Raw genomic sequence first — 57671 nt, 5'->3', positions numbered from 1 at the left:
CGGCAGCATTGCCCAAGCGTTTTTTAACTCTCCCGGCAACAGCAGATTGGAATTGCTGAGGGTACTTGGAACCCGTAATTTCCGGCACATTTTTAGGATCGATAATCATAAAACATTCCTTTCACCAATTGCCCACTCTTATCCAAAAAAATTAAGCTATCCCAAAGGTTTCAAAGTAGTAGGATTTTCCCGAATCGGTTTAATAAAACGGCTGTTCGCCCGCACGAAACAATTACCCTTATCCGTTGAAATCGGCAGCCAAGGTTTGCCCTGAGAGTCAGCAATCATAATTTGATTGGCATTATTTCCTGTCACCGCTTGCAATCGTTTTCCGCGCCGAAACGTAGTCACGACAGGCCACTGGGAAACATTGTGTTTATTTCTTTCAAACAACTCAGCAGGCGCATCCAAAGCGTCTACAGAGATCGATCGAAATCTCTGAGCCATCCGGCAATTCAACCCTTGAGAATCTGAGTCAACAACCACCCAATTTACCTGTCTGTTCCCCCGCTGTCTCGCAGGTGGCACCGGATAATCCCCTTGCTGGTTAGCAACAGGTATTGCTGAGGCTAAATTAGCCCCTATTCCTAAAATCCAAGCCGCTGCCAGAAAGACAATTCTAATTTCTGCTTTCATTGCTACCACAAATCATTTAATTCGAGCTAATTACAATTTTATAGTACCTGCCAGATCCCCGTCATTCCGGCATCCCACCTCCGACAGTTCCCGGAACTCATTAAGAATGTGTTATAAATATTGAGATTCATTAAGAAATATTGCTCAAATGCTCCTTTCCCCCTCTGGCACCAGCAAACTCAAAGAATCTTTAAAAGAAAAAGTATTCTTTGGGAATGAGCCAACCCCCGAGCTCATAGCTATCTTACTGATTTACTTCGTCCAAGGCATTCTCGGACTCGCCCGCTTAGCCGTCAGCTTCTTCCTCAAAGACGAACTCGGCATGAGTCCCGCCGAAGTCTCGGCAATGCTGGGTGTCGTCGCCCTGCCTTGGATTATCAAACCCGTGTTCGGCTTCATGTCCGACGGCTTGCCGATATTCGGCTACCGCAGACGCCCTTACATCGTCCTCTCCGGGCTGCTGGGAACCTCAGCATGGGTGGGCCTCGCAACAATTGTACACACACCGCTTGCCGCTACAGGCGCGATCGCCCTGAGTTCCCTCTCCCTCGCCGTCAGCGACGTAATCGCCGACTCCCTGGTAGTCGAAAGGGCCAGAAAAGAATCCGTTACCGACGCCGGTTCCCTACAATCCTTGTCTTGGGGCGCTGCAGCCCTCGGCGGACTAATTACCGCCTACCTCAGCGGTTCCCTGCTGCAACACTTCAGCACCCACACAATATTTTTAATCACCGCATCTTTCCCGCTAATTGTATCAGCAACAGCTTGGTTAATTGCCGAAGAAAAAACCAACAAAAGAACAGACTTTGAAGCTGTCAAAGACCAACTAAAACAACTGCGGCAAGCTGTTACCCAAAAAACAATTTGGCTGCCCACCGCCTTTCTCTTCATCTTGCAAGCCACCCCAAGCTCTGACTCCGCCTTCTTCTTTTTCACCACCAACGAATTAGGCTTTCCACCAGAATTTCTCGGCCGAGTGCGCCTCGTTACCAGCATTGCCGCCCTCGCCGGCGTGTGGCTGTTTCAACGCTTCCTCAAAACAGTTCCCTTTCGAGTAATTTTTGGCTGGTCAACTGTCATTGCGACTGCTTTGGGCATGACTACTTTATTATTAGTAACTCATGCCAACCGAGCTTTAGGAATTGACGATCAATGGTTCAGCATCGGAGACAGCCTGATCCTGACAGTAATCGGACAAATTGCTTATATGCCGATACTGGTACTCTCCGCCCGGTTGTGTCCCAGAGGCGTCGAAGCAACTTTATTTGCCGTGCTGATGTCAGTCACTAACTTAGCAGGACTTATTTCCCACGAAGGTGGTGCACTTTTGACCCACTTGCTAGGAATTACCGATCGCAATTTCGATAACCTCTGGCTGCTAATTGTCATCACAAACCTGTCCACACTTCTGCCACTACCGTTCTTAAATTGGTTGCCCGCCGATAGTACAGAAAGCGGCGATCCAAACAATCAAAAGTCTCTTCCCGTATTAGAACCAGAAATGGGCAGTTCCAAACCAGGCGGACAGCATTTCATGCCCGAATACTTTCCCGACTTAGTACCGACAGTAAGGTCACAAAGCCGCACCGCAGACAGCAAATAAAGGAAGGCACACACGGATACACGGATGAATTTAACTGTGTATCCCCATTCTCCGACTTTCCTTCTCTCTGCGTGCTCTGTGTTCTCTGCGGTTAAAAAATTCGCTCCCGTAACACCAATGCAAAAATTACAACTTTCCGAACCTCAAACAGCCGCCCCAAACCAATCATACGATCGCACAGACTGGCAGCGCGGCTACGAATCCCAACCCAACGAATCCGACTACTGGATTGACGACATAGAAGGCGAAATCCCCGCCGGGTTGCAAGGCACATTCTTTCGCAACGGGCCAGGATTATTGGATGTCAGCGGCCAGCGCATCCACCACCCGTTTGACGGCGACGGGATGATTTGTGCGATCGCAATATCTGAAGGCCGCGCCCATTTCCGCAACCGATTCATACACACAGAAGGCTATCTCGCCGAACAAAAAGCCGGAAAAATTCTCCACCGAGGCGTTTTTGGCACACAGAAACCGGGGGGCTGGCTAGCCAACATCTTTGATGTCAAACTCAAAAACATTGCCAACACCAACATCATTTATTGGGGCGACAAACTGCTAGCACTTTGGGAAGGAGCACAACCCTACAGACTCGACCCCCGCACCCTAGACACGCTCGGCTTAGACACCCTAGACGGCGTTTTACAACCCGGTGAAGCCTTCGCCGCCCACCCGAGAATCGAAAAAGGGAAAAATGGCAAAGGAGACAGATTAGTAAACTTTTCTGTCAAGCCGGGTTTGTCGAGTACCATCACGATTTACGAATTCGACGAAAGCGGCAAACTTTTGCAGCGTCACGCCCATGCAATACCGGGTTTTGCCTTCCTGCACGACATGGTAATTACCCCGAATTACTGCATATTCTTCCAAAATCCAGTCAGCTTCAATCCGCTGCTTTTCGTGTTAGGATTTCGGAGTGCATCCCAGTGCATTCAATTTTCGCCAAACAAGCCAACGCAAGCAATTTTAATTCCCCGCAACGGCACTGACGAGGTAAAGATATTAGAAACTGAACCTTGTTTTGTTTTCCACCACTGCAACGCATGGGAAGAAGGAGACGAAGTTTTTGTTGACTCAGTTTGTTACGAATCATTTCCCACTGTAGAGGCGGACGGCGATTTTCGCGAGGTTGATTTTGAGAGCGTTCCCGCGGGAGAATTGTGGCGCTTTAAGTTAAATTTGCAAGACAAAACCGTGCAGCATCAAGTTGTTGAAACTCGGTGCTGCGAGTTTCCAACTTTGCATCCCAATAATGTCGGACAACCTTACCGATATCTTTACATCGGTGCTGCTGATGCTCCCACGGGAAATGCTCCTTTGCAAGCTATCCTCAAAATGGATTTCGTGACTGGTGAAAGGCAAATTTGGAGTGCGGCGCCGCGCGGTTTTGCGGGGGAACCGGTATTTGTTCTCCGTCCCGATGCTGTTGCTGAGGATGACGGCTGGCTGCTGCTTTTAATGTATGATGCAGCTAATCATCGATCGACCTTAGTGATTTTAGATGCTCGCGACATCACCAAAGGGCCCCTAGCGCGCTTGCATTTAAAACAGCACATTCCCTACGGCTTGCACGGAAGTTTCACACCAAATGTATTGCTTCCTATCGGTTCGTAGTTGCCCGTTGATTCGCCTGGTTCTTGCGCCGATGATCGCCACAGCCAGCCGGGGGTTTTCAACCCCCGGCTCACAGCGAAAGTCCTCTTTTAGAGGACTAAAACCCACATTTATTCTCGATCGAGTTTCTTTAGTCGGTTTTAACCGACTTTAGCTATGAGCCAGGGGTTTAAACCCCTGGCGGACTGCGGCGAATGCTAACAACTATTCAATATGTAAAATATCCATAATAAATGCAAACTGTTAACAAATTTCATCTCAAAAAAATACTTATTTTAATTTGCAGTCTGGTCGTAATTTTGGCAATTATCTTATCTATTTACTCTCACAATGCTAACGCCCAAGAGCCTTACAAGCCCTCTCCAGAAAGCGCTGTAGCGTCCAAAGGCTTGGTTGAGGTCAAAATGACAGTAATTGCCGTTGATCCCATTAAAAATGAATTAGAAGCCCGCTTGCAGTTTGAACTCAAAGGTATCTATAAAAAAGGGCCAACTTACCCGGCTCAAGACTTGTTAATGACAGTTAACGGCGCAAATGTACAGGATTCGGAAATTACCTTTAAAGAAGGCAAACCGATGATTGTTCCTGCATTGAAGTTTAACTTAGTCAAAGGAAAAATTAACAATTACCCGTTTGACAGGCACATTGCTAAAGTTGCTATTTCGCTCGACCCGCTGCCTTCAATTGGTAAAAAGTTTGCTCCATTTGAACTCAATCCCGTGCCGCTGGAATTTAATTTTCATGCCGACGTTCCCGGTTTCGACATCAGTTATAGACCGATGGAAGAGAATTCGTCTATATTTATTTATATCGATGTTTCTGCAACTCGATCAATCCCGGTAAAATTCTTTGCCTTAGTGATTATTGTCATCATGTGGGTGCTGTCAACTATGGCGCTTTTGCTAGCATTGAAAGTGATGAAATCGGGCAAGTTGCCGGAAGTCGGAATGCTGAGTTGGACTGCTGTGATGCTGTTTGCTTTTCCCGCTATTCGCAATGCTCAACCGGGGGTGCCTCCGGTGGGAACTGCCAGCGATTTCCTTTCGTTTTTTTGGACGGAAATTATTGTTGTGGTGGCGTTGGTGATTATCGGTAGTTGTTGGTTGAAGCGGTATCATCCGCCAACGGAATGATTTTAGATTTTAGATTTGAATAATTCACCCCAGAGATAAATCAGGGGGCTTTTACTCTGGATACTTTCAATTAACAGCCAACCGTCAACAGTGAACTAAATTCAAAAATTCACTTTTTGACTTCCAAATTTTCAATATCTTTTGCGGGTACTCCCAAACCTCGCAAAATAGTAAAAGCCATAATTCGATATCCCGACGCATTGGGGTGAACTCCATCGGCGGCTAACAAATTTAGAGTCTTGCCCGCGTGTTTTTGATACGTGCCGATAACTTCCCGAAAAGGTGCATTTAAATCAATAAACAAGCACTGATTCTGCAACGCAATTTCTCGCATCGCGGCAATATACTCTTGCAACCTGCGATTTTCTGGGCCGTCGAGAATTTCGCCGATAGGAGTAGGAGAAAGCAGTACAACTCGAATTCCTGCCGCTTTTGCCGCCAGCACCATTTGAGTTATTTTCTCGCGATATTGTGCCAGTGGCACTCCCGTGGGCAACTTGCCTTGCGGATAAAACCGCAGGTTTTGGAAGTCGAAGAAAGCGTGCCAAACGTCATTGACTCCGACATTAATCATCACTAAATCTGGCTTTTGGTCGATCGCATCTTTTTGGAATCGCGCTTGCATATCAGTCGCCTTGTTACCGGAAATTCCGGCGTTGACGATTTCGATTTTGCGATCGGGATAAAGGGCATTCAGATAGCGTTGCAGCAGCCAAACGTAGCCTCCGGGGTATTTCCCGGCCTCGGTGATGCTGTCGCCCACTGTCACAATTTTGCGCTTGCCGACGAGCACGTTTTGGATTTCTGGTGGTGGCGTTGCTTCGGATACGGATTCTTTAAACACGGGAATTAAGGAGTGAGGAATGTTGAAGGCGATAACAGCAGCAATTACTGCGATGGCAAGTCTGATTAAAACTTGCCTCAGCCGGGATTTGGGACGGGGCGATTCCCTTCGGGATAGCTTCGCTTGACGCGCATTTGCAGACATTATGCAGTTTTTTACTCAAAGTCTAACTATTTATGTCTGCAATAATATTATCCATTTTTGTTTTTTTTGTCACTTATTTCAATAAGTCAGTCCTGGAGTAACAAAAACCTGGTTTGGACGCCAAATCGGAAGTTATAAGCCTTAAGCCCTAAACCTAGTTGTTGACCCCGCCTGCGTAAATTGTACAGGTGAAATTACTGAGGTTTTTGTTGCCGTGATCTGTCCGTGTAATTGCCATCACAAAAAAGTTCGCCCAATGTCACATGATTTCTGCTACTTACAGCACAACTTTAGCAGGTGATCGCGGTTTATAATATTATTGATTAGTTCAGGAAACAAGTGTTCAGGCGAGGTTAAAGCAATGGTAGCAAATTCAAATTTTTTATATCCTCAAAATCGCTATTACGGTGAAGTAAAGCCAGAGAATTTGGTATTTAATGCGAATTTACAAGAGTTTTCCCAGCGAGTGGGTTACATAAGTTCCTTGACATCTAACGGTAAAATCTCTGTGGAACAGGCATTTACTCAGATCCAAACACTGTGGGAACAGGTGGAAAAGTCGAAAAAACAGTTGGGAATCGGCGAAAATCCATTTTCGGCTTGAATAATTAGCGGTTGGCTTTGACGTTGATTTAGGCACCATTGATGGCGATCGATTATTCCACAGATGTAAGATGAAAAAGTAGCTAGTGGCGATCGACCTTTTTGCCTATGAGTTCCGACCTAGTTCCTCTCCTTCCCAAAGTATCCGTCGGCCGCCGCGCCGCGGCCCTCTGCATCGACGGAATCGTAGTTTGGCTGCCCAGTTTGCTTCTGGGCAATAATGCGATCGTCCAAACCATATTTTTTGTTTTGCTGTGGCTGATCCTGCGCGTAGCCATCGTCAGGAAAAACCAAGGTCAAAGTCTTGGGCGCTGGGCTTTGGACATGAAAGTTGCCGATACCAAATTCCTACGGACTCCGGGAGTGCAAGAACTGTGCAAGCGCGAGGCCTTGCTGGGCATTTGCGCCGGCTTAGCCTTCGCAGGTATAGCTGGGCTCACATCTACCAACGCCGCCGTGTTGCTGCTGATCCTGCCCCTGGCGATCGACTGTAGCGTTGCCCTCAACTCCGGCGAAAGGTTTCCCCAAGCTTTCCACGATCGCATCGGCAGGACGATGGTCGTCGGAACCCGCCGCGGCTACTCCCTCGACATCAAAGTTAGAAGATTGCTTGACCAAGTGCAGAGCAATGTGAGAAGATAATAAATTGTGTTTAAATTAGTCGAAATTTATTTAGAATTATGGCTAAAGGCGTCCGCATCATAATTACTCTAGAGTGTACTGAGTGCCGTACAAACGTAAGCAAACGCTCAAAAGGCGTGTCTCGGTACACCACCACCAAGAACCGTCGCAACACGACGGCGCGGCTGGAACTCAAAAAGTTCTGCCCCCACTGCAACCAGCACACTGCCCACAAAGAGATTAAGTAGTGATTAGTCATTAGTCCTTAGTCATCAGTCATCAGTTGTTGGCAATTGATATTGACCCACAAAAAGCAGATAACTAACAAATGCTTTACTGACGGCTAGCAACTAACGGCTAATACCTAAAAACTAACAGTCAACAGTCAACAGTCAACAGTCAACAAAGAACAAACCATGACTTACTTTCGCCGGCGCGTTTCGCCCATCAAACCAGGAGACCCGATCGACTACAAAGATGTCGATTTGCTCAAAAAATACGTCACAGAACGCGGTAAAATTTTGCCCCGCCGGATTACCGGTTTGACGGCAAAACAGCAGCGAGACTTGACCAGAAGTATCAAAAGAGCAAGAATTGTAGCTTTGATGCCCTTCGTAAACCAAGAAGGTTAACAGGATTTGGGATTTTGGGTTTTAGATTTTGGACTGGGAATAAGACTTGCGCGAAAAGAACGTCTTTCTGTTATTAAAAGTGCAGCAAGAATGCAGCGAAAAAATCGCGAAATAGGGTGAAGAGTCGCCGCAGCGCAAGTCTTAATCACAAGTCAAAAGTTAAAAAAAAAGCAAGAAGAAAAAAACACTTTTTAGATTTTAACTTTCACAATTGACCAGAAAAATTGCCAATATCCAAAATCTAAAATCGCAAGCTCGAAACTCGATAAGTGGCTACTGTAAAAATCCAAAATCTCAAATATAAAGCTGGCAAGTGGAGAAGGGAACGTTAGTAGAATTTAGAGTGCACGGCGACCGCCGTCTGGCAGTTGCCGATCGCCCCGATGGCAAGAAAAACTGGGTCGTGGTAGACGAAAACGGTCAACCGCACAGCATACCGCCCAAACAAATCAGCTACGAAGTAGTCGGAGAAACTTACAAACCCTCCGACATTCCCAAATTTCTCAAAGAAGTAGAAGCCTACTCAGATCCGTCGAGTTTGGAAGTAGCTTGGGAACTCCTAGTCGGCGACGGAGAAACGGCAGATCCCGAATCCCTGGCAATGCTGCTATTTTCCGATCGCAGTGCAGCCCAGTGTTACGCGGCTTACTGTTTGCTATCAACAGACAAACTGTATTTCAAACAAAAGGGCGATCGCTACGAACCGCGATCGGCAGCCCAAGTAGCCGAAATCAAACACCAGCAAGAAGTAGAACAGCAGCGACACCAAGAATCCCAAGGATTTTGGGATCGAGTTAAACAGCGGCTGGCAGGGGAAAATGTAGATTGGGAACACAGCGATCGAACTCGCCTCGACGCCCTAGAACGCTTTGCCCTCCTCGGAGAAGAAGCAACGCACCGCACCCCAGCCTTAGAAACTTTAGCCAGCTTACAACGGTCCGAAAACCCCGAAGCAGCATTTGGCCTCCTAGTCGAGCTCGGCCTCTGGAGTACCCACGAAAACCTGTTTTTGCGGCGCAGCCAAATTCCCCTACAATTCTCCGCAAAGGTATTAGAAGTGGCCCAACGCTGCCTAGAAAATCCCCCAACCGACTCCGACACAAATCGTCTCGATTTAACTCACCTCAAGGTTTACACGATCGACGACGAAAGCACCACCGAAATCGACGACGGCCTCAGCTTAGAATTCCTCGAAAACGGCCAGCAGCGGATCTGGATACACATCGCCGATCCCACCCGCTTGCTTTCCCCCGGAGACGAACTCGACCTCGAAGCCAGAAAGCGCACCACTACGGTTTACCTGCCCACGGGAATGATTCCCATGTTTCCCCCAGCTTTGGCAACCGGGCCGATGAGTTTAATTCAAGGTAAAGAGTGCAGCGCGCTCAGCTTCAGCGTCACCTTAGACGAAATCGGCGCGGCTCAAGATTACAGCATCCACATCAGCACCATAAAACCCACCTACCGCTTGACCTACGATGACGTAGACGAAATGCTGGAGTTGGGAATCGAAGCAGAACCGGAAATAGCAGCGATCGCCTCTGCGGCAAAACTGCGGCAAAAATGGCGGGAAGCCCAAGGCGCAATCAGCATTTTCATGCCCGAATCCGTCATTAAAGTCAACGGCGACGAAATCAAAATCCACGTCATCGACGACTCCACAGCCCGGATGCTAGTAGCCGAAATGATGATTTTAGCCGGCGAACTAGCTGCCCGCTACGGTCAAGCTCACAGCCTGCCCATACCCTACCGCTATCAGCCACAGCCCGAACTCCCTCCCGATGAAGAACTGCTGGCTGTGCCTGCTGGCCCCGCCCGCGCTTGCGCCGTGCGTCGGTGTATGCCCCGCAGCGAAATGGGCCTCACCCCCGGACGCCACGCCGGCTTGGGTTTGGAATTATACACTCAAGTTACTTCCCCGATCCGCCGCTATACCGATTTGCTGACTCACTTCCAAATCAAAGCCCACCTGCGGGGCGAACCCCTACCTTTTACTGCTGAAGAAATACAGGACATTGTAATGTGTCTCGGCACCGCAGTTAAAGAAGCATCCACTGTGGAACGCCAAACAAACCGCTATTGGGGATTGGAATATTTGCGGCGCAACCCCGATGAAGTTTGGGAAGCTTTAATGCTGCGCTGGCTGAGGGAAGATAGCAATCTCGGATTGATTTTATTGGAAGACTTGGGTTTAGAATTGGCAATGCGATTTGGTCGATCGGTCGCCATAGGCGATCGGCTAGAAGTCAAAGTCACCCACTGCGATCCGCGATCGGATGTCATTAACTTCCAGGAAATGATATTTGAAGCCGCACAATAGGATTTTAGATTTTAGATTTTAGATTTTAGATTTTGGATTGCAAAAATCTGTGTTGAAGACTGAAACTGAGGATAAATCTCGTTTTTAGTCGAGTTTATGACCCCCTCGCATCCCCCTTGTCAAGGGCAGGGGGGTAAAAAAGATGATGGTTTCATATCTAGTCCTGTAAAATAATCGTAATTCTTGTCAGGGCTAGTTCAGCTCTGAATCTGTAATATCAGCCAGAAATCCCGTAAACCCGCCCCGACCAAAATATTGGGGTCGATCGACTGGACATGATATTCAATCCAAGACGGGTAATACTTTTGACGTTAAATTGACACGGTTTGCTATCTCCTCTCATCCTCTGTGTCCTCTGCGGTTAATCAAAAAAACTTCAGCATTCTAAAAATTGGAAGTTTTTACCCCAACCTAGTAATCTAAAATCTAAAATTTAAAATTTAAAATCGCAAAATGCCCAATTCAATTAGCCAAGTTCAGCCGCCGCTGGAATTCATACCCCCAGCCTACAACCCGCTAGTGATGCAAGGTTGTAAACAATTATTCCCCTGGTGGCTGCGATTTCGGACGAGTATCAGCCACATTCAAGCCGAAAACGTCGAAACCCTCGCCGAACTATTCCACCAATTTCAAAATCAGAAAGTTCGCTTCTTGCTAGCCTTCCGCCACCCCAACTCAGACGATCCCTACTGTTTGGGACAACTAATTTGGAAACTGGTTCCCCAGGCGGCGCGGGCCAAAGGCATTCCCCTGCAATTCCCCGTACATTCCCACTTTATCTACGATCGCGGCATTCCCCTGTGGGCCGGTGCGGGAGTCGGCTGGTTGTATTCTCAACTCGGTGGCACTCCGATGGTTCGCGGTAAAATCGATCGCGCCGGATTGCGATCGGCCCGCAATTTATTTGCCAACAGCCAATTCCCGATCGCCGCCGCCCCAGAAGGCGCTACCAACGGTCACAATGAAATAGTTAGCCCCCTCGAACCGGGAATTGCTCAAATGGGCTTCTGGTGCGTTGAAGATTTGCTGAAAGCCGGACGCACTGAAAAAGTTTTAATTGTGCCGATCGGCATTCAATACCGCTATGTCAACCCACCCTGGCAACCCCTAGAAAAACTTTTAACTCAATTAGAAATTGATTGCGGGCTGCCACCCTTAGAACGCACCGAGATCGCTAATTTAGAGACTGCAAATCCCGATTCCGAAAACCACAATCACAAATTTCAGTATCTCCGCCTGATTCGACTGGGCAGCCATTTGCTAGCAGTGATGGAAGAGTTTTACAGCCGTTTTTATCATAAGAACTTACCCTTAAGACTATCTATTTTAACATCATCATTTACAGAAAGAACGACAAATAATTTTGACAATGAAGTAATGATAGCTCGACTCAAAGCCTTGTTAGATGTGGGCTTGCAAGTAGGAGAAGAATATTTTAACTTAAAGCCCAAAGGCAGTTTAATAGACCGCTGCCGCCGTTTGGAACAAGCAGGCTGGGAGTATATTTATCGAGAAGATATCAAAGATATTGCAGCACTTTCTCCCTTAGAAAGAGGATTAGCCGATCGCCTCGCTGAAGAAGCAAGTCTTCGGATGTGGCACATGAGACTTGTAGAAAGTTTCGTGTCCGTCACGGGCAGGTACGTCCAAGAAAAGCTGACCGCAGAACGTTTGGCAGAAACAACTTTACTGCTGTGGGACGTACTGGCTCGCATCAAAGGGGGAAATCCTTTCGGCAGACCGAAGTTGGGCAAACAGCAAGTACAAATGACCGTGGGCGAACCGATATCAGTGGGCAATCGCTGGGAGGGATATCAAACCAGTCGCAGGTTAGCCGTTGCCGAACTCACTCAAGACTTACAATCAGCTTTAGAAGCAATGATTAAATCTTAATTACTCAGATAAGGAAGAGCTTCAAGGGAAGAATGAATATACAGCAATTTCCAGGTTTATGGAGTACGGTTGCAAGGGTTTGTCAACCATTTTGGTAAGTGCTTGGGATTAAGGTGTACTTTATTTGCCTGGAATCTGCTGTATATAGCCATCCTCGCATCATTTGTGAATTTCTTACTCCCTCCCCTTGATAAGGGAGAGTTGGGGTGGGGTCAAAAAATTACGACTCCTGCAAGGATTGCTATATTTTCTTGAATAGTTTTTTGGTGGTGAATTATAAACAGATTGTTATAGACTTTTGGAATAGGTCTAATGAACCGCAAACCCTCGCTCGACAATGAACCAATAAAAATTACCGATGACTAACAAACCTATCGATTTGTCTACTAACTCAATTAAAGTAAAACTGCTGAATAATTTAGCGCAGGAATTGCTCACACCGCTCACTTCGGTCCTCGGCATGGCAAGCGTGTTGAAACAAGAAATTTATGGCCCCTTAACAAGCAAGCAAAAAGAATATATTGACGTGATCCAAGACAGCAGTCGCTCTTTGCGATCGCTAGTTGAAGAAATTTTGGAACTGGCAGAACTAGATGATTCCGCTTTCACCTTGAAGCGAACCGCAGTCGATATAGAAACTTTGTGCCAGCAGGTTGTGACAATCCTCTCGTCGGTGGCAAGTAAACGAGAGCAAGAAATTAATTTGTCGATGGGGCCCGGGTCGCGCATCTGGTTGATAGATAAAGATAAGGTTCAGCAAATGCTGCACCACTTAATTTTTAGCATTATTCAATCTGCTGGGGCAGGCAGCGTGATTCGAGTCCACGTTTCTCGGAAAGAAGACGGTATCAACATCGGAGTTTGGGTTTTTCATCCTTGGTTAGGGGAAAGTTTGCCCCATGCTAAACTCTACACCGACTACTTGTTGAAGGCCGGATCAGGTAGCAGTTCGCCATCGAACTCCGAAACCGACTCCCTCGGACTCGAAGCGCAACTCCCGACACAGGGTTCGCAGCGATTAACGCTGGCGTTTTCTGAGTTGGCGGCTTTAGTGGCCCAGAATGCCGAGGATACCGCACCGGTGTTAGCTGGTTACGGGGCCAGGGAACGCTTGGGGCTGCTGCTTTGCTGCCAGTTGGTGGAAATTCAAGGCGGTCAACTCTCAATTCAAGGAGCTCCGGAATCTGGATATCGCTACGTGCTCTGGCTGCCCTGCACAAATGCTACGGAATTGTTGGAAGGCTAAAGAAGGAAGAAGGAAGAAGGAAGAAGGAAGAAGGAAGAAGGAAGAGGGAAGAGGGAAGAAGGAAGAAGCAGTGTACAGGACGTAACTGCTGAAAGAAGGAAGAAAAATAACTCAACTTTTTTCAATTATCAATTCCCGATTACCAATTCCCGATTACCAATTCCCGATGAGCGATTACCGATTACCAATTACCAATTCCCAATTACCTGTTACCGATTACCAAGTACAAATCTAAAATAGCAATGAATTCAGTTTGGCAACAGTTAACTCTGGCAAATTTGCCCCTCTCTCAGTGGCAAAGTGGAAGTTATTTATTAAATGGGGCGATCGGCTCTTTACGCAGTTGGCGGCAGAGTAGCTGGCTGATGCAGTGGGCAGAACCCCTGGGTTTTGTTTTGTTGGCCTTGACTTTCGGTTTGGGGCCATTTGTGAACAATGCCTTGGTAGGTGTGTTGATGGCTGCTAGCGCTGCATTTTGGGTGCTGCTGACTGTTTCGGACGATCGCGCGATCGCCCTAACACCCATTCACTTGCTGGTACTGCTTTACTGGGGCATTGCCACCGTCGCAACCGCAATGTCGCCGGTGAAAGTCGCCGCTGCTACTGGTTGGAGCAAGCTAACGCTGTATTTGCTGTTTTTTGCGCTGATGGCTCGGATATTGCGATCGCCCCGTTGGCGATCGTGGTTAATTGCCGTATTTTTGAACGTCTCTTTAATTGTCAGTTTCTACGGCGTGCGGCAGTGGATTGATAAAGTGCCGCCATTAGCTACTTGGAACGATCCGACTTCTACTCAAGCCGATGTCACGCGAGTTTACAGCTTTCTGGGCAATCCAAACTTGCTTGGTTCCTATTTACTGCCGGCCATTGCATTGAGCGCCGCCGCACTTTTTGTGTGGAAAGGATGGGGAACAAAAATTTTAGCGCTGACGATGCTGGTGGTGAATTGCGCGTGTTTGCGCTACACGGATAGCCGGGGTGCTTGGATCGGTTTTGTGGCTCTACTTGTGGTATTTTTAGTGCTGCTGTGGTACTGGTACAGCCCTTTGATGCCTCGGTTCTGGCGGACTTTGGCCCTGCCGTTAGGGTTAGGAGGTTTGGCTGGGGCCTTAATTTTGGGAGTGGCTTTAGTGGAGCCTCTGCGCGATCGAGTTTCGAGTATGTTTATCGGCCGAGGTGACAGCAGCAACAATTTTCGGATTAATGTTTGGACGGCGGTGATTGACATGATTCGCGATCGACCAATTCTCGGAATTGGGCCAGGAAACACTGCTTTTAATAAAGTTTATCCGCTTTATATGAAGCCGAAATTCACTGCTTTGAGCGCTTATTCCGTGCTGCTGGAAATTGCGGTGGAAACTGGTTTTATCGGTTTAATGTGTTTCCTTTGGCTGATGACTGTCACCGTCAATCAAGGTTTGTTGCAGATCAAACATCTGCGGGATTCACAATTTAACATCTCTAATTTAGAGGAAGAATCCGGCAACCCCAAATCTAAAATCCAAAATGTAAAATCGAATCAGGGGTTTTGGTTGATTGGGGCGATCGCAACTTTAGCCGGCATGATGGCCCACGGTTTTGTCGATACAGTTTGGTACCGCCCAGAAGTTAATATGCTGTGGTGGTTGATGGTGGCGATTATTGCTAGTTTTTACAGCAACTCATACCACCAGCAAGATTCAGCTTTGACGGAGGGCGAGTAGATAGAATTGCTGGCGGGGATTTTCTCCCCGCCCAGTGCAGATTCCAGCAATAGCCAATACAGCAATGATTAAGAGTTATATCATTACAAAAAAAGAATGCAGCTTTATGCAAGCTGCAAACTATTATACCCATAAGTTATTTCCAATTCTTCAATTCTTAATCTCAAATCTCAAATGCTATAAGGTGCCGACGGCGCACCCTGCATACTACTATTACTACTACATACTACATACCTGTTGCTGTAAAGTGGTGATGGTACACTCTACAAAATTTATTGAAAATAACTCTTATTCTTCGCTCTCCGAAGGCATGATGAATCTGGGACACGCATATTTTCCACCATCTCTATCTCTGCACCGCCGCCACGTCGATTGATTGGAGTCGAACGGCGTTTCGACTGATTCATTAACTGTAATTTTAACAGTCGAAGGAGTTGGCAGTGCTGTTGAGGCTTGACTTAGCTCCAGTACCGTTATAATGGCCAGTATGGTTGATGAAAACAAAACTGTGCGTTTCATTTATTTGTTTTTTCCTCGTTTAATCGTTGACGTGCCATCCCTATCCATATATCCTCATCGAATTCTTGAGAATCCGCATACTTTACACAAATTTTCCACTGCGGTAGCGCTGCCTTAGTATTTTTCATCTTTTCTAGGACTTGCGCTTTTAAGCAGTAAGTTGCTGGTCCTTCACTATCAAGTTTAATGGCTTCATCCAGATGTTGCAATGCCTCTGAATATCGACCCTGTTCTAGGCGAGCCCATCCCAAGTTTTTGAGTAAAGAATATTTTACTCGATCGTCCTCAGCTAATTTCAAACCTTGCCACAGGAAGTGAACGGCAGCCGAATAGTTTTTTTGATCGACGATATATAATCGAGCCAGATTGCTGTAAGCAGCAGGCATACCGAGTTTTGCAGCTTGCAGATATTTTCCTCGGGCGCATTGTAAATCTTGCACCTCTTCACACAACCATCCCAAATTGTAAAGAGCTGTTCGGCTTTTGGGATCTATAGCTAGCGCTAACTCATATGCTTGTTGAGTATCAGCCAATCGATTGGCTTTGTAGTTTTCAAACGCAATATTATTAAAAAAAGATGCCAGTTCCGGCAATCCTATTTGCCAGCCGCCAAAGCCTACTGCTAGCATCAGCAAGAAGGCTCCCCACTTCGAGTTGTGATGCTTTTTTGCTGGCTCTTTTATGGCCTTGAAAATGTTAGCTAATGGTGTCATTTTTAGCATTTTTTAACTTGAGAGTTGGGCGATATTTTGTTTGCCAGATTTAATTGCCACCCTAATGGCATCATAATCTTACGAAATGACTCAGGCTTGAGCCCATTTCTCCATAAGAGTTTGTAAGTCCACAGCCGAATGCTTGAGTAATGCTGCCACTACCTAGATGTATTCGAGCATAGGTTAATGATTCATGGGACTCCACAAGCCATCCGGATATTTTCAGAAAAAAAGAACCGGGAAGGCGGGGGAGCATCTCACTTTTGCATGCAGCCAAGCTAGAAAGTGGAGTCAGGAGCCAGGAGTCAGGAGCCAGGAGGAAAGAGTTAGAAGGAAGGAGCCAGAAAAAGTGTTGTTACAAATATGAGATGCTCCCGAAGTCGGAGCCCGGAAGAAGGCAGGACTGTTGGATCTCGATAAGTAATAATACTTACTTGAAAGACGAGGATAGCCAATAGGCGGCTGTATTAAGCTGATACGCATTTAAATTGGGATTTTTGAAGCCTAGACTGCTTGCACCCTGGCTTTCAGGCAAAAAATTTAAATGCTGAACAGCTTAGGAGATAAGATGGCTCGCCTGAGTTTTAGGCGATAATAAAAATAAAACTTCTTGTGGTACGGGCCCGAAAGCCTGGGTGTGGGAGACGCTCATACTACCGTTTCCAGCACCACCCCAGGAGAGCAGATGGGATGGACTCCGGTAAAATAACTCTAATTAAGTTTGTAGTGACGAGGGAAGCGCTCAAAATCCTAAAGGGGAGATATTGAGAAATATTATGATCAGTAATTAACCGAACGCGAGCTAAAATAATCAATCACTAGGGACAATCACTAATCACTAATTAGTAATTACTCCTGACTAATAAACATCTTCCGAAATTCAATTTCAACCTTTGATTAGCAAAGGTTTCAGTTTCTTTTTCGGAGATGTCTAATAACTGATGACTAATGACCCATGACTAAAATTGCTTCATCGCTCTTTCCATATCCCGCTTATCTTCGCGTTTCTTCAAATCTTCGCGCTTGTCGTACAGTTTTTTCCCTTTACCCAAACCGATATCAAGTTTTACCCAGCCGCCTTTCAAATACATTTTTAACGGCACTAAAGTCAAGCCTTTTTCTTCCACTTTGCCGATTAATTTGCGAATTTCCTGCTTGTGCATCAGCAATTTACGGGTGCGGCGGGGTTCGTGATTAAAATAGTTGCTAGCACTTCTCCAGGGCGAAATGTGAACGTTTATCAGCCACAGTTCGCCGTTCCGAACTAAGCCATATCCGTCCCGCAAATTGGCTTTTCCTTCGCGAATTGATTTGACTTCGGTTCCCTTCAACTCGATTCCCACTTGGTATGTCTCTATAATTTCATAGAGATGGCGTGCTTGTCGGTTATCGCTAACAATTTTGTATCCTGGGCTTTTTTCGCTCATTTTTACCTCCGATAAAATTAATTATTATAACGCTAGCTTCTCTGTAGAGAAAATCGAAGCTTGACAAAACTTAAATAACCGGTCTAGACATTACTAATTTTGCTGAGCTAAGATGTCACCAATGTGAATGTCAAGCGGTATCATGCAGCGCACCAATATTCCCAATTCTGACCTTCCAGATGCTGTCAGTCCCAATTCTGGGGTGAATTTGGTTTGGCTGGCTCCTTGTTTGTTAGCTCTTGCTTGGTTTTGGGCCAATATCTCGGCAGCTAAGTGGTTGTTATCCTCGTTTGTTGAGATACCCACACTGTACAAGATAGTAATTGGTTTTTTGATTGTAGCATTAGTAGTGCGATCGACTGGGAGCTCCGTTAGCGCAGCCCTCGAAGAGGATCGCCCGCCCGGATTTTCGCCAAATTTCGTTTTGAGGCGATATCCGCTGCTGTTGATGTTGGGTGCGGGTATTTGCTCGATCGCCCTTCAGTGCATAATTGATATCAAACAATTTACTGTCCTGCTATTTATCCTAGGAACTTACGGGCTGTGCGGCTTATTGGTGGAGCCGAACTTTTGGCAAAAAAACTTACCAGTTGCGGGCTTGCTGGCTTGTATTTTACCATTTAATAGTCAGTTGAATAGCAGCTTAGGTTTGCCGGCGCGAGTGCTGACTGCTCAGGTAGTAGAAAAGTTGCTCTCTCTGCTACACATTGGGGCTATTTCTTCTTACGATATTATCGTTTTGGAAAACGGCATCGCTCACGTTGACGTGCCTTGCAGCGGCATTAAAACCCTCTTAGTCGGAACGCTATTTTTGCTAGCTGCTACCTGGCTGGAAGGGCGCAAATTTAGTTTAAGATGGCTAGGAGTCGGCGCTGCTAATCTCTTAATGTTGGTGTCTGCTAACGCTGCGCGGGTTGCCGTGTTAGTCCTGGTTTCAGAAGTTTTTAAACAGCCAAAAGTAGCAGAAATTATTCACGTTCCTCTGGGAATTGTCGGTTTAGTATGTGCTTGTTTTGTGACTTGGTTAATGCTGCAACGAGTACCGAAATTTCAGCTACAAAAAACCAGCGTTATTTCTGCAAAACCCAACTCAAAAATACTCACAAATCCCCCTTTAGCCAAAGCAGGAATAATAGCAGCAGTCACAGTTTTGGCAGTAATGGCTCAACTGTCTCATGTAGAAACGCCAAAAATGGCGATCGCACCTTTAAGATTACCTGAATACATTAAATCCGAGTCAATTCCCCTGAATCCTAGCGAACAAAAATTCTTTGGCAACTATCCAGACACGCAAACACAAAAAATCAGATTTGTCGCCGGCAACTTGCGCGGTTCCATGCTCACAGTAGCGAGCACATCCTGGCAAACTTATCACGCCCCCGAGTTGTGTTTTGTAGCGAGCGGAATTCCCGTCAATCGCATAGAAAAAAAACAACTAACTCCCTCAGTAACAGCGCGCTGGCTGTCTCTCAAAAACAACCAATTATCAGCAGTATACTGGCTGCAATCTGCACAGCTAACTACAGATAACTTCATGTCCCGTATCGGCAGCGACCTCACCCACAAAAATCACAATTGGGTGCTAGTTTCCATTTTATTTGACAGGTCGCTACAAGCAGAAAATCATGAAGTAAAAGAGTTTGCGAGTAATGTATACACTACAGTTAAACAAAGCTTACACGGAGAAATGAATGAAAATTAAACAGGGATTTGATGATTTTTTTAAAACTATTTTTTGGCTGTGGAATTTGACTTTTTTATCGATTGTTTACTTGGGTATTTTGCCTATTATAGGAGTGCCATTAATTATGGCGACACTCGATGGCATCATCCCCCTAGAGTTTTCTTTGACGATGGCAGCTACGATCGCAGTACCCACTGTATGTACTGTAGTAGGATCTAGGCGTTTTAGCGAGCAACCCCTGCAGCTAATGCGTTGGTTTTACGGCGTAGAAGCACCGCTATTTTTGCTGTGTTTGCTCCGCTTGTTCCTGCTACGAGAACTCACTCCAGCTAGTTCTCTAATTATCGCTACTATTGTTTTGTGCATTGCAGCATTTTCAGTGGAAATGCTGTACGGATATCTGGGTAAAAGAGAAAATTTTCAAAAGATTTCATATATTCAAAATATTTCATCTTCCCAGAATTTCGATAATAAACAGCCTCGTTTTTTAAGCTTAAGCGCAGACAATGGAAGTGCGTGGCTGCAATTAGGATGCCACAGTTTAATGCTAGTAGTTGGCATTTGGGCGGCCACATTGCTGATCTATTACGCTGTACCTGTGGCATTGTTTACACTTTATGGATTCTTCGCTGTAGTAATTGAATTTTTCAAGTTTACATGGGTATCACCATTTTGGGATATGTTTAGAGACGGGCAGTGGGTATATAGTTTAAGCTTGGGTTTAATTTGGATAGCGCTATCCTTGATATTCTTTGGTTTAACCTGTAGCTTATTCGTTGTTATGCCTTCGCTGTACGGCTTTCTCTACATTGATTCCGGGCGAAAAATATGGCAGACTTTTGCTGGACAATACGGGAAAAATAAAGCGCTAATCGGAAGTTTGGGAGTCATAGCAGCTTGGCTGGCTATTTTCTCCGCTTTGCAGCAGCAGCCACAAGTTGCAGCACTGAAAATGCTGGCGACTCCCCCCGCAAATGACACGGTTCGCCAAACTTTATTAGCCAAGTCTGATATGATTCGCTCCGGCTTAGTTAACGCTTATTTGTCTCCTTACCGCTACCTCAGCAGTGTGGGAGAAAACAACCACATTTATGAGATATACAAAAACACTTTGAATTTGCCTGACCAAGCGGCTCAAACGGTGCAGAACAGCTATAATTTTTTAATGTCACCGTTTTTGTATCAAGGCTCTAGTGCTGATGTGGAAAAAGCCGAAAAACTCTACGGCGAATTCTTCGATACCGAAGTGCAAAAAGGCGACACAGAAGCAGTAAAACACGCGGTGCAGTCAACATCAAACCGGGAAGAAGCTAAAGCTGGTTTGCTGAATGTCAATCAAGAAAAAGTATTGTTGCAGTCGCAAGAAGTGACCGTTAAAGAAAACGGCGACTGGGCTGAGGTTCAACTTTACGAAGTTTACGAAAACCAAACGCCCAACTTACAAGAAGTATTCTACTACTTTTCCCTGCCTGAAAGCGCCGCAGTTACAGGGATTTGGCTGGGAGATACTGGCGATTTAAACAACCGTTTTGTATTTACGGTATCGCCTAGAGGTGCGGCCCAGCAAGTCTACAACCAACAGGTGAGAGAAAGAGTCGATCCGGCTTTGCTAGAACAAATTGGTCCCAAACAGTACCGCTTGCGGGCTTTTCCAATCCCAGCTAAACGAGAATCCGCCCAAGCTGGCGAACCAAAGGAAATGCACCTGTGGCTTACTTACAAAGTCATGCGCCAGCCGCAGGGTTGGGCTATGCCTATTTTGGCTGAAAAACGCAACATTTTTTGGAACCAAAATACTCGCCGCACGATTGCTGGAACAGAGGTCGAGTACAGCGGGAAAGAAGCAAGAGAAACTTGGCTGCCACCCTTTTTGCCCGCAGTCGCACAGCAACCGTTAACAGCGCAGGAGGCGGTTCTACCGGGAGGAAATATCATTTCTGCTAAGCCGCTGACTGATGCAAATTACTCGCTACCGCAAGGCAAAAAATTTGCAGTTATTCTCGATACTTCCCGCAGCATGGCGACGGCAAATAAGGAATTAAAAGAGACTTTTGAATGGTTGAAAGCTAATGCAGCAGGCAAGAATGCTGTTAATTTGTATGTCGCCAGCGCTGCGGGAATGCCACCTAAGTTGGTGGAAGATGTACGCAATTTTGATGCTGGAAAGGTGCCATTTTACGGTACAATCCAGCTCAAAGATATGCTGCAACAGTTTGCACAGTTGCGGGGCGATAAAAGTTACGATACTGTATTTTTGGTGAGCGATCGCCACAGTTACGAATTGTCAGACGATCGCAAACCTAAACTTTCCATCTCTGCACCCCTATGGACAGTGCATTTGGGAGGTTTGCCCCCCGGCTACGACGACGCAACATTGAAGGTGATTCAAGATAGCGGCGGCGGAGTTGCTACAGATATGAAAGAAGCGATGCAGCGAGTAGCAACAACAGCAGCTTCGGGCGAATCTACAGTTAGCGTTGTTGACGGCTATTTTTGGAGTTATGCCAAAACCCCGCAGCCGAAAAAAACGGCAAAATCGGCGGCAGTTGCAGAGTCAAAAAATGCAGGAAATGAAGGCTTTAAACCGATAGCTGCGCGGCAGTTGATAACTGCACTTAGCAAGCAGAAAAGTTCAAATCAATTGACGCAACTGGATGCGATGCACGCAGTAGCTAAAAATTTCAAAGTTGTGACGCCTTATTCTTCGATGATTGTGTTAGTTAATGACGCGCAAAGGGAGCAGCTAAAAGCAGCGGAAGCTAAGAGTGATCGATTTGACAGAGAGGTAGAATCCGGTAAGGAACAGTTGAGTAAGCCGAATAATCCTCTGAATGTTTCGGGGGTTCCTGAACCGCAAGAATGGCTGCTGTTGGCGGTAGGTGCGATCGGGCTTTTGGCGGTTTTCCTCCGCCAGCGACGCGCGAAAATGGTAGGTTGAAAGTAAATCCGGGTTGGCTACTCCCTGGATGTTTCGGCGGTTGAAACCGCTACTACAAAAACCAAGTCTGCCTCCGTAGACTAACAGAGTGAGGGGGTATTTAAGCCGGACTTCATATCAAATATTAATTGACAGTCGTCTTGAGACGACTTTAGCTATGAGACAGGGGTTTAAACCCCTGTCGGACTTAACGACTAACGCATAACTAATCTATTTCTACAAAAACGCGATCGCCCTCAATCTTTACCGGATAAGATTCCAGGGAATCGCCTAGTGCATTCAAACATTTACCAGTATCTAACTTGTACTGATATTTGTGAAACGGACAGGTAATGATGCCGCTGCTTACCTTACCCATGTCGATCGGGTATTCTAAATGAGTGCAAGCATTGCGGTAACAAGTTACATTCATGCCTTGACGATTCAAAATCACTGAATTTTCGTCAACTTTTACCTTCAACACACCCCCTTCGGGAACTTGATTCAGCGGTGTTACCTCTACCCACATAAAATATTTTTCCTCAGAAAAAACCAGATCGGGACTGACGCAGAACCTAATTATGTAGGGTGCACTTTGCACACCTTACTGCTATCCGTAGCGTGTCAAGCCACTTTTGCGTAAGTCCAGATTATCTTATTCCAGCTTTTCCCTACGGATGAATCTGACTCAAAATCACCCTCAATCTGTCATAATCATCCTTCAACAAAACACTCAAACTCCTTCCCGCTTCCACCAACCAAGATCGATCGCGCATCCGCAACTGATAAATCTCCCGAATCGCCGCCGCCGTCAGCGCATCCACCGGCGCATTAGCCACCCCCAGCAGCGTCCTCAAAAAATCCAACTGCACCGTAAAATCCATCACCTCATCCGGTTCGCAGCGATAAACCGCCTGGTGAATTTGCGGCGGGCGCGGCGGCAAATACTGATAAATTTTACCCCTAGATGGGCCGTGGCCGTTCAACCTTTCCGGCGCAGCCTCATACCCGACAATCGCCACTCGAAACTCGGTTTTGAGCATCGCAAAAATCTGCGGTTGTTCTTCCCGCAACTCTTCCAGCGACAAACCCAAAGCGCGAGCTCTGTGCACCGAGTCGATCGGGCTAGTCGTAGCGTAATAAACCACGCCGTAAATTTGATTTTTCGACTCTTCATCCTCGGCCTTCACCCAACTCCCAAAAGGCGGCATCACGGGAAAGCTTAAGTCTTCCGGTTCCAAACATTGAGCCAAAAACTCCGAAGTTGCCGTCTCGATTACCTCAGCAATGCGATCGGGATGGCGCTCTTTTGTAGCAAATTGGGGTAAAGGTAAACGCATAATTTTAGTGATTAGTAATTAGTTATTAGCCATTAGTCATCAGTCATTGGTTTTGTGTTAGTTTTTAATGATCTTCAGTCACTAACCTGCTCTTAGCTAGCTTACCAATTACCAATGGCTAATGACTAATGACTGCTGACTACTGACTATTTCACGCGACCAGCCGTAGCATCGACAAGTTCCAACTGCGACAGGCGGAACGTAATCAGCTTGTCCCAATTCCCGCCTTCAAACAGTACCGCGACCTTTCCGTCGGTAACTCGCTGGACTTGTCCTTGAAAGGCGTAGTAAATCTCACCCTTATCTTTAACTCGAACTGCCGAACCTGGAAAAATCATAATTCTTTGAATGTTAAGTTTGCTGGTTATAGTTTACCTTTTCTCGTTTCTAGTTCCCAAGCAGAGCCTGAGAACTAGGCAAATCTTCGTGTACAGGAAGACGGGAGGCAAAGGCCAGAAACGAGAGTTTGTTAGGCTAAGGCTGCTACGGAAACTTTACCGGCAATGCGGCCCGCGATCGCCCGCAACTCCCTAGCTGAAGCAGAACCCGGTTGCCCCACCACAATCGGCACCCCCGAATCCCCGCCTTCCCGCAACGGAATTTCCAGCGGAATGCGGCCTAACAGCGGCACTCCCAACTCAGCAGCAGTCTTTTCCCCGCCACCAGAACCGAAAATATCGTATTGCTTGTCGGGCATATCCGGCGGCACAAAATAGCTCATGTTTTCCACAATTCCCAACACCGACACTCCCAACTGCTGGAACATCTTTAACCCCTTGCGAGAGTCCAACAAAGCCACAGTCTGCGGCGTCGTCACAATCACCACACCAGCCATCGGCACTGCTTGCGCCATTGTCAACTGCGCGTCTCCAGTACCCGGAGGCATATCGACAATCAGATAGTCTAAATCGCCCCAATTTACCTGATAGAGGAACTGTCGAATGATCCCGTTTAACATCGGGCCGCGCCAAATCACGGGCTGGTCTTTGTCAATTAAAAACGCCATCGACACTAATTTGACGCCGTAGTTGAAGGCGGGTTCGAGGCTTTCACCGCTTTTTCCGTCCCTAACCATCACTTTCGCGTCCCCCAAACCCAACATTGTTGGGTCATTGGGCCCATAGATATCCGCATCCAGCAAACCCACCTTAGCGCCGGTTTGCGCCAGCGCTACTGCCACATTTACCGCCACCGTGCTTTTGCCGACGCCGCCTTTGCCGCTGGAAATTGCGATAATATTTTTAACGCCTTCAATGCCTTGGCGATCGACCACTCCCTTCTGCTGCGGTGTTTCGGCTGTCACCTCCACCGCCACTTTTTCGACTCCTGGCAACTGTTTGACCGCTTTTTGGCAATCTTCGACAATAAATTCTCGCAGCGGGCAAGCAGGCGTTGTCAGCACTAAAGTAAAACTGACGACACCGCCGTCAATTTTTATGTTACGAATCATGTTCAATTCCACCAAACTCTTTTGTAGTTCGGGGTCTTGCACAGGTCGCAGGATTTCTAAGACTGAACTAACATCGAGTGTATTGGGCATTGTGTTCTCCACCATAGCTCTGCAATTGGGTTAGCGAATTTTCGATCGCAGGTTTAAGTATATTTTTATTGCTATTTTTTAATGTAACTTCATAGCGATCATTTGCAGACCTACGGTGGCATAATTACATGACGACTGGATTTGGGATTCATCGCCCATCTAAAACTCAAATCTGACAACAGAAAATTTTATGACAGTTTCTACAACACTTAAAACCGCCACTTCCCCGTTTTTGCCACCCGCTGACTCTAGAGCTAGAGTCAGCCAATTTATGAAAAGCCTACAAGACGAAATTTGTCAATCCCTCGAACAGCTCGATGGCCTGGGCAAATTTAAGGAGGACTCTTGGGAACGCTCCGAAGGCGGCGGCGGACGTTCTCGCGTCATGCGCGAAGGCGATGTGTTTGAACAAGGGGGAGTCAATTTTTCCCAAGTGTGGGGCGAAAGTTTGCCAGCTTTGATTCTGGCAAAGCACCCAGAAGCTGCCGGTCACGATTTCTATGCAACGGGTACTTCGATGGTGCTGCACCCTCGCAATCCCTACTTGCCTACGGTTCACCTAAATTACCGCTATTTTGAGGCTGGGCCGATTTGGTGGTTTGGTGGCGGTGTCGATTTGACTCCTTATTACCCGTTGGCTGAGGATGCAGCTCATTTTCACAAAACTCTGAAAGCAGCTTGCGATCACCACCATCCCGGATATTATCCGACATTTAAACTCTGGTGCGACGAATATTTTTACCTCCCCCACCGCCAAGAAACCCGCGGCGTGGGCGGACTGTTTTTTGACTACCAAAGCGCTCAAGGCGCGCTTTACCGCGACCATCATGTCAAAGGCAAGGCCGCTGAGTGCAGCAACAACATCGGCGTGCCGGAGCCTAGGACTTGGGAGTCGCTGTTCGCCTTCGTACAGGACTGCGGCCGGGCATTTTTGCCGGCTTACACCCCAATTGTTGAAAAGCACCGATCGAAAGAATACGGCGAGCGCGAGCGTAATTTCCAACTTTACCGCCGTGGCCGTTACGTTGAATTTAACTTGGTGTACGATCGAGGCACGACCTTTGGCTTGCAGACCAACGGACGCACCGAATCGATTCTCATGTCCCTGCCACCTTTGGTACGCTGGGAATACTGTTACGAGCCAGAACCCAACTCTCCCGAAGCCGAACTCTACTCCAAGTTCTTAAAACCGCAAGATTGGGCGAATTGGATGCCTCAGCAGTCACCGACCTGAGTTAAACTACTGGGACAGTAACCACCGCGATAGATAATAAATTTGAGGGAAGGGTCAGTGATTCATATTGATCAAAAAACCCACACGCTTCAAGACGGTACAACAGTTATCGTCTTAGCACCGACAGGACGGTTGGACATCACTACAGCTTGGCAATTCCGCCTCAAGTTGCAAGAGTGTATTTCCAAACTCAGCCGCCATGTCGTAGTGAATCTTGGTCAGGTTAACTTTATCGATAGTTCTGGCCTGACCTCACTTGTAGCAGGTATGCGGGATGCGGATAAAGTTAAGGGAAGTTTCCGCATTTGCAATGTTCATCCAGAAGCCAAACTGGTGTTTGAAGTCACCATGATGGATTCTGTGTTTGAAATCTTTGAAACGGAAGAAGAAGCTCTAGAGGGGGTGCCACGCGCAAGTTGAGCACTCCTGCTGGCATCGATTGCAGTGTCGCGGGTAATTTGAGCTTGAGGCTCACAAAATGCGCCGGAACCCTGCACAAGAACAGGAAGCAGGTAAATTCTTGCCAGCTTCCTTATGCTTTCTTCCTTTCTTGAGAGGTTGAGAGGTTCAAAACACTAAAGTAGAAGAATAGGTCAAGGTAAAGTCTTGCCTTCTATCGTAGATAGCTAAATCTTTCTTCCTTGTTTCTTGTTGCTTCTTGCTTCAAACCAATATCTCAGCAGCAAAATCCTGACGCTTGACAAATCTAAAAGGGCCCATTAAAGCTCCCCAGATAGCCTTGCCTGTCGTGGGGCTTATTCCTTTGTCGTAGCTGAGAAATTCCTCGCCTGCGGCTTCAAATCCCAAGTCTACTTGGTAATTTTGCCCCCCGTAGGCAAAGCCGCAGCGAGTGCCCTCCGGCAAAGATGCCCGAAAGCGATAGCTGTTTGAGGCTAAATTTTGCACCGCAACCGAGAGGGTGCAGCCTGGGAGGAGTTGGATTTGCTCCTTCGTTAGCTTTCCAAGCAAGTCGGGGTTGCAACCGGCTCCTTTGACGGCTGCGATATCCTTGAACATATAATACTGAGCTTCAATCAGTCCCGGCGCTATCTGTGAGTGCCTCAGTTGCACGATGCGGGGGCGGTATGGCTTGTCTAATTCCAGAATGTTAGCTTGTTCGGCAAACAGGGCAATGCTGGGTTCGGAAAATAAAGGAACGGGTAGTGGTCTTTGCCACAAACGAAGGTGGACGTACCACGCTGGCTCTGCTAGCGCTTGTTCCCGGTTGTCAAATTCGCCCGCCATGTACTGGGCTAAAGCTCTTAATTCAGGAGAAATTGTCATGTTTGTTTGATTTTTCAGAATTAGGGTTGACGAAAAAAACTTATTGTGATATGTAAGACCATATCTAGGCTGGGCAAGTCAGAAGATTAGATTTATGAGCGATCCCAGCTAAGCTATGATTGTAAAGATACTGGGTTTTTTCTATCCTATTGCGACATATTAATTGTTGCTGCCGATCGCGCGTAAAATATTTTTGATAAAATTTTGTCTCGCAATCCGGCGGCAACGCTTAAAAAACTGGCAATTTTTGTCAGCCCGATCGCAGAAGTGACTCCCCCGACTTTACTCACGCCGCGCTGGCACGCCCGCTACGGCAAAATTATTTATCTATAAGACTCAGGTGAACAATAACCGTACTGTTTCAGATACTAAGCGAAGTTTCTATACGATTCACACTCGACCGATCAACTCAATTTACCGTCGAGTGGTGGAAGAGTTGATGGTAGAAATGCACTTGCTTTCGGCAAATGCCGATTTTCAATACGACCCGATTTATGCTTTGGGTGTAGTGACAGCTTTTGATCGATTCATGCTTGGGTACGCCCCAGAAGCCGACAGAGTTTCGATTTTTAACGCTTTGTGCAAGTCCCTAGAAGACGATCCAGAGCGCTACAAGCAAGACGCTCAGCGATTGGAAAGCTTGGCAGATAGACTTTCCGGCCAAGAGTTGCTCTCGTGGCTCGATCGTTCCACCAGCTTTGAAGATACAGCGGATTTGCAAGCGTCTTTAGGGGCGATCGCCAGCAACCCTCAATTTAAGTACAGTCGCTTGTTCGCGATCGGTTTGTTCTCGCTATTAGAAAAAGCTGACCCTAACTTAGTAAAAGACCAAGAAACGCGAAACGATGCGATCGCCAAAGTCAGTGCGACCTTGCACCTGCCTGAAGACAAAGTTAGCAAAGATTTAGATTTGTACCGCAGCAATTTGGAAAAAATGGCCCAAGCGCGAATAGTGCTTCAAGATGTCATCCAAGCCGAACGGAAAAAACGCGAAAAGCGAGAAACAAAAGTTACCGCTGGCCCCTCGGCAGACTCTTCTGACAGCAACAATTAATCCTTTGAAGGATGAAGGAAGTTCGGCAACGGATTCTATAACGGATGTAACAGATGTCAGGAACAAGGAAGAAGGAAGAGGGAGTTTTTTATGTTTTACATAAAATAGAAAACTCTTAAATTTTAATTTTTTGTTCTTGAATTCAGGCTTCAGGCTTCAGATGAATCTTGCTGGCTCAGAAACTAAAAATCCCGCTTTCTGAATTGAGCGGGATAGACTTAACTAAAATAGAGCTGTTGGGGTCGTACTAAGGCTGTGGCTCAAAATTAGTGGCGTTAGCTTGCAGCCAAGTGCTTAGCTGGGAAAGAACCTCGTTGCCAGAAGACTTGCCCAAAGCTGTGGGGTTTGGGGTGTCGGGCCTGTCCAAGTTGCGAGCGATCGCTGCGTTGACTTCTTTGGAAATCAAATCGTGAAGTTGCTCTTTAGCCCTAGCCCTTTGAAAGTGAGCCCCCTCTTCCGTCGTAGCGTACAGAGGTGGCAGCCTATTTAAAGCATAAGCTGCAATATCTCCCACATCTAGACTCAGGTCGCTCGTCGCTTCAATTTCGGCCACCCTAGCGATCGCATCGCTAAGCACCAACTCTTCCATCACGTTGATGAACTGTTTGCGTGGCAGTACCACCACTTCGCCAGTCAACAAAGATCCCATCAGACGATCGAGAGCCATATACTCTTCGATCGACAATTCCGAAGCCGTATTGCAGATCCGTCCCACCTCAGCTTCCATAGACGGCGTTAAATAGCCATCCTGTAAAGCCTGTTCAACAATTTTTTCAATACTCATATATGCGTCCCCGCTCAACGGCATCATCAATAAAGTTTTGTGAAGACGCGATTGTTAGCGTCTTGAGATTCGAGTTTTGAGAGTTGAGTTGAGAATTTTTATACAAATCCTAACTCAATAGTGATAACCCATAAAGTTATCTGCACACCCCAGCCACAAACTTACCCCATAATTGACTGATAAATTCGTCAAAATCCGTAAGAAGTCCTACTCAATTCCCTGAAGTCGCCAAGGTACAGGATCGACGCACTGCCCGTGCACATAAAGTCCCCAGTGCAGGTGAGGACCTGTCGCAGCCCCCGTTGACCCCAGAGCACCAATTACTTGACCCGCTTTCACGACATCGCCTTCCTTGACATCAATCCGGCTGAGGTGCATCAAAATACTTGCTACGCCTTGACCATGGTCGATACCAACGACGTTGCCGTGGATTTTGAACCCTTGCGATTCGCGTCCCACGAGAGACACCCGACCTGCTGCTGGTGCGACTACAGGGGAACCGTAAGCACCCGCGTAATCAACGCCGCGGTGGTAGTAGTCTTGAGCAAATACCCCATTATAATAACGTCGCACCCCGTAAATAGTAGTAATTTCGCCGGAGTTGGGGCGCAACAATTTGCCGTCCCAAAATTTTTCGGGTGTCACCAGTGCTTTAAATGCGTCTACGCGATCGAACTCCGCATCTGTACCTTCCTCGTCTTTCCCAGGCGGTAGCCAGATGGATTGAGTGGGAAAATCTCGCGATCGAACTTTTACGCTCAACTTCTGCACTTGTCCATCACCTGTGACTTGGATTTGGCGGGTACCGGGTTTCTCTACCGGCGTCGTCGGCAGCAATGCCCGAAACCGCCCGTTGCCGATGGGAAATGCGGGGTAGTTTTTTTCCTGTAGAGAAACTTTGGGAGTTTGCCCGCCGTTACCGTCAACCTGAATCATTACTGACAGGGTATCTCCCAGTTCGGGATTTGTCGGCGTCACAACTACCTGCAAAGCTTGCACTGGCAGGGCAAAACTTAGAATGCCAGCAACAATTCCCCCGATCGAACTGGCGGTTAACTTGTTCGCTTTCAACTGCCCCCACTGCAAAATCAGACCCGTAACTATTTCCGCACTTAGCCCGCCGTTGCCTCGATTCACAGTCATTATCATCACTAGCCGTCCTTAACCCTTCTCTCGCTGAGATTTTTTCAACTATCTAGACTAACTATAGCAATCCTCAATGAGCCGAAAGAAACAGCCGTAGGTAAAAATCTTGGGAAACTCAAAGATTTGGAGATGAGAGACTAACTTAAATAAATACTTAACAACACTCAAAAATTTGACCAGGTGATCATACTCTCGCACAAATCCCGTTGCATTCATCAAGTCCAAGATTTACAATACTTCGTACAGTTTCATTGCCCACGCATAGGTAGCTATAAACCCGGTTTCTACGAATTTTGCGACGAGTCCGGAAAAATTTAGGAAGAAACCCGGTTTCTGAAATCTGTCGGCCTCAGCCCCCGCTTGCGTTTTTATGTCGTAGCATCAAACCCTTGATTTTCACTTTGGCTGATAGCGTGCTTCGTAAGCGTTGCTTGCAGCTATTGGGTCGCCCTGAAACCTTTATTCTCAGGTAGGCGCTAAAAAACTAGCTGTCCGAAGTGTTGCTGCTGTTAAATCACTTCTTTCTTGACCATTTACTTTCCTAGAACATTCCTAAAACTCTCTAGTTAGAGTAGCCTCTTTTGGAGAAATTAGTATTAATTACCCATTTTTAGGCCTCCATTTTAAAATGGATGGTATGAGATAAAAATTGAAAACTGCTATAGTCTTATCACCTAGATTTATAGAGATTCAAAGGCAGCAGTGAAACCATCTAATGTCAAGCATTCTTCCATAAATTCCTCTACATCATTGACATTCTCAAGCTGATATTCCATGATGCGTTGACCATCGCCTTTCATCTTTTTGGAAGAGGAAGGCGTGGCCGGATATTTGGCAGCGATCGCTTTGAAAGCTTTGGAATGGGTATCCCAGCTTTCAGCAGAACATTTTATGATTAAAAGCCACATGATTAAATTCCTCCTTGGGTTGGGTTTACTAATAGTCTGACACGAGTAAAACTTAGATCGATAGTGCCGATAAATCAAGGGATTCTGTTGTTTGGAAAAAAGCTAAAAGCCGAGCCACTATGCGAGCGACACCACCCTTAACATTAGACTCAACATTCAAAGGCATCACCGGATCGTGGAGTGATAAGCGTAACAGAAACCAGCCGGATTCGCTAGCTGACGTGCAGGAAATTCGTAGACCTTCGTAGTTATTGGGAACGATTTTCCAGTCTGCTTGCGTTGAGACAAATTCTTGCAGTTGCTCAATAACACGATATCCTTGGGCTTGGAAATCATCCCCACTAAGTTTAATCCGAAATTCTGCACTTTCTTCTGGCTCGTTTAAATTTGCAATTAAATCGGGCAAAGATTGATTTGCTAGCTTGGATTTAGCCAATTCAATCAATAATTTGCTGACTAAATAAGCGCCATCATCCAGAAAGTAATTTTCTTTCAAAGCTCCATGTCCCGATGTTTCAATCGCCAGCCATGATTCCTGTCCAGATTCATTGAGGCGAATCGACTCGTCAATCACATTTTTGTAGCCGCGCTTAAAGCGATGGTGAACCCCTTTTAAATCTTGTTCGATGAAGTGCGTTAATCCATCGGAGGTGATAGAATCGGTGACAATGGTAGAGCCTGGGTGTTCTTGTAATACGATCGCCGAAATCAAGGCAATTAAGCGATTGCGATTGAGTTCCTTGCCAACTTGATCGACGGCAGCACTGCGATCGACATCGGTATCAAAAATAATCCCAAAATCAGCTTGGTGTTCACTTACCGCTTGACAAATTGACTGCATTGCCTGTTTATCTTCTGGATTTGGCACATGATTGGGGAAAGTACCATCGGGTTCTAAAAACTGACTGCCCGTGGTGTCTGCACCTAAAGGCTTTAAGACTTTATCAACATAAAAACCGCCAGCACCATTGCCCGCATCCACAACAATTTTTATTCCTGTTAGTGGTTGCTCAAAATTATCGGGATGATTGACTGATTCCCTAATTTTTGTGACAAATTGGTTAGCATAAACTGAGATAAAATCATGCTTTGTAATCTTACCGGGCAATGAGGCGGGCTGAAAGTAATTGCTTTGGGCTACTGCTAAGATATCTGTAATATCCTGCTTTTGTAACCCACCTTTGGCAGTGAAAAACTTTAAGCCATTTCGATTAAATGGCAAATGGCTAGCAGTGAGCATAATCGCGCCGTCGCAATCAAAACCAGGGGTAATGGTACTCATAAACATGGCGGGGGTTGAAGCCATTTCAAAGTCGTATACGGTTGCACCAACTGAGGCGATTCCCTCCATGACTGCTTGCATTAAGGTTGGCCCTGATAGGCGACTGTCACGCCCGATCGCGATCGTTAATTCTGCCGCTGACTTATTGACTTTTTGCACCAGCCAACTGACAAAGGATTTACCTAAGATTGTCGCAATTTCGGGCGTTAGGTTGACTTTTTCATTGGGAACGCCTTCGAGGGCGATACCGCGAATGTCTGATCCATTTTGAAGTTTTGTCCAGTTAAAGATTGGCATAATACATTGATGGTAAGTAAAAAGATCGGAGTCGGCGGTTGAAACCGATCATACAAAGTTTTGTCGGTGGCTAGACGGTTCGACTCAGCTTAGCCGAACGTCTTTCGCGGACTAAAAAATAAACAGGGGAGAAATTTTTGATTTGGTATTATTAGTCATTAGGGTGACAGAGTTTTTCAATTCAATCAGCTAATCGGCATTTAAGTTGTATTTAAAGAAACAATCCCAGTCTTGTGGGTGGGATTTGAGCAACGCCCAAAATATCCAATTGAAATGTTGAACAGCTTACTGGGAATGTTGGCCCCATCACCGCTAAGATTAAGCTCTAATTCCTTAGTCGCGTTCAACGCTGTAAATTGCCTGCAAGCGGAACTCACCATGAGGGGGAACTTCCACAATATCTGTAGCTGCATTGGTCGTTTCTACGCAGAGTAAACGCTGATAATCTGCATCATCAAGGTCGGCCATATTTGCAGAAATTGTCACCCAGGGATTCCACACTACGACGGATTTACTACCCGATGATTTAATGCGAATACGGCGATTGAGGGCGCTATCGTCAATTACTAATTCATTGGTGGCATCGAGATAAATGCGATCGACTTCACCTGTTACTACCACTGCACCCACTTGAGTTTTTTCGACACCACCATCCGCTTTATCAAGATACTGGCTATTTTCTAAACCTAAAACCTGCACGCGGTTGATATCGCCGACTTGGAAATAGGTGTGGAAAGCTTGGGTGAGGGGAAATGCTTTGTCACCTAGATTGCGGGTGATTAATTCTACAGTGAGGCTGGTGCCGATCGTAATTGCGATCGCCAGTTCAAAGGCTTGGGGCCAAATTGCTCTAGTTTCATCGGTATCCTTGAGTCCTAGAGTGACTTTGGTTGCGCCGTCTGGAGTTGTGGCGGTTTCTAGCACATTCCAGAGGCGATTCCGCACGAATCCATGACTCGGACGCCCCAAGGCTTCGGGATCGGGGCCAAACCAGGGCCAACAGATGGGTATACCGCCTTTGATGGCTTTCCCTTCGGCGTAGTAGGCTTTTTCGCTGAGGAACATCAAGTCTGTGGTTTCGGGGGCGGGTTGAAAGGAGAGCACTTGACCGGAATACACAGAAATTAAGGCTTTGGCTTGACCGTTGTCGATGTGAATCATCGGGAAACCACCCTTTCCGGTGGCGAAGGTGAGGTTCCCGGCAATGCCGTAGTCTGTGTTTAATTGGTCAATACTCATGCTGTTGGCTTGGTGAATTGCTTTACAATTATCCGATATTATGGTTGCTAGATTGATTAGATTGTTGAGTTGGATGGGGGAAGGTGCGATCGACACAACCATGCCCTCCGACAAACAGATGGGAAGTGCCAACTGATCGCGAGGCGATGTGCGATCGAACCCACCGGCACAGCTTGCTGAGTTCTCCGTAAGCAAGCTAATGCCGCAGTTCATCAAAACACGGCGCAGCCGCAAAACTCCGCATCTATTCGAGGGTTATTTCACGCGGCAATGGCCAAGGATGCGCCCAAAACAGGGCAAAGAGCGCTGTCCGACTGACTGCATCGGCTAGCGTTCGCATCGAAACTTCACTTGTCAGCGGCGGAGTTTCGCCGAAACCCGGTAAGTCCACTGCGATCGCTTCCGCTTCGGCGTTACTCAATCAAGCTATGGATGACCCAGGAACAGTTCAGCCGTTGGGTTAAATTCAGTTGAGTCGCTCGACTCTCATGCGATCATCCCACTTTACAACTCCTGACGAGTCGGACGGATGATCATTTCGTTGACATCCACATCACCGGGTTGCTCGATGGCATAGGCGATCGCCCGGGCGATCGCATCCGCATCAATGGCGATTGAATACAACTGATTCACCCCTGATGCCGTATCACCATGAGTGATGGTACTGGTTAACTCAGTGGCAACCGCACCGGGGGAAATATTGGTAGAACGAATTTCACCGTTTGACTCCAGCCGCAGCCCTTCGGAAATCGCTCGCACGGCATACTTGGTAGCGCAGTAAACTGCCCCCGCCGGAAATACTTTGTGTCCTGCAACAGACGACAAGTTGATTACGTGTCCAGACTTCTGTTGGCGCATAGTCGGCAGCACCGCAGCGATGCCGTAAAGTACGCCTTTAATGTTGACATCAATCATTTGATCCCACTCATCGACCTTAATCTGGTCAAGGGGAGACAGTGGCATTAAACCCGCATTATTGACCAGCACATCAATGCGCCCATAGGTTTCCAGCGTTGCGTCCGCCAATGCTTGCACTTGGGCGCGATCGGCAACATCGGTGATTCGATAGGCAACGGTGCCACCTGTTTTTTCGATGGCAGCCACCAATTCCTTGAGTCTATCTTCGCGGCGGGCAGCAAGCATCAGTTTGGCTCCGCTGGCGGCTAAACGATGAGCGGTGGCTTCACCTAAACCACTACTTGCTCCAGTAATGATGACAACCTTGTTTTGAATCTCAGACATATTCACTCCTGTTAATTGATTAAATCGGCTCACGTCACGGCGATGGGAACGTGCCTTGTACTTGAGGCCGCATCAAAAAAGCCTTTATTGAGCGACTGGTTTACAGAAACACTAAAACAGTGATTCCTAGTGGATTTGTGTAAAACCGATCGCAAATCCGCTTAATTACCAAGCGCGATCATATTGAATTGGAGCAGGCACCGATTGACGTAGTTGCTTCGCAGCCCGCATCGGCCAATAAGGATCGCGCAGCAGTTCTCTGGCAAGTAATACCATATCTGCTTGACCTGTACGGATGATTTGGTCAGCCTGGGCGGGTGCAGTAATCATACCAACTGCTCCGGTGGCGATGTTGGCTTCGCGTCGAATGCGATCGGCAAAAATAGTTTGATAACCTGCACCCGTCGGAATCTTTTCACCCGGTACAATTGCGCCTGATGAACAATCGATTAAATCAACGCCCAGTGACTTTAATTTATCGCTGAGTGCAATACTTTGTTCAATGTCCCAACCATTTGGAACCCAATCGGTTGCAGAGATGCGAACCCAAAGCGGTGTTTGATCGGGCAAAACATTTCGCACCGCTTGCACAACTTCACATAAAAACCGGATGCGATGCTCAAAACTGCCACCATAGTCATCAGTCCGTTGATTGCTCAAGGGAGACATAAATTCATGCAGTAGGTAGCCGTGAGCCGCATGAATCTCGATTACGTCAAATCCGGCTTCGAGGGCGCGTTGAGCTGCGTTGACAAAGAATGCGGTCTGCTTCTGAATGTCTTCGATACTAAGAGCGATCGGGGCGGGGCTATCGGGAGCAAATGGAATGGCGCTAGGGGCGATCGAAGTCCATCCTCCTTGAGATTCCGAAAGCACATCGCCCCCATCCCACGGAGGTGCTGTACTGGCTTTTCGACCTGCATGAGCAAGTTGAATTCCAGCAACCGCACCGTTGCGGTGAATTAACTCGACGATTCGCGCCAACATTTCAATGTGAGCATCGTCCCATATTCCCAAATCTTGCGGCGTAATTCGTCCTTCAGGCTCTACTGCCGCTGCTTCAGTCATGACAAGCCCTGCCCCTCCTACGGCTCGACTGACAAGATGAACCAAATGCCAATCATTCGCGAATCCATCAACGCTTGAATATTGACACATGGGAGAAACTGCAATGCGATTGCGGAAGCTAACGCCACGTTGATCGAATGGCTCAAATAAATGCGACATGGTTGTAAAGCAGTGAGTTATATAAATGCACAGATGTCAAGTACAGACTTTCTTCACACTGGGAAGTTGACTGACCTCATTCCACCAAGTCCGCAGCTTCGGAGTTTGAGCGATCATTGCTTCGTACTCTGGGGTTTGCGATAGGTAGGTGAAGACGGGAATTAGGTAGAAATCGGCAATGCTCAGTTCGTGACCGAGCTCATACGGGTGTCCTGCAGTTAGGGAGTCGATCGCCTCCTGTGCAGTCTTTACAGGTGCGACGGCAGCTTTGTCCAACCTACATCCCGAAGGGACTGGTCATTTTGAGGTCTCAAGAGCAACGACACAATTACTTATCCAAAACCTAAATCTTTATGGTTATCAAAATCGGGAATTACTGGAAAAAAACACAAAAGTGTCAGAGTAATTATGTAGTAGATTGGGTAAATCTGCAAGCATGGCTTGACTAGAAACGATTTCAACTAATCTTTTTTACCGATCGCCGATCGGTGAACGTACACAATTATAAAATCGCTCAGTCCAAAAAAGTAATCAACACCACTCCACCCAGCCTGCAATTGATTAAAAAAAGTAACTTAATTTAATCTTTCCGCCATCATCGGCTTGAGGTGAAACATTACCCCCAATCAAGCCCCAATGCCTCGATCAACTTGCAAGAGGTTAAGCTTTTGGTGAGGTGTGAAACTCTTTGGTATCAGAAAATACCTCGTTCTCTAGTTGCAGTTGCCTTGGCTCCCCAACTACAGTCAACGACGCAAACATAGTCAACACATTAGAGACTATAATATAACTTTATACTTTTTTCATAAAGTTGTGCAAGAAGACTTCCGACTGATCGTTGACTTAGTTCTAGTTCTCGCTGCTGCCGCAGCAGGAGGACTCTTTGCATCGTTATTGCGACAGCCGGTAATTCTCGGCTATCTCCTGGGAGGGATCGTAGTGGGGCCGGCCGGTTTGGGGCTGATAAAAGAATTAATTCAGGTAGACACCCTGGCTGAATTCGGGGTTGCCTTTCTGTTGTTTGCCTTGGGAGTGGAATTTTCCTTCGCCGAACTCCAGAAAGTTAAAGCCATTAGTTTGGGCGGGGGGGGTTTGCAAATTGTCCTGACGATCGCCTTTACTACTGCAATTTCCTTGGCTGTAGGCTGGGTAGAATCGCCCGCTCAAGGCGTGTTTTTAGGAGCGATTCTGTCGCTTTCTTCGACAGCAGTTGTACTCAAGTGCTTGATGGAACGCAATGAAGGCGGTACTTCCCACGGTCAAGTCATGCTGGGAATATTAGTAGTTCAAGATTTGGCTTTGGGGCTAATGTTAGCAGTTTTGCCGGCACTCAATCAGCCAGCAGAAGCGATCGGCATGACGGTAGCGTGGGCCCTGCTGCGGATCGGGTTATTTGCTGCCGGTGCTGTAGTCGCGGGCATTTGGATCGTACCGCAGTTGCTGCGCTACCTGGCTAAAACAGAAAGCCGGGAACTGTTTTTACTGGGAGTTGTGGTTTTGGCTTTAGGGATTGCGCTGCTGACAGAATATTTGGGTTTTTCGATCGAGATGGGCGCATTTGTGGCGGGTTTGATGATTTCAGAGGTTGAATATGCCGACCAAACTCTCACTTATGTCGAGCCTTTGCGAGATATTTTTGCATCCTTATTTTTTGTCACCATCGGAATGTTAATTGACCCGATGTTTTTGTGGAACCATCTAGAATTAATTCTGGGACTGGTATTTCTAGTATTTGTCGGCAAATTTTTGATTATAGCGCCGATCGTCCGACTATTTGGCTATCCGCTAAAAACAGCATTGATCGCAGGTTTGGGCTTAGCTCAAATAGGAGAATTCTCCTTTGTACTCGCTAGTTCCGGCCAAGTTATGGGGCTGGTTTCGCGGAACGTTTACCTATTAATTTTAGGCACCACAGCAGTCACCCTCGTCCTGACTCCATTTGTATTGAGAAGCGTGCCACAGTTATTGAAATGGGCGGAAAATTTCGGGCCTTTGCAGCGCTATTTTGACGAAACATCTCAACCTGTGGCAATAGCTGAAACTTTGCCGGAACAAAATTATGTTGTGGTTTGCGGCTATGGGCGAGTCGGTAGAATTTTAGTCAAAATGCTGCAAAGCCGCAACTGTTCAGTTGTGGTGATCGACGAGTCAGAAAGTAGAATTCAAGAGTGTAGAGTGCAAGGAATTCCTTACATTTACGGGAATGCTGCCAGCTTGCACGTATTGGAAGCCGCCCGGGTGGAACGGGCAAAAGCCATGGCGATCGCCCTTCCCGATCCCATGAGCACTCGCTTGTGTCTGAAGCGGGCTTTAGAATTAGTCCCGGATTTGGATATTGTGGTGTGCGCGAACCAAGATAAAGACATCGAACTGCTTTACCAACTGGGGGCATGGGAAGTCGTGCAGCCCGAGTTTGAAGCCAGTTTAGAACTGTCTTCCCACTTGCTGGCTGGCATGGGACTCTCGGCAATGGCGATCGGGCGGGATGTACAGCAAATTCGCAGCAGCCGCTATCTGGAATTGCGGCCACCGCGCGAACCTTTGGCGATTTCGCGGGATTTGAAAGTGGCGGTACGAGATATGAACAGCGAGTGGTACAACTTGCCGTTAGGTTCTCCCATCGCCAGTATGACTCTGGAAGAAACTAACTTGCGGCAGTTGACAGGGGTCAGTGTGATGGCGATCGTCCGCAAAGATGGCGAGGAAATTGATTATCCCAACGGCAAGACAGCTTTGCAGTCGGGCGATCGACTTTTTGTAGTGGGAGAACCGGAAGAACTCATCAGTTTTGAGTTGCTGGCGAAGGGGGAAGTTGCAGTGCCGCAGGGCGACAGTTCTTGCCAGTGGCTGAGGTTGCCAGCAAACAGCCCTTGGGCGGGCAAAAAACTGTCAGAGGTAGATTTGCTGACCCAGTACGGGGTGCAGGTGCGGGCGATCCGCCGGGAAGGGAAATTTACTCGCTGGCCCGACGGAACTAGCAATTTGCAAGAAGGCGATCGTTTGCTGCTGTGCGGCGGCTTCTACGAGCTCGGCTTGATGCAGCGGACGGCCTCACCACCGATGCCGCAACCTGCTTTAAAGCTGCCTTTGGTCAAGGTTCAAGTCAGCGAAAAGCTGTTTAGCGATTAGGGAAGGAAGAGGGAAGAAGGAAGAAGGAAGAAGGAAGAGGGAAGAGGGAAGAAGGAAGAGGGAAGATTTTTCCCATCGCCCCGTCTCCCCCTCCCCACTCTCAGCCGTTGGGTTTGAGATAAGCAATTGCTGGCCGCGAGATCAGAATTTGTGTTTCTGAGGGATCTAGGAGGCAAATGCAGCTATTATCCTGCCAAAAAATTCTGCCAGCTACTAAGTCGCCGGTCAGGAGTTTGATCTCCACGTGTTGTTTGTCTTTGATGTAGCTTTGTATTAAGCGAACGCTGGGCAATCCGGTTTCAAATTCAGACATAGTTCAGAAAAATATAGTCAAATATTACCTTAAACCATATTCTTCTGTTTATACCGTTTAAACCTTACTGCCACAATTACAAGTGCCTGTACCCGATGACAGAGAAACCCATTGACGGTTACTTTTCTACCGATATTCATTGAGCCATTGACATCAGCATTAATTAGATATCCCTGTAGAGTTGTAAAAATTATATTTGTTGATATTTGACTAGAAAGGACTATAAATTGCATAAAGTTTTATAATACTAGGAAATGGGTAATTGTGTCATCAAATTATCTAATCCGTTTTAACCAAAAGAGGTTTGTTTTTATGCCGATCGAGTTTGCGAAGTATCAGGGACTGGGAAATGATTTTATTCTGATTGACAACCGCCACTCGTCAGAACCAGCGATCACGCCAGAACAAGCTGTGGATTTGTGCGATCGACATTTCGGGATTGGCGCAGACGGCGTGATATTTGCTCTTCCGGGTCAAAATGACACTGACTATACGATGCGGATTTTTAACTCCGACGGTTCGGAACCGGAAATGTGCGGCAACGGGATTCGCTGTTTGGCTAAGTTTATCGCCGATTTGGAAGGGTCAGAGGCGAAAACTCAGTACCGCATCCACACTCTGGCGGGTGTGATTAGCCCGGAATTGCGATCGGACGGTCAGGTGAAGGTGGATATGGGAGTTCCCCGGCTGCTGGCTGCGGAAATTCCGACAACTTTAGCCGCATCGGATGCCAAAGTTATTGATGTGCCGATCGAAGTTGCTGATAAATCTTGGTCTGTTACCTGCGTCAGCATGGGCAATCCTCACTGCATTACGTTTGTAGAGGATGTTTCGGCTGTTGCTTTAGAAACTATCGGGCCTCAATTCGAGCACAACCAAGCCTTCCCGCAGCGTACCAATACCGAATTTATTCAAGTGATACGTTCAGACTATGTAAAAATGCGGGTGTGGGAAAGAGGCGCGGGTGTTACTCTAGCTTGTGGGACTGGTGCTTGTGCTGCTGTGGTAGCTGGGGTGTTGGTAGGGAAGTGCGATCGGGCAACTGCGGTTGAACTCCCCGGCGGCGTTTTGGAAATCGAATGGGCAGAAATTTCTGGGCGGATTTACATGACCGGCCCGGCACAGCGAGTATTTACTGGTTGTATTAGTGATTAGTGATTAGTCATCAGTCATCAGTCATCAGTCAGAAGGTTTTTTTGGTGGAATTCACAAACAATAAAAATTATTGACTTCAAAATTTTTATTGAATTTTGACCAATGCCTTCCCCCTTCACAAGTTATTGGCTGCGGACTGAAGACTGAAGACTAATAACTCAGCCTAAAATCTAAAATCTAAAATCTAAAATCTAAAATTAAGTAGGTGGACTTGCATGGCTGGAGGTATTTATCTGATTCAGGATGACGACAGGCTGGTAGAAATGATGGAACAGCCCTACGACTCGGAAGACCAATTACAAGACTTGTTAGTAACTTATCCTAATTTGATCGCGGGAGACCAAATCGATCGGGCGACACCGCGCAGGTGGCTGTTAATTTCGCGGGAAGCAGCAGTGGCCAGCGATGAAGAAACAGCGGTACAGTGGTCGCTGGATCATTTGTTTCTCGACCAAAATGCCGTTCCTACTTTGGTGGATGTCCGGCGAACTCCGAATGCTGATATCCGGCAAAAAGTTTTGGGTCAGTCGATCGACTATGCTGCTAATGCGTTGTTTTACTGGCCCATCGATTCAATTATTGCTCTGTTTGAAGCTAATTGTCGCGATCGGGGTCGCGATCCTGAACAGATTTTTGAAGAGTTTCTCGGTGCAGATGCCAATGAAGAGAGATTTTGGCAGAAGGTTAAAACTAATTTGCAAGCGGGTAAAGTTCGCTTAGTGTTTGTAGCTGACGAAATTTCCGCTGAAATGCGCCGAGTTGTGGAATTTCTCAACGAACAAATGGACCCGGTTGAAGTTTTGGCTCTGGAAATTAAGCAGTATGTAAGTGAAGATGGTTTGAAAACGCTGGTTCCTAGAGTGATCGGTCAGACAGCGGAAGCACAGCAGAAAAAATCCAGCGCAACGCGCGAAAGAAGGCGTTGGGATGAATCTTCATTTTTTGCGGAAATCAAAGCTAGACGAGGCGCGGACGAGGCGCAAATGGCAAGAGCAATTTACTTGTGGGCAAAAAGTCAAGAACCCGAAGTTCAGATCCAATGGGGAACGGGGGATGCCTACGGCGGTTTCGCCGCCCAATTGCCTCACAGGGGAAGAAAACCCTATCAGTTATTCACTGTAGATATTGCTGGCAGAATGGAGATTTCTGCTGATAATTACGGTTCCCAGCCGCCGTTTAATGCGGAACCGAATTGGCTGGAATTGAGAAGTAAGCTGAGTTCGATCGGTCTGTCGCTGCCTATAGAACCGGGTGAGAGAAGGTCGCCGAGTCTGGCTTTGTTTACTTTACAAGATGAATCGGCCCTCAACCAAGTTATGCAAACTTTTGACTGGGTGATTCAGCAAATTAAAACGTTATAGTCAGTTGTCAGTTGTCAGTTGATAATTGGTTATTATCACCAACAAATAACCAATAACAACTAACAACCCAAAAATAACCAATAACTACTGACTAATGACTAATGACTAATATCGAATATTTGCTTGTTTCATTCGCCGCAATGCTTCTCCCAGTCGATCGCAATCTGCAATTAAACTAATTCTCACATATCCTTCGCCGCCCGGCCCAAAAGCATTGCCAGGAGTCACCACAACACCAGTTTGCTGCAAAACATTGAGGGCAAAATCCGTAGAACTCATGCCGCGAGTGCAGGGAACCCAAAGATACATGGCAGCCAGAGGTTTGGGAATATTCCACCCTAATTCTGCCAATCCTTCCACCATGAAATCACGCCGAGTCCTGTAACGATTCTGCACTTCGTGCAAGTAACTGTCCGGCAATTGCAGTGCTGTTTCTGCTGCTGTCTGCAAAGCGGAAAATATACCGTAATCTAGGTTAGTTTTTAATGTCCGCAAACCTTGAATAATTTTGCTATTTCCTACTACAAAACCGACGCGCCAGCCGGCCATATTGTAGGTTTTGGACATGGTGTGAAATTCGACACCGATTTCTTTACCGCCGGGAATTTCTAATAAACTTGTCGGTTGATAGCCGTCAAAGGCTAATTCGGCATAACACAAGTCGTGAACCAGCAAGATTTGATGTTTGTGTGCGAAAGCAACAATATCTTTGTAAAATTCGCGGGGTGCTGTTGCTCCAGTCGGATTGCTGGGATAATTGAAATAGAGTATTTTGGCTTGTTCGGCTACGCTGTCGGGAATGTCGGCTAAGTCAATTACCCAGTCGTTTTCTGGTTTGAGGATGATGTTGTGAACTTTTGCGCCGGCAATGATTGGCCCGCGAAATAATACGGGATAAGCGGGACTTGGTACTAATATTACGTCCCCTGGATTGATATAGGCGATCGCAAAATGTGCTAAACCTTCTTTAGAACCCAACAAAGGCAATGCTTCGCTTTCTGGATCGAGTTCAACGTTGTAGCGGCGGCTGTACCATTTAGTAATAGTACGGCGGAAACTGGCAGTTCCTTCAAAGGGTGGATAGCCGTGATTGGCAGAATTTTGGATGGCTGCGACAGCCGCATCTACTACTGGTTGAGGAGTGGCCCCGTCGGGGTTTCCCATTCCTAAGTCTATTAAATCGAGTCCTTGTTCGCGGGCGCGGGCTTTGAGTTCGTCGAGACGGGCAAATACGTAGGGCGGTAGTTTTTGCAACCTGTCAGCAGGGCTAATCCAATCCAAGGTCATTTATTTTGTGTCAGTTGTCAGTTTTCCTGGTTTGTAGTAAGGACTTCCGTCCTTGCTAGCACAGCCTTTTCAGGACTAAAGTCCTTACTACAAACTGTTTTAATTCTTAATCTTTAATTCTCCCACAGGTGCGGTGGTAGAAACCATCGCTGCCATTAATTGTTGGGGAACAACTTTAAAAGGCAGTCGATGGATGTCGGAATTGGGATTGCAGGCTATGTCGGCGGCGCGCTGCAATTCTGTGATGGTAATGTCTCCGAGTCCGAGGTTGTCTAAAGTTTGGGGCAATCCAATCTCGGCATAGAATTTTAGCAGTTGCTGTCTGGCGCTAGCGGCGAGTTGATTGTTTTGCAGCATTTCTTCTAGTCGCAGTTGTACTAAAATGCCGTAGGCAACTTTTTCGCCGTGCAATGTGCCGTGACTTGCTAATAGATGAGTTAAGCCGTTGTGGACGGCGTGGGCGGCGACGGTGCGGCATTGGGCACCGCCAATTCCGCCGATTACTCCTGCTAGCAATACGGCTGCATCTGTGACTTCTTGCCAGGTTTCGCTACCGGGTTCTTTGAGGGCGGCGGCTGATTTTTGGAATAAAATATCGCGCAGTATTCTAGCTTGTTGAACGGCCGAAATAATCAGGGTTTGTTCGGAGTGTCCGCTGCTGACTGATGCTTCGTACCATTTGGCGATCGCATCTCCAATTCCTGCTACTAATGTCCGCTGCGGTGCGGTTTGAATTAAGCCGTAGTCTAGTATTAATAAGTCGGGACATCTGGCTAATGTGACATCGTATTGGAATGCACCTTGTTCTGAATAAATGTTAGAAAGGGCTGTCCAAGCGGCACAGGTGGCTGCTGATGTCGGTATTGTGACGATCGGGATTTTGCACTGATGGGCGACGAGTTTGGCTGCGTCTAAGGCTTTGCCGCCGCCGACACCGATGATGAAGTCGGCTTGATGGGTTTGGGCTGCTTCACGGAGGGTTTCGAGGCTGATTTCGCTGCAATCCTTGCCGTATGCTGTTTCGGCGGATTTTAACTGCTGCTGTTCGAGGATTGGTTGCAGGTAGGGTTGGACGGCGGCGAGGGAGTTGCTGCCGCCGACGATTAGCGGCCGCTTTCCGAAACGGGCGATCGCATCTCCGGCTTGTGCGATCGCCGATCGACCCCGCAATACACAGGCGGGAGCAATTGTCAAGGAATAAATTGCTGGTGCGGTGGCGGTTTTAGTGCTTTGGGTTTGAGTCATCGAACCACTGGATAAGTGACGAGAAGGTTGACGCTTTGCAGGATTGCTGGATTTTATAAGATAACTCTAACCCATGTTGGGCGATCGGGTAAGTTTTGTAAAGTTTTTATTAAGTATTGTTGGGCTGTTGGGGCATGGGAGGGGGGAGTTGAGGGCGATCGCTAATTTGATGAAGAAAATACGGGCGATCGAACTATCATTAGAATTGAGGCCTAACGTACAACTCCCAGACTTGTTTCACTGCTGCGGCATCTGCTTGAGAAATTTGCCCGATTTTCGCTAGCAACAAAGACTTTTCCAAACAATCTAATCTAGACAAACGCACTGTTGAAGCACCGCGCAAACCGCTGACAGACCAATCATTAAGAAATACATCAGTTTGGCTGCGGGGTTTGGCAGAGGTGACGGCGGCTGCTACTACATCCTCGCCATCCAACCATAGCAAAAGTATGGGGCGTTTTTTAGAGGCTGCGCCGTTTGTAAAAGGAATAGTTGCCACCCAAAAATCACCAGGTTCAATAGTCGTCATAAAGTCCTTCGTCTTCGGGTGCGTAACCTTTCAAAAAAGCATCATGACTGCGAGTAATAGCTGGGTCCATTAAATAGTCTTCGCCGTCTAGTAGCGAGCGCTTGAGAGGCGGTGTTTCTGTTGGCGAAGTGCTAGATTCGGAACTTATGGTAAACTGCTTTGTCTGTTGGGATTTGTACAAGAGGAATTGAACGAAATCGAGCACTTCCTCTTGTTGTTCTACCGACAGAAGTCGCAAGTTTTCGGACACTGTTTGTTCGATATTAATAGTGGGTTTCATTGAATTTTTACCCTTCAGATTTGTTAGATTTTTGCGTTACCTACATATATTATCACGACTCTCAAAGGTGAGAGAGTTCCTGATTATAGCCATTCCAACAATATAACCGACCAAAGTTCCTCATCTCTTTGGTTTTAATCATTGGAGGTGGGCTGCTTTTTCCGGCCAAACAAACCAGACATACTTAAACCAGTCACCAATAAGCCTATCATTCCCAATCCGTTCAAAATCGGGTAAATTGCTTGCAGGTGGAAGATTTCACCTGTATGAATTTTTAATAAAAATCTCGATGAAATTTCTATACCGAGCGGCCACTCTCGGACAATAGTTATGACCATTCCCGTCAAGACAGTCAGTGCGATCGGCAAAGCAACAATAATGCCTAGAATGCGGTGGTATTTGCGAAATGCTCTCTTCATAGTGGTTGAAAGTTTGGGAATACTGAGGTTATATAAAGAGGGAGTGTTGAGTGCTTGTTGCTGAGTAAGTGCGATCGCATAACTCTAACAGGACTTAGGCACTCCGAGGGACAGAAACCGGATATTTTAACTTTTCTTCAAGGTGTGAACCAATTACAAGAGTTAAAAAAATCGGTTTCTGCGTCTCAGACTGTAGAATCAAGCACTCACCACTGAAATTTAAGACTTAGGAATGCTACTGATAGTCTTTTCCAGCGACTGCAATTGAGTCAGCACTTGGTCTTTACTGGGCTTAGACTTTTTGAGGTCTGCCATTACTTTGTCTGTAGTCTCTTCAACTGCATCGTAGCTTTTAGGAGCTTTAGCTTTGATACCGTCTTCTACTTTCTTCCAGGCATTCTCAAATTTGTTAAATTCGGTTTTGGCTTTGGCAAAGTTTCCAGCCTGAACTGCTGCTTTGGTACTGGACACCACACCACTCAATTCTGCATAGTTTCCCTGCGATGCTGGTTTCTCAGTTTTTACAGCAGTAGCAGTAGGAACCGGGGCGGATGAAGTTTGCGGAGTGGAAGCTTCCTTAGCGCTGTCGCAACCAGCCAAAGCTATAAGGCTGATGGCGCTAAGGACAAGGATTTGATTAAAACGGGCCATGAACAATCCTCACATAGATTTATACTAAAATCTATTGTGTCACAAAGAAATCAGATCGGTGGGAATAAATCAACATCCTGCAGGATAGTAAATTTTGAAGCTGGAAGGCGGCTGATAGTTTGGTAAGTTTGGTAGGTTTGGGTTGAGGGAGGAAACGCCACTAGATGATGGTTTGCCACTGTTGACCTGAATCCAGTGCAAGCCAACCTACTGACTAGCCTCTTGTGTGTTTTATGTTCAGAAAGCTAATTCGGGCGATCGACATTCCTGATTTTATGGACGATAATCAACACAGATAATTAAGCCTATTACTAATTCTTGCACAACAGTTTCAAAAACTTTGCCGATACATCGGACAAATCGCTAAGTAGTTACACTCCGAACTTGCAAAACATTGCCTCCTGAGTCTGCGTCTAAACAGTTTTCTTCAGTTCGCTGAATGAGAATAATGAAAGGGCGATTTTGAAATTTAGGTTGCCATGTAGCCACAGGAATTATAATCCGCATGGGGATAGAACTAAACATTTCCGAACTAATCACAACCGCAGGACGTGTTTTTTGAATTTCTTGCCCTCGGGTTGGATCGAGTTGTACCAGCCAAACCTCTCCTCGTTTTGGGTTAGCAGTCATACTTAGTCTCCCAGTCTTCGCCATCGAGTACCGAAAACTCGGTTAATTCAGGATACATCAAAAAATCTTCTGCTGTAGCACCCATATATGGTGCTAGTATTTTATGGCGTTCCGCTATTGGCAGGCTAGCAATTTCTCTAAGTGATAGCTTGAGAGTAGGTGCAGTTGTTGACGAACTGTTAGACTAAGAACTTTCGCTAGGTAACTGTTTTTTCTGTTCCGCTTTTTGCACGAGGACTTGTGCAAAGTCGAACACTTCTTGTTGTATCTTTGTTGGCAAGGGAGCGAGAGCGAGGATTGCTTTTGCGAGCATAAATGTGGGTAAGGATGCGGTTGTTAATAGTGTAGCAGCTTGTAAGTTGGGGGAGGAATATAAGCAACTCAATCTTTTTTTTCATCACTCTTTCTCGTGGCTAAAGCAGGGATGAACTTTCTACGTGGGGAATTAGCACGTACAATATGAACAGTGCTGCTTGCTTGATATAAATAGAGGTACTCGTTGAATTGAACTCCATCGACACTTCTAATTTTTTCTTGGGTTTCACTGCTTTTCGCCCTAGTGACAGGAACCGTTATCTGAGCGATAATTTGGTTTTCGGGAATTCCTTTATCTGCCAAATTGAGCCTTCTTTTTTGGATAACTTGTGGCAATTCGTAAGTTAGCACAGCCTGCAAATAATTACTGAAGCCCGATTTATACACGGAAGTTAGAACCCGCTGCTGCAATTGACTCTTATAAAAAACCTGGTAATCATCTCCAAGTTCTTTTTGAACTTTCTGCCATAAACTAATTCCTTCTCTTTCAAAAGCTATCTCTTCCTGTTTACTCGCAAAACCGGCAGAAGCGGGGTCATCCCAATCCATGATTCCATCATAAATATTTTGCCAATTGAGTAACCGTTCAATTGTTGCCTCCCTCAGCGGTAAATCTGTCGGATCGATATCGCCACCATCATCCATATCCCACAGCGGATAACAATCAAAATCAGCCATCAGCTTAATTCTTTGCATCATTACTGTCTCTCCCGAAGTAAACGGTAAATTAGATCTTTATTTGTAGGGTTAGCACCGACAATATAGCCATTTTCACCGACACTTATTGAAATGTATTGAACTACACCGTTGAACTCAATTTCATAGACATCTCGCTTACGCTTAGTCCCTTGAGTTCCTATAATTATGCCGCTAGTGACCGCACTTATTATAGCATCAATAATCATGTCTTCTGGAATTCCCCTGTTGGCAAAGTCATTAGCGTGATTCTTGCGAATGTGTTGCCACCCTGAAATATCATTACCAATCTCCAAAAAAATAATTTTACCCTCAGACAATCTGGTAATCCGCAGAATGTTCTCTGGGTTATGCTTGATTCGATCGGCCAGCAGTTGGGCAATTAACTCCTCTCTCTCAACCTCATCCGTCAATGAAATTACCTCTAAACGTGCGATAATTTGATATTATCACCAACTTCCTAACATGACCGAACATTCAACCGCAACCTACCGCACCGAAAGCGACTCGATGGGAGACAAACAAATCCCATCTAATGTCTACTACGGCATCCCAACTCTAAGGCGATCGAAAATTCCCCGATTAGCGGCATTAAGCCTTTATTAACATACGTTGATGCTTGTGCTTTAATTAAAAAAGCAACGGCGATCGCGAGTATTCACCCAATTGTAGACTTCCAATTCGCTCATTTTAAGGATGTATATTACATGATCCTGAAAGGACAGATGCTTTGTTTAAGCATAACAATTGTAGATTGAGCGGCTTTACACTGTTTGATAGGTTCTTTGTCGATCGCTGTTGTCAAAGAAGGAGCTAGTCACGATATGCTCTGATTTTATACCCGCAACAGGAGATTCCGAGCGGAGTAAGAAGAAATTGACATACATGAGCAATTTGCGGTATTTTATAGCTATATAGCGAAAAGAGCTAAGCCTGCACAGCATTAGCGACTGCGGTTGAGCTAGACTGTTATGCAACTCAAAGGAGTTTGTGATGTCACTGAGAGTGTTTTTTTACACTAAAAGCCCGCAGGAACGGAGTTGGTCTAACCACGAAAAACGAGAGTTTGCCCGCATTCCCATTGTGGGGGAGTACGTCGCAACTGCGATTAACCGTCCTTGGTTTTGTGTTCAGCTAGTGGTTCACACGCCTTTTGATTGTGAATTTGACCCGGAGGTGTACGCAGTTGCTGCGGATCAAAACGAAGTTCTAGAGATTGCTCAGGCAAATTAAGCGATGACTAAGAAAATCTCAATTGATTACAATGATATAGCTGCAACTGCCTTTAAATCTGTCCTTCCTCATGGTTGGAAAAGCCTTATCCTTGGTTATGACATATGGAAACTATTGATTGAACCACTAGCTCAGAAGGTTATTGATGCTGCTACTTTAAGTCAGGGGAATGATCTTGAAAATATCAAGGAAATAATTAGAGCTGGCAAAGAAAACGGGGTTGATGAGTTAGAGATAAAAATTGCCAAAGAAGCAGGTATAAATATTGGTACTAACCTAAATGAAATAGGTATTCCTTGTAATGTGAATTTAAGAGTGGGGTCACAAGGGGAGACTGTTATTAATATCAAGTACAAGTAGAGAGATACAAGTACGAGCATTGCTGAAACTGTAAGACTGATAACTAATCGATTATAGAGATTATTTTTATATATGACACCACAATCACTTGAACAAATTGTGCAGAAAATTCACGAACTTCAGACACTTATGGTGACAGTTGCAACAGGTGAAGCACGTATTCAGGAAAAAGATGATGAGTATAAGCAGCTATATATGGAAGTGAGATTGAAGCTGGAATCTCTACAAAATGAAGGCTTCAACGTTGACAATCCAAATTCTTTTAGATCCCTGTGGGATTGGTATAATTACTGGTCAGATCATTTGGGTAGTTATGCTTTACGTCGTCAGTATGTTGGGGAACTTTACGAAAAGGTTCTCACACCATTTGAAAATACTCTCTACAAGCATCGCGCAAATGCGATGTCGAGTGAAGAACTAATTGACGACTTGCAGCGCAGGTTAGGTCAGATGATACCTGAACCCCAGACTAGCTTCAAATTCACAATTAATTCTCTGCATCCAAAAATTATTCAGCGATGCCAGCAACAATTTGAATTGGGACAGTATGATGATGCAATATTCAATGCCATGAAAACTGTCGAAGAAGAAATTCGAGCTCGTGCATCAGCAGCACCAAATGATGTAGGAGTTGCTCTGGTTTCAAAGGTTATGAATCCTAATCAACAACCAAAGCTCATTTTTAGTTCAGTAAATGCAGAACAGGAGGCAGCACACTCTATGTACCGAGGCGCAATCGGTAGTTTTAAGAATCCACTCAGCCATCGTTTTTTGGATACCTCCGATCCAATAAAAAGTTTTGAGATTCTAGGTTTTGCAAGTTTATTAATGCGTATGCTAGATGATGCAACTGTAACACCATCTAGCTCAAATGGTGTCTAACAACGCCCATGCACACCGACCGCAGAGAGTTGATCGGTTATGATGCAGAGGTTACTAGCGTCCAGTGAGTGCGAACGTTACATTTTTTACCGACAGGTGAAACCCGATCCCTCGCCCCTTTCCCATACCCCAGAAAAATACACCTATTCAAATCAGAAAAAACACGAATATGCAAGGCCGACTAAACATCTTTTTGAACTTCTATGCGATAGTTGTAGCCCTGTTCAGTCAGAAACAGTTGGCGGTGTCGGGCAAAATCCTCCTCGCAAGTTTGTAGCGATACTAATGTATAAAAGCTGGCATTGTGTCCGTCGGGTTTGGGGCGAAGAATTCGTCCGAGGCGCTGCGCTTCTTCTTGGCGAGAACCATACTTTCCCGATACTTGAATTAAAACATCGGCATCGGGTAAATCGACGGCAAAATTGCCCACGCGAGATAGAATTAATCCGGGAATCTCTTTGTGACGGAATGCTTCGTATAACCGATCGCGGTCTGCCTGTTTTGTTTTCCCCGTAATCAGTGGCAAATCGGTAATTTTGGCGATCGCATCCAACTGTTCGAGATACTCACCAATAATTAAAATACGGTGTCCCGCCTCCTTTTGCAATAAACTTTGTACCACATCCAACTTACCCGGATTTTCCGCAGCAATCCGAAACTGGCTGCGGCGGGGCGCTAGGGCATATTCCATTTTTTCCGCCTCATTTTGGGCGACGCGGATTTCCGTACAATTCGCAGTGGCAATAAATCCCTGTCCTTCCAATTCGCGCCAAGGTACGTCATAGCGCTTGGGTCCAATCAATGTGAATACATCGCCTTCTTTCCCGTCTTCGCGAATCAATGTTGCAGTTAAACCTAACCTGCGTCGTGCTTGTAATTCAGCGGTGATCCGAAATATCGGTGCAGGTAATAGATGGACTTCATCATAAATAATCAGTCCCCACGATTGGGCGTTAAACAACTCGAAATGCGGGAATTCATCATCTTTATTCGATCGATAACTTAGCATTTGGTAAGTCGATAGGGTGACAGCAGCCGTCTGTTTGGTGACACTGCTGTACTCAGCGATCGCATCCTCAGTTAAACTCGTTTTGTCTAATATTTCCCTGCGCCACTGGTGCACTGAAGTCAAACTGCTGGTGAGGATGAGTGTCTTTTGCTTTACCAAACTCATCGCTAACATCCCGACAATCGTTTTACCAGCCCCGCACGGTAGGACGATCGTGCCACTTCCACCTTTTACCTCGCCGTCCTGATAGAATGCCTCTGCTGCTTCTTGTTGATAAGCACGCAAGTTAAAGGGCAAGTCCGCTAAAGTACGATCACGCAAAGAAATCCCTAATTCCGCACCCTCGACATATCCAGCCAAATCTTCTGCCGGATAGCCCACCGCTAGTAAAGCTTGCTTGAGTACGCCGCGATTCCCGGCATCGACTTGAAAGCAAAGATCGGAGATGCGCTTACCCAACATTGGTTTGACGCGATCGTCCCGTACCAGCAATTCCGCTAGGGGCAAATCGGCAATTCGCAGTTGTAAATCGGGGCTAGCCGCATCGATTCTTTCAATTACAGTTAATCCATACCGCGCCCCCAACAGTTCAATTTCCTGCGCTACGGACTCAGGAATGGCATACTTGGCATACTTTCGCAAAGCTGCGATCGCCTCTTCAACTGGCATTCCCGCCGCCCGCGCATTCCACACGCTGAGGGGCGTGATGCGATAGGTGTGGATATGTTCGGGACTTTTGATTAATTCCGCAAAGGGGGCGATCGCTTCTCGCGCCTGTTGTGCTGTGGCAGCGTGAACTTCTAGTAAGATCGATCGATCGCTTTGCACGATCAAAGCATTTTCGGGAACGTAAGTCATAGGAAGAAGGAAGAAGGAAGAAGGAAGAAGGAAGACGGAAGAGGGAAAAAGGAAGACGGAAGAGGGAAGAAGGAAGAAGGAATAAGTTTGTTAGAACAGAAAAGTTTGGTTGATTTGCTCCAGTCCATGTTATAAGGTGCGTCGCGATTGAGAGTGTCGATCTTTTTTTAGGATTTATCGCCAGCGACGCACCCTACAAATACTCAAAGTCCCCCTTTTTAAGGGGGATTTAGGGGGATCTGGACTCAGCTATAAACGAAAGATAAAAAGGTTTTCGGGTGATTTTTGACACTAATAGTATCAGGTGTACTATTTATCCCGCTGGGGTAAGACGTAGCCGATCTGCCGCAGGGCGTTGCGAAATTTAGTTTCCTGGGATAATGGAACTGCTAAAGTGCGATCGCCCGCTAGCTGACAGAATTTTTTGGTACGGGAATCATTGGCAATCAACACTGCTAAATGGGCGTTTGTACATTCGATTAACTTGACAGTTCCTACATCTTGCAAACTATTGGCTCGTTCTGTAACATCCGTCAGAAATTGCTGTACGGTTTCGGGTAGCGGTTCGATACTTCTTGTCTCTAAAACTTCTTTAAATTCTGCTAGCGGGTATCCGGCTTCAATGGCGGTAAATAGCTTTTGTCGATCGAGTTGCCAGACGACATCGGAAACTTTTTTAGCATAGAGATCGAGGACTATCGCATCTGATGTCGCGATGCCTTCTCCTGCTACAACAATATCTAAATTGGGCAGTACGCGGAGTGTTTGACGGAACTCAATTGCTGGCGGAGTGTAATTCTGAGTCAATCCCAAACAGTAAGCCCCCAAAGCTGTCAAGCGAAAAGATATTAAGCCGTCGTAGCGGCTGAGAAATCTCAAATCGTCCGTTCCCCAAAGATCGTCAAAATCACTGGGTACGAGGGACGGATCGGCATAGGCAACATCAATTATTCCAAGGGTAGCAACATACTCAAACAACAGGCAGCGCATATATCTTTCTTGCAGAATATGCCAATCATGACTGCCCGAATATCCTAAGTTACCATACCCAAATTCAGAAATATAGAGATTGTCGGGATCGCGCGTTACTTCAAACCGATTGCCCGTTGCCAACATATACCTGCTAAATTCGCTAAACAGAATCCATTTACCGACAGGACATTCTGCTAGCCTTGAGGCGATCGCCTCTCTCCGCCCCGCCACCGCTGTCATGCCGCGCGCGCCCTTGCCGGTTTGTCCTTTAATCGCATCAATGCGGCGAAATTCATCAAAAGTGTTTGTTTTTAACCAGCGCTTCCATGCTGTCTGTAATCCTTTGGCAGGTGATTCTTGCAAAGCTTTCTGTCCCGCTTTGGTCAAAACGAGCTTTTTGCCCGATAGTTCGGCGAATTTGCTAGCTTGGGCGATCGCGGCCCAAGCAAAGGATTTGATGTTACCAACCTCGTAGAATATATCGCCCTTTTCCAAGGTAGCTTGGCGCTGTTCGTCGTTATAAAAATCACCCCCTTGCAATACGGCGGCGATCGCTTTCAGAGTTGCGGCACCAGGTAATGCGGTTTTCTCACTAACGGCAACTTTGCCCGACTGAATCAGACGCAAAACTGCTTCAAAATCCTTTGGGGCTGCCCGTTCCATTTCAAAAATAGTCAAAGGAAGTTCGTACTCGGATACCTCTCTTTGAGATGTACGAAAGTTATGTTTTTCTACACGAATTATAAAATTATCTGGCAGTACATCGCCAACCAGACTTAAGGAAATTCCTTGAGGTTTTGGCACAAACTTCAGCAATTTTTCTTCAAGATCGTAGGGTATCGCAGTGCCGTAGAAGAACAAGGATAGTAGGGAGGGTTCTCGATTGTATCCATAGCGATCGCTCATTCCCCAGTTTGGTTGTTGTCCGTATTTCGCCATAAATACATCGGCATCATAGCCACCACCTGGCCCATGTATAACTTCCGCTACGGCCGCTTTTTGCAGGTCGTCTAATTGCGCCCAAACTTGCTTGAGTTTTTGTCCCTGCATTTGCTCTTTAATCCCAGCAACTAGGTCAGCCTTGCGGGTTAATTTACGATCGCCCGACAACAGTGCATTCAGCTTTTTTAAATCTTCAACAATTATTCCTTCCAGTGCCTCTTGGAGGGTAGGAACATCATCTATGGTTGGGTAACGCGGCATAATTTTTGGCAATTCGCCTGTTGCAAAATTGTTTGTGCTACCAAATATAACAACTTTCAGAAAATTCTAACTTGAATTTTTGTAACAAAATTCCGCAGTAGGGTTTGATATTTATTGTTAAACACGCAAATTGTCTCTAATAAAGTACAGAAGTACGCTATCTAACAAAGTCGAAATTACACAACTACTCTTGCACAGGTTTAGGGAAGTAATATTAATTGAAAATTTTAGCTTTGAGATTTAACTCGGAGTGTGAGATAATTATTTACAATCGTGACTTGTATGTTACTGAGTCCGCCGGTTAGGTAAAACAGCAGTGACAGTCAGCAGCGTTAAAAAAAATCCCAATTCCCAATCATCACAAACAAAGCGATATGAGCGAACACCCAACCATCAGCTACCGCACCGAAAGCGACTCTATGGGAGACAAACAAATCCCATCTAATGTCTATTATGGCATCCAAACTCTAAGGGCTATTGAAAATTTCCCGATCAGTGGCATTAAGCCTTTATCAACTTACGTTGATGCTTGTGTATTAATTAAGAAAGCTACTGCGCTCGCCAATGGCGAACTCGGCTGCATTCCCGAAGACATTAGTCAAGCCATTGTCCAAGCAGCAGATGAAATCCTAGCTGGCAAATTGCGCGATCAATTTGTAGTTGATGTCTATCAAGCTGGCGCCGGAACTTCTCACCACATGAATGTTAATGAAGTTCTTTCAAATCGCGCTTTGGAAATTATGGGCGAGGAAAAAGGCAACTACAAGCGCGTTAGTCCTAACGACCACGTAAACTACGGTCAATCAACAAATGATGTGATTCCGACGGCGATTCGGATCGGCGGATTGTTGGCGTTAGAAAAAACTCTTTTTCCAGCATTGTCGGAGGCCGTATTCGCCCTAGAAAACAAGGCAGAAGAATTCAAAAATATTGTTAAATCCGGCCGCACTCATATGCAAGATGCCGTACCGGTTCGACTCGGCGATACCTTCGGCGCTTGGGCGCAAATTCTCAGAGAACATACTTTGAGAATTGACAGGGCATCCGATGATTTGACATCCCTGGGATTGGGGGGAAGTGCGGCAGGAACCGGCTTAAATACTCACCCTGAATACTGTCAAAAAGTTGCTGAAATTCTCTCAGAATTAATCGACCAACCCCTGAAACCAGCAAGGCATTTAATGGCAGCTATGCAGAGTATGGCACCGTTTGTAAATGTGTCCGGTGCACTGCGAAATCTCGCTCAGGATTGCGTTAAAATGTCCCACGACTTGCGTTTGATGGACTCAGGGCCGAAAACGGGTTTGAAAGAAATTCAACTGCCTCCTGTGCAACCTGGTTCGTCAATTATGCCGGGAAAATACAATCCTGTGATGGCAGAAATGACATCGATGGTTTGTTTTCAAGTTATGGGTTACGATAGCGCGATCGCCCTTGCCGCCCAAGCGGGACAATTAGAGTTGAACGTGATGATGCCCCTGATTGCCTACAATCTGATTCACAGCATCGAAATTTTAGGCAATACCATCAGCGCCCTGAGCACCAAATGCCTCGAAAAAATTGAAGCTAAGGGCGATCGGTGTCTCGCTTACGCAGAAGGCAGTCTCGCCCTCGTTACCGCCCTCAACACCCACATCGGCTATCTCAACGCTGCCGCCGTTGCTAAAGAATCTCTAGAAACGGGCAAATCTTTGCGGCAAATTGTGCTAGAAAGGGGTTTAATGAGTGGAGAAGACTTGGCAAAAGTTCTAGATTTAGAAAAAATGAGTGCGATGCCAACATCTTCTGCTAACGCTTAGCCGATCGCAAGTATCAACTAGATACTAGAAGGCTGAACTCGATTTAATTCTGCTTTCTGCCTTCTGAGTTCTGCTTGATGGCCACAGGTTAAAGTTAAACAATTCAGAATTCAATTTTTTGATATTTAATTCTGAATTTTTTTATAGTTTAAAATTCTGGAGCAAAATTTATGCGTGCAGGTTCCTTTTCCAAATTAACTCAAGATAAAGAGAACACGACTCAAGTGACCTTTCATTATGTGGAAGGTCACACAGAAACCTTTACTATTCCGATGCCTGCACAAGAATTCCAAGAGGAAGTGCTGAATTTGTTAAATCAACCTTGGTTGACTTTCCATTTAGCCGATCAAACGGTTTTTATCTGCACTGCCCGGTTGGTAAAAGTAGAAGTAAAACCTGCTATCCCGGCACTTCAAGGTCAAGGAATATTTTCTAACTCGCTGCGAGTTAGTACCATGCAGCGGGCTGCTGTTGGCAGATTGCCGATGGATACTTAAACCGAGTTGCTAGTTAGCG

58 protein-coding genes (1 of these 58 only partly in view) are annotated in these 57671 nt (G+C 46.3%); 26 read left to right on the top strand and 32 right to left on the bottom strand.

What is annotated here, in order from left to right; genetic code table 11:
• Together QT996_RS00515 and QT996_RS00510 are read right to left on the bottom strand one after the other, a co-directional pair.
• Nucleotides 1–109, bottom strand: partial view of a cupin domain-containing protein gene (locus QT996_RS00515; protein WP_333043883.1) — the 5' portion only. Its footprint begins 353 nt before the window's first position; only the first 109 of its 462 coding nucleotides appear in the window; its start codon is at nt 107–109; its stop codon lies off the left edge, out of view.
• Nucleotides 110–156: 47 nt separating this feature from the next.
• Nucleotides 157–636, bottom strand: a complete 480-nt coding sequence (locus QT996_RS00510; protein WP_333043882.1) for a hypothetical protein — start codon at nt 634–636, stop codon at nt 157–159.
• A 148-nt stretch (nt 637–784) separates the two neighbouring features.
• On the opposite strand from QT996_RS00510, the gene QT996_RS00505 reads away from it, so the two are divergent.
• The 3 genes from QT996_RS00505 to QT996_RS00495 all read left to right on the top strand — a co-directional run bounded on the left by QT996_RS00505 (nt 785) and on the right by QT996_RS00495 (nt 4986).
• Complete coding sequence (locus tag QT996_RS00505; protein ID WP_333043880.1) at nt 785–2239, top strand: folate/biopterin family MFS transporter; 1455 nt, start codon at nt 785–787, stop codon at nt 2237–2239.
• Nucleotides 2240–2356: 117 nt separating this feature from the next.
• Entirely contained in the window at nt 2357–3853 is a 1497-nt protein-coding gene (locus QT996_RS00500) for a carotenoid oxygenase family protein (protein WP_333043878.1), read from the top strand.
• Between the two features lie 233 nt (nt 3854–4086).
• Nucleotides 4087–4986 carry a DUF4436 family protein gene (locus tag QT996_RS00495; protein WP_333043877.1) on the top strand — a complete coding sequence of 300 codons (900 nt, stop codon included), beginning with the start codon at nt 4087–4089 and terminating at the stop codon, nt 4984–4986.
• A 109-nt stretch (nt 4987–5095) separates the two neighbouring features.
• Here QT996_RS00495 and QT996_RS00490 read toward each other — a convergent pair whose 3' ends face one another.
• On the bottom strand, nt 5096–5974 hold the full coding sequence (locus tag QT996_RS00490) for an SGNH/GDSL hydrolase family protein (protein WP_333043875.1): 879 nt from the start codon (nt 5972–5974) through the stop codon (nt 5096–5098).
• 361 nt (nt 5975–6335) lie between these two features.
• Here QT996_RS00490 and QT996_RS00485 point away from each other — a divergent pair, with 361 nt between their 5' ends.
• The 8 genes from QT996_RS00485 to QT996_RS00450 all read left to right on the top strand — a co-directional run bounded on the left by QT996_RS00485 (nt 6336) and on the right by QT996_RS00450 (nt 14992).
• Nucleotides 6336–6578, top strand: coding sequence for a DUF7219 family protein (locus QT996_RS00485; RefSeq protein WP_190658612.1), 243 nt, complete (start codon nt 6336–6338; stop codon nt 6576–6578).
• A 107-nt stretch (nt 6579–6685) separates the two neighbouring features.
• Nucleotides 6686–7219: an RDD family protein gene (locus tag QT996_RS00480; protein ID WP_333043874.1), complete on the top strand. Its 534-nt coding sequence runs from the start codon at nt 6686–6688 to the stop codon at nt 7217–7219.
• Nucleotides 7220–7257: 38 nt separating this feature from the next.
• Entirely contained in the window at nt 7258–7446 is a 189-nt protein-coding gene (rpmG, locus tag QT996_RS00475) for a 50S ribosomal protein L33 (RefSeq protein ID WP_190658616.1), read from the top strand.
• Between the two features lie 168 nt (nt 7447–7614).
• Nucleotides 7615–7830, top strand: a complete 216-nt coding sequence (gene rpsR / locus QT996_RS00470) for a 30S ribosomal protein S18 (protein ID WP_006631377.1) — start codon at nt 7615–7617, stop codon at nt 7828–7830.
• A 313-nt stretch (nt 7831–8143) separates the two neighbouring features.
• Nucleotides 8144–10150 (top strand): ribonuclease R family protein, encoded by a 2007-nt coding sequence (locus tag QT996_RS00465; RefSeq protein WP_333043873.1) that lies wholly within the window; start codon nt 8144–8146, stop codon nt 10148–10150.
• A gap of 453 nt (nt 10151–10603) precedes the next feature.
• The gene (locus tag QT996_RS00460; RefSeq protein WP_333043872.1) at nt 10604–12043 is read left to right on the top strand and encodes a 1-acyl-sn-glycerol-3-phosphate acyltransferase; all 1440 of its coding nucleotides are present in this window, start codon (nt 10604–10606) and stop codon (nt 12041–12043) included.
• A gap of 358 nt (nt 12044–12401) precedes the next feature.
• Entirely contained in the window at nt 12402–13289 is an 888-nt protein-coding gene (locus QT996_RS00455; RefSeq protein ID WP_333043871.1) for a histidine kinase dimerization/phospho-acceptor domain-containing protein, read from the top strand.
• Between the two features lie 242 nt (nt 13290–13531).
• Complete coding sequence (locus QT996_RS00450; protein ID WP_333043869.1) at nt 13532–14992, top strand: IctB family putative bicarbonate transporter; 1461 nt, start codon at nt 13532–13534, stop codon at nt 14990–14992.
• Between the two features lie 288 nt (nt 14993–15280).
• On the opposite strand, the gene QT996_RS00445 is transcribed toward QT996_RS00450, so the two are convergent.
• The 3 genes from QT996_RS00445 to smpB form a co-directional block, all read right to left on the bottom strand.
• Nucleotides 15281–15511, bottom strand: coding sequence for an Osc7112_2153 family protein (locus QT996_RS00445; protein ID WP_333043867.1), 231 nt, complete (start codon nt 15509–15511; stop codon nt 15281–15283).
• Nucleotides 15508–16224: a tetratricopeptide repeat protein gene (locus QT996_RS00440; protein ID WP_333043866.1), complete on the bottom strand. Its 717-nt coding sequence runs from the start codon at nt 16222–16224 to the stop codon at nt 15508–15510. Before QT996_RS00440 ends, QT996_RS00445 begins: the two co-directional genes overlap by 4 nt.
• Before the next feature lie 959 nt (nt 16225–17183).
• Nucleotides 17184–17651: an SsrA-binding protein SmpB gene (gene smpB, locus QT996_RS00435; protein ID WP_006631384.1), complete on the bottom strand. Its 468-nt coding sequence runs from the start codon at nt 17649–17651 to the stop codon at nt 17184–17186.
• A gap of 127 nt (nt 17652–17778) precedes the next feature.
• Between smpB and xrtO the strand changes: the two genes are divergently transcribed.
• Nucleotides 17779–19353, top strand: coding sequence for an exosortase O (gene xrtO / locus QT996_RS00430; protein WP_333043865.1), 1575 nt, complete (start codon nt 17779–17781; stop codon nt 19351–19353).
• Entirely contained in the window at nt 19343–22273 is a 2931-nt protein-coding gene (locus QT996_RS00425) for a TIGR02921 family PEP-CTERM protein (protein ID WP_333043863.1), read from the top strand. The genes xrtO and QT996_RS00425 overlap by 11 nt, the downstream gene beginning before the upstream one ends.
• A 205-nt stretch (nt 22274–22478) precedes the next feature.
• Here the strand turns inward: QT996_RS00425 and QT996_RS00420 are convergent, their stop codons facing one another.
• The 4 genes from QT996_RS00420 to QT996_RS00405 all read right to left on the bottom strand — a co-directional run bounded on the left by QT996_RS00420 (nt 22479) and on the right by QT996_RS00405 (nt 25132).
• On the bottom strand, nt 22479–22781 hold the full coding sequence (locus QT996_RS00420; RefSeq protein WP_333043861.1) for a Rieske (2Fe-2S) protein: 303 nt from the start codon (nt 22779–22781) through the stop codon (nt 22479–22481).
• 142 nt (nt 22782–22923) lie between these two features.
• Nucleotides 22924–23592 (bottom strand): HAS-barrel domain-containing protein, encoded by a 669-nt coding sequence (locus QT996_RS00415; RefSeq protein ID WP_333043860.1) that lies wholly within the window; start codon nt 23590–23592, stop codon nt 22924–22926.
• A 146-nt stretch (nt 23593–23738) separates the two neighbouring features.
• On the bottom strand, nt 23739–23930 hold the full coding sequence (locus tag QT996_RS00410; protein WP_332977793.1) for an NAD(P)H dehydrogenase subunit NdhS: 192 nt from the start codon (nt 23928–23930) through the stop codon (nt 23739–23741).
• A gap of 131 nt (nt 23931–24061) precedes the next feature.
• Entirely contained in the window at nt 24062–25132 is a 1071-nt protein-coding gene (locus tag QT996_RS00405; protein WP_006631390.1) for an Mrp/NBP35 family ATP-binding protein, read from the bottom strand.
• 190 nt (nt 25133–25322) lie between these two features.
• On the opposite strand from QT996_RS00405, the gene hemF reads away from it, so the two are divergent.
• Both hemF and QT996_RS00395 read left to right on the top strand, forming a co-directional pair.
• Nucleotides 25323–26366 carry an oxygen-dependent coproporphyrinogen oxidase gene (hemF, locus tag QT996_RS00400; protein ID WP_333043857.1) on the top strand — a complete coding sequence of 348 codons (1044 nt, stop codon included), beginning with the start codon at nt 25323–25325 and terminating at the stop codon, nt 26364–26366.
• Between the two features lie 57 nt (nt 26367–26423).
• A complete protein-coding gene (locus tag QT996_RS00395; RefSeq protein WP_006631392.1) occupies nt 26424–26786 on the top strand; it encodes an STAS domain-containing protein in 363 nt (120 codons plus the stop codon).
• 243 nt (nt 26787–27029) lie between these two features.
• Here QT996_RS00395 and QT996_RS00390 read toward each other — a convergent pair whose 3' ends face one another.
• Entirely contained in the window at nt 27030–27650 is a 621-nt protein-coding gene (locus QT996_RS00390; protein ID WP_333043856.1) for a chromophore lyase CpcT/CpeT, read from the bottom strand.
• A gap of 204 nt (nt 27651–27854) precedes the next feature.
• Between QT996_RS00390 and QT996_RS00385 the strand changes: the two genes are divergently transcribed.
• Both QT996_RS00385 and psb29 read left to right on the top strand, forming a co-directional pair.
• Nucleotides 27855–27983 carry a hypothetical protein gene (locus QT996_RS00385; RefSeq protein WP_333043854.1) on the top strand — a complete coding sequence of 43 codons (129 nt, stop codon included), beginning with the start codon at nt 27855–27857 and terminating at the stop codon, nt 27981–27983.
• 7 nt (nt 27984–27990) lie between these two features.
• A complete protein-coding gene (gene psb29, locus QT996_RS00380; RefSeq protein ID WP_333043852.1) occupies nt 27991–28704 on the top strand; it encodes a photosystem II biogenesis protein Psp29 in 714 nt (237 codons plus the stop codon).
• Between the two features lie 247 nt (nt 28705–28951).
• Here the strand turns inward: psb29 and QT996_RS00375 are convergent, their stop codons facing one another.
• From QT996_RS00375 to QT996_RS00335, 9 genes are all read right to left on the bottom strand, one after another.
• The gene (locus QT996_RS00375) at nt 28952–29488 is read right to left on the bottom strand and encodes a late competence development ComFB family protein (protein ID WP_006631395.1); all 537 of its coding nucleotides are present in this window, start codon (nt 29486–29488) and stop codon (nt 28952–28954) included.
• A 207-nt stretch (nt 29489–29695) separates the two neighbouring features.
• Nucleotides 29696–30637: a M23 family metallopeptidase gene (locus QT996_RS00370; RefSeq protein WP_333044100.1), complete on the bottom strand. Its 942-nt coding sequence runs from the start codon at nt 30635–30637 to the stop codon at nt 29696–29698.
• Nucleotides 30638–31314: 677 nt separating this feature from the next.
• On the bottom strand, nt 31315–31542 hold the full coding sequence (locus QT996_RS00365; RefSeq protein ID WP_333043850.1) for a hypothetical protein: 228 nt from the start codon (nt 31540–31542) through the stop codon (nt 31315–31317).
• Between the two features lie 52 nt (nt 31543–31594).
• Entirely contained in the window at nt 31595–33121 is a 1527-nt protein-coding gene (locus QT996_RS00360; protein WP_333043849.1) for a phosphomannomutase/phosphoglucomutase, read from the bottom strand.
• 333 nt (nt 33122–33454) lie between these two features.
• Complete coding sequence (locus tag QT996_RS00355) at nt 33455–34573, bottom strand: D-hexose-6-phosphate mutarotase (protein ID WP_333043847.1); 1119 nt, start codon at nt 34571–34573, stop codon at nt 33455–33457.
• Nucleotides 34574–34604: 31 nt separating this feature from the next.
• Nucleotides 34605–34781, bottom strand: coding sequence for a hypothetical protein (locus QT996_RS00350; RefSeq protein WP_333043846.1), 177 nt, complete (start codon nt 34779–34781; stop codon nt 34605–34607).
• A gap of 83 nt (nt 34782–34864) precedes the next feature.
• Nucleotides 34865–35602 (bottom strand): SDR family oxidoreductase, encoded by a 738-nt coding sequence (locus QT996_RS00345; RefSeq protein ID WP_333043845.1) that lies wholly within the window; start codon nt 35600–35602, stop codon nt 34865–34867.
• 165 nt (nt 35603–35767) lie between these two features.
• Entirely contained in the window at nt 35768–36829 is a 1062-nt protein-coding gene (locus QT996_RS00340) for an NADH:flavin oxidoreductase/NADH oxidase (protein WP_333043844.1), read from the bottom strand.
• Nucleotides 36830–36865: 36 nt separating this feature from the next.
• Entirely contained in the window at nt 36866–37105 is a 240-nt protein-coding gene (locus QT996_RS00335; protein WP_333043843.1) for a glutathione S-transferase domain-containing protein, read from the bottom strand.
• Nucleotides 37106–37642: 537 nt separating this feature from the next.
• Between QT996_RS00335 and QT996_RS00330 the strand changes: the two genes are divergently transcribed.
• Nucleotides 37643–39958 carry a cation:proton antiporter gene (locus QT996_RS00330; protein WP_333043842.1) on the top strand — a complete coding sequence of 772 codons (2316 nt, stop codon included), beginning with the start codon at nt 37643–37645 and terminating at the stop codon, nt 39956–39958.
• Nucleotides 39959–40058: 100 nt separating this feature from the next.
• Here the strand turns inward: QT996_RS00330 and QT996_RS00325 are convergent, their stop codons facing one another.
• Complete coding sequence (locus QT996_RS00325; RefSeq protein WP_333043840.1) at nt 40059–40271, bottom strand: Hfq-related RNA-binding protein; 213 nt, start codon at nt 40269–40271, stop codon at nt 40059–40061.
• Nucleotides 40272–40583: 312 nt separating this feature from the next.
• Here QT996_RS00325 and dapF point away from each other — a divergent pair, with 312 nt between their 5' ends.
• Nucleotides 40584–41426 carry a diaminopimelate epimerase gene (dapF, locus tag QT996_RS00320; RefSeq protein ID WP_333043839.1) on the top strand — a complete coding sequence of 281 codons (843 nt, stop codon included), beginning with the start codon at nt 40584–40586 and terminating at the stop codon, nt 41424–41426.
• Nucleotides 41427–41641: 215 nt separating this feature from the next.
• Nucleotides 41642–42787, top strand: coding sequence for a hypothetical protein (locus QT996_RS00315; RefSeq protein WP_333043838.1), 1146 nt, complete (start codon nt 41642–41644; stop codon nt 42785–42787).
• 105 nt (nt 42788–42892) lie between these two features.
• Here QT996_RS00315 and QT996_RS00310 read toward each other — a convergent pair whose 3' ends face one another.
• The 9 genes from QT996_RS00310 to QT996_RS00270 all read right to left on the bottom strand — a co-directional run bounded on the left by QT996_RS00310 (nt 42893) and on the right by QT996_RS00270 (nt 49252).
• Nucleotides 42893–44074 (bottom strand): aspartate aminotransferase, encoded by a 1182-nt coding sequence (locus tag QT996_RS00310; RefSeq protein WP_333043837.1) that lies wholly within the window; start codon nt 44072–44074, stop codon nt 42893–42895.
• A 99-nt stretch (nt 44075–44173) separates the two neighbouring features.
• The gene (locus QT996_RS00305) at nt 44174–45319 is read right to left on the bottom strand and encodes an iron-containing alcohol dehydrogenase family protein (RefSeq protein ID WP_333043835.1); all 1146 of its coding nucleotides are present in this window, start codon (nt 45317–45319) and stop codon (nt 44174–44176) included.
• Nucleotides 45320–45518: 199 nt separating this feature from the next.
• The gene (locus QT996_RS00300) at nt 45519–45848 is read right to left on the bottom strand and encodes a type II toxin-antitoxin system PemK/MazF family toxin (protein ID WP_333043833.1); all 330 of its coding nucleotides are present in this window, start codon (nt 45846–45848) and stop codon (nt 45519–45521) included.
• Nucleotides 45835–46128: a hypothetical protein gene (locus tag QT996_RS00295; RefSeq protein ID WP_333043831.1), complete on the bottom strand. Its 294-nt coding sequence runs from the start codon at nt 46126–46128 to the stop codon at nt 45835–45837. Before QT996_RS00295 ends, QT996_RS00300 begins: the two co-directional genes overlap by 14 nt.
• Before the next feature lie 134 nt (nt 46129–46262).
• Nucleotides 46263–46547: a peptidase gene (locus tag QT996_RS00290; protein WP_333043829.1), complete on the bottom strand. Its 285-nt coding sequence runs from the start codon at nt 46545–46547 to the stop codon at nt 46263–46265.
• Nucleotides 46548–46766: 219 nt separating this feature from the next.
• Nucleotides 46767–47198 carry a hypothetical protein gene (locus QT996_RS00285; RefSeq protein WP_333043828.1) on the bottom strand — a complete coding sequence of 144 codons (432 nt, stop codon included), beginning with the start codon at nt 47196–47198 and terminating at the stop codon, nt 46767–46769.
• 363 nt (nt 47199–47561) lie between these two features.
• Nucleotides 47562–47828: a type II toxin-antitoxin system PemK/MazF family toxin gene (locus tag QT996_RS00280; RefSeq protein WP_333043827.1), complete on the bottom strand. Its 267-nt coding sequence runs from the start codon at nt 47826–47828 to the stop codon at nt 47562–47564.
• Nucleotides 47829–48209: 381 nt separating this feature from the next.
• The gene (locus QT996_RS00275; RefSeq protein ID WP_333043825.1) at nt 48210–48842 is read right to left on the bottom strand and encodes a hypothetical protein; all 633 of its coding nucleotides are present in this window, start codon (nt 48840–48842) and stop codon (nt 48210–48212) included.
• A complete protein-coding gene (locus QT996_RS00270) occupies nt 48842–49252 on the bottom strand; it encodes a hypothetical protein (RefSeq protein WP_333043824.1) in 411 nt (136 codons plus the stop codon). The genes QT996_RS00275 and QT996_RS00270 overlap by 1 nt, the downstream gene beginning before the upstream one ends.
• A 52-nt stretch (nt 49253–49304) precedes the next feature.
• On the opposite strand from QT996_RS00270, the gene QT996_RS00265 reads away from it, so the two are divergent.
• The 4 genes from QT996_RS00265 (at nt 49305) to QT996_RS00250 (ending at nt 51314) form a co-directional block, all read left to right on the top strand.
• A complete protein-coding gene (locus tag QT996_RS00265; protein WP_333043822.1) occupies nt 49305–49445 on the top strand; it encodes a hypothetical protein in 141 nt (46 codons plus the stop codon).
• Nucleotides 49446–49832: 387 nt separating this feature from the next.
• Nucleotides 49833–50072 (top strand): hypothetical protein, encoded by a 240-nt coding sequence (locus tag QT996_RS00260; protein ID WP_333043819.1) that lies wholly within the window; start codon nt 49833–49835, stop codon nt 50070–50072.
• Nucleotides 50073–50075: 3 nt separating this feature from the next.
• Nucleotides 50076–50432 carry a hypothetical protein gene (locus QT996_RS00255; protein WP_333043818.1) on the top strand — a complete coding sequence of 119 codons (357 nt, stop codon included), beginning with the start codon at nt 50076–50078 and terminating at the stop codon, nt 50430–50432.
• A gap of 72 nt (nt 50433–50504) precedes the next feature.
• On the top strand, nt 50505–51314 hold the full coding sequence (locus QT996_RS00250) for a TIGR02391 family protein (protein ID WP_333043816.1): 810 nt from the start codon (nt 50505–50507) through the stop codon (nt 51312–51314).
• A gap of 181 nt (nt 51315–51495) precedes the next feature.
• On the opposite strand, the gene QT996_RS00245 is transcribed toward QT996_RS00250, so the two are convergent.
• Nucleotides 51496–53181: a DNA repair helicase XPB gene (locus tag QT996_RS00245; RefSeq protein WP_333043814.1), complete on the bottom strand. Its 1686-nt coding sequence runs from the start codon at nt 53179–53181 to the stop codon at nt 51496–51498.
• A 309-nt stretch (nt 53182–53490) separates the two neighbouring features.
• Nucleotides 53491–55356, bottom strand: coding sequence for a hypothetical protein (locus QT996_RS00240; protein ID WP_333043812.1), 1866 nt, complete (start codon nt 55354–55356; stop codon nt 53491–53493).
• Between the two features lie 374 nt (nt 55357–55730).
• On the opposite strand from QT996_RS00240, the gene QT996_RS00235 reads away from it, so the two are divergent.
• Both QT996_RS00235 and QT996_RS00230 read left to right on the top strand, forming a co-directional pair.
• A complete protein-coding gene (locus QT996_RS00235; RefSeq protein WP_333043811.1) occupies nt 55731–57155 on the top strand; it encodes an aspartate ammonia-lyase in 1425 nt (474 codons plus the stop codon).
• 170 nt (nt 57156–57325) lie between these two features.
• On the top strand, nt 57326–57652 hold the full coding sequence (locus QT996_RS00230) for a hypothetical protein (protein ID WP_333043810.1): 327 nt from the start codon (nt 57326–57328) through the stop codon (nt 57650–57652).
• The last annotated feature ends 19 nt before the right edge of the window (nt 57653–57671 follow it).

The sequence above is a fragment of the Microcoleus sp. S13C4 genome, from assembly GCF_036700865.1.
Taxonomy (GTDB): Bacteria; Cyanobacteriota; Cyanobacteriia; order Cyanobacteriales; family Microcoleaceae; genus Microcoleus.
Note: the sequence above shows the minus strand (reverse complement) of the source record. Positions and strands in the feature narration are given on the sequence as shown.

Bases quoted from the DNA above. Each gene is read 5' to 3' on its own strand.
- QT996_RS00510 (WP_333043882.1), bottom strand. From the start codon at position 636: ATGAAAGCAGAAATTAGAATTGTCTTTCTGGCAGCGGCTTGGATTTTA.
- QT996_RS00505 (WP_333043880.1), top strand. From the start codon at position 785: ATGCTCCTTTCCCCCTCTGGCACCAGCAAACTCAAAGAATCTTTAAAA.
- QT996_RS00500 (WP_333043878.1), top strand. From the start codon at position 2,357: ATGCAAAAATTACAACTTTCCGAACCTCAAACAGCCGCCCCAAACCAA.
- QT996_RS00495 (WP_333043877.1), top strand. From the start codon at position 4,087: ATGCAAACTGTTAACAAATTTCATCTCAAAAAAATACTTATTTTAATT.
- QT996_RS00490 (WP_333043875.1), bottom strand. From the start codon at position 5,974: ATGTCTGCAAATGCGCGTCAAGCGAAGCTATCCCGAAGGGAATCGCCC.
- QT996_RS00485 (WP_190658612.1), top strand. From the start codon at position 6,336: ATGGTAGCAAATTCAAATTTTTTATATCCTCAAAATCGCTATTACGGT.
- QT996_RS00480 (WP_333043874.1), top strand. From the start codon at position 6,686: ATGAGTTCCGACCTAGTTCCTCTCCTTCCCAAAGTATCCGTCGGCCGC.
- rpmG (WP_190658616.1), top strand. From the start codon at position 7,258: ATGGCTAAAGGCGTCCGCATCATAATTACTCTAGAGTGTACTGAGTGC.
- rpsR (WP_006631377.1), top strand. From the start codon at position 7,615: ATGACTTACTTTCGCCGGCGCGTTTCGCCCATCAAACCAGGAGACCCG.
- QT996_RS00460 (WP_333043872.1), top strand. From the start codon at position 10,604: ATGCCCAATTCAATTAGCCAAGTTCAGCCGCCGCTGGAATTCATACCC.
- QT996_RS00455 (WP_333043871.1), top strand. From the start codon at position 12,402: ATGACTAACAAACCTATCGATTTGTCTACTAACTCAATTAAAGTAAAA.
- QT996_RS00450 (WP_333043869.1), top strand. From the start codon at position 13,532: ATGAATTCAGTTTGGCAACAGTTAACTCTGGCAAATTTGCCCCTCTCT.
- QT996_RS00445 (WP_333043867.1), bottom strand. From the start codon at position 15,511: ATGAAACGCACAGTTTTGTTTTCATCAACCATACTGGCCATTATAACG.
- QT996_RS00440 (WP_333043866.1), bottom strand. From the start codon at position 16,224: ATGACACCATTAGCTAACATTTTCAAGGCCATAAAAGAGCCAGCAAAA.
- smpB (WP_006631384.1), bottom strand. From the start codon at position 17,651: ATGAGCGAAAAAAGCCCAGGATACAAAATTGTTAGCGATAACCGACAA.
- xrtO (WP_333043865.1), top strand. From the start codon at position 17,779: ATGTCAAGCGGTATCATGCAGCGCACCAATATTCCCAATTCTGACCTT.
- QT996_RS00425 (WP_333043863.1), top strand. From the start codon at position 19,343: ATGAAAATTAAACAGGGATTTGATGATTTTTTTAAAACTATTTTTTGG.
- QT996_RS00420 (WP_333043861.1), bottom strand. From the start codon at position 22,781: ATGTGGGTAGAGGTAACACCGCTGAATCAAGTTCCCGAAGGGGGTGTG.
- QT996_RS00415 (WP_333043860.1), bottom strand. From the start codon at position 23,592: ATGCGTTTACCTTTACCCCAATTTGCTACAAAAGAGCGCCATCCCGAT.
- QT996_RS00410 (WP_332977793.1), bottom strand. From the start codon at position 23,930: ATGATTTTTCCAGGTTCGGCAGTTCGAGTTAAAGATAAGGGTGAGATT.
- QT996_RS00405 (WP_006631390.1), bottom strand. From the start codon at position 25,132: ATGCCCAATACACTCGATGTTAGTTCAGTCTTAGAAATCCTGCGACCT.
- hemF (WP_333043857.1), top strand. From the start codon at position 25,323: ATGACAGTTTCTACAACACTTAAAACCGCCACTTCCCCGTTTTTGCCA.
- QT996_RS00390 (WP_333043856.1), bottom strand. From the start codon at position 27,650: ATGACAATTTCTCCTGAATTAAGAGCTTTAGCCCAGTACATGGCGGGC.
- QT996_RS00375 (WP_006631395.1), bottom strand. From the start codon at position 29,488: ATGAGTATTGAAAAAATTGTTGAACAGGCTTTACAGGATGGCTATTTA.
- QT996_RS00370 (WP_333044100.1), bottom strand. From the start codon at position 30,637: ATGATAATGACTGTGAATCGAGGCAACGGCGGGCTAAGTGCGGAAATA.
- QT996_RS00365 (WP_333043850.1), bottom strand. From the start codon at position 31,542: ATGTGGCTTTTAATCATAAAATGTTCTGCTGAAAGCTGGGATACCCAT.
- QT996_RS00360 (WP_333043849.1), bottom strand. From the start codon at position 33,121: ATGCCAATCTTTAACTGGACAAAACTTCAAAATGGATCAGACATTCGC.
- QT996_RS00355 (WP_333043847.1), bottom strand. From the start codon at position 34,573: ATGAACTGCGGCATTAGCTTGCTTACGGAGAACTCAGCAAGCTGTGCC.
- QT996_RS00345 (WP_333043845.1), bottom strand. From the start codon at position 35,602: ATGTCTGAGATTCAAAACAAGGTTGTCATCATTACTGGAGCAAGTAGT.
- QT996_RS00340 (WP_333043844.1), bottom strand. From the start codon at position 36,829: ATGTCGCATTTATTTGAGCCATTCGATCAACGTGGCGTTAGCTTCCGC.
- QT996_RS00325 (WP_333043840.1), bottom strand. From the start codon at position 40,271: ATGTCTGAATTTGAAACCGGATTGCCCAGCGTTCGCTTAATACAAAGC.
- dapF (WP_333043839.1), top strand. From the start codon at position 40,584: ATGCCGATCGAGTTTGCGAAGTATCAGGGACTGGGAAATGATTTTATT.
- QT996_RS00315 (WP_333043838.1), top strand. From the start codon at position 41,642: ATGGCTGGAGGTATTTATCTGATTCAGGATGACGACAGGCTGGTAGAA.
- QT996_RS00310 (WP_333043837.1), bottom strand. From the start codon at position 44,074: ATGACCTTGGATTGGATTAGCCCTGCTGACAGGTTGCAAAAACTACCG.
- QT996_RS00305 (WP_333043835.1), bottom strand. From the start codon at position 45,319: ATGACTCAAACCCAAAGCACTAAAACCGCCACCGCACCAGCAATTTAT.
- QT996_RS00300 (WP_333043833.1), bottom strand. From the start codon at position 45,848: ATGACGACTATTGAACCTGGTGATTTTTGGGTGGCAACTATTCCTTTT.
- QT996_RS00295 (WP_333043831.1), bottom strand. From the start codon at position 46,128: ATGAAACCCACTATTAATATCGAACAAACAGTGTCCGAAAACTTGCGA.
- QT996_RS00290 (WP_333043829.1), bottom strand. From the start codon at position 46,547: ATGAAGAGAGCATTTCGCAAATACCACCGCATTCTAGGCATTATTGTT.
- QT996_RS00285 (WP_333043828.1), bottom strand. From the start codon at position 47,198: ATGGCCCGTTTTAATCAAATCCTTGTCCTTAGCGCCATCAGCCTTATA.
- QT996_RS00280 (WP_333043827.1), bottom strand. From the start codon at position 47,828: ATGACTGCTAACCCAAAACGAGGAGAGGTTTGGCTGGTACAACTCGAT.
- QT996_RS00275 (WP_333043825.1), bottom strand. From the start codon at position 48,842: ATGATGCAAAGAATTAAGCTGATGGCTGATTTTGATTGTTATCCGCTG.
- QT996_RS00265 (WP_333043822.1), top strand. From the start codon at position 49,305: ATGACCGAACATTCAACCGCAACCTACCGCACCGAAAGCGACTCGATG.
- QT996_RS00260 (WP_333043819.1), top strand. From the start codon at position 49,833: ATGTCACTGAGAGTGTTTTTTTACACTAAAAGCCCGCAGGAACGGAGT.
- QT996_RS00255 (WP_333043818.1), top strand. From the start codon at position 50,076: ATGACTAAGAAAATCTCAATTGATTACAATGATATAGCTGCAACTGCC.
- QT996_RS00250 (WP_333043816.1), top strand. From the start codon at position 50,505: ATGACACCACAATCACTTGAACAAATTGTGCAGAAAATTCACGAACTT.
- QT996_RS00245 (WP_333043814.1), bottom strand. From the start codon at position 53,181: ATGACTTACGTTCCCGAAAATGCTTTGATCGTGCAAAGCGATCGATCG.
- QT996_RS00240 (WP_333043812.1), bottom strand. From the start codon at position 55,356: ATGCCGCGTTACCCAACCATAGATGATGTTCCTACCCTCCAAGAGGCA.
- QT996_RS00235 (WP_333043811.1), top strand. From the start codon at position 55,731: ATGAGCGAACACCCAACCATCAGCTACCGCACCGAAAGCGACTCTATG.
- QT996_RS00230 (WP_333043810.1), top strand. From the start codon at position 57,326: ATGCGTGCAGGTTCCTTTTCCAAATTAACTCAAGATAAAGAGAACACG.